The sequence below is a fragment of the Fusibacter sp. JL298sf-3 genome (assembly GCF_053842995.1).
On record NZ_CM132608.1, the window covers coordinates 2012612 to 2070282 of the forward strand.

51 protein-coding genes and 1 riboswitch (2 of these 52 running past the window's edge) are annotated in these 57671 nt (G+C 46.1%); of the genes, 1 reads left to right on the forward strand and 50 read right to left on the reverse strand.

Features of this window, described 5'->3' with window-relative positions; translation table 11 throughout:
- The 25 genes from prfB to ACR6HW_RS09730 form a co-directional block, all read right to left on the reverse strand.
- Positions 1-514 (reverse strand): peptide chain release factor 2 gene (gene prfB / locus ACR6HW_RS09610; protein WP_455727514.1). Its coding sequence is split into 2 segments (ribosomal slippage): positions 1-438 and positions 440-514, totalling 1101 coding nucleotides; it reaches 588 nt to the left of the window's first position; the frame shifts between segments, so codons are not numbered across the junction.
- A 179-nt stretch (positions 515-693) separates the two neighbouring features.
- Positions 694-3435, reverse strand: coding sequence for a preprotein translocase subunit SecA (gene secA / locus ACR6HW_RS09615; protein WP_455727515.1), 2742 nt, complete (start codon positions 3433-3435; stop codon positions 694-696).
- A 230-nt stretch (positions 3436-3665) separates the two neighbouring features.
- Positions 3666-4259, reverse strand: coding sequence for a DUF5317 domain-containing protein (locus tag ACR6HW_RS09620; RefSeq protein WP_455727516.1), 594 nt, complete (start codon positions 4257-4259; stop codon positions 3666-3668).
- A gap of 142 nt (positions 4260-4401) precedes the next feature.
- Positions 4402-6345 carry a methyl-accepting chemotaxis protein gene (locus ACR6HW_RS09625; RefSeq protein ID WP_455727517.1) on the reverse strand — a complete coding sequence of 648 codons (1944 nt, stop codon included), beginning with the start codon at positions 6343-6345 and terminating at the stop codon, positions 4402-4404.
- A 502-nt stretch (positions 6346-6847) separates the two neighbouring features.
- A complete protein-coding gene (locus ACR6HW_RS09630; protein WP_455727518.1) occupies positions 6848-8692 on the reverse strand; it encodes an S-layer homology domain-containing protein in 1845 nt (614 codons plus the stop codon).
- Positions 8693-8756: 64 nt separating this feature from the next.
- Complete coding sequence (locus ACR6HW_RS09635) at positions 8757-13661, reverse strand: S8 family serine peptidase (protein WP_455727519.1); 4905 nt, start codon at positions 13659-13661, stop codon at positions 8757-8759.
- 511 nt (positions 13662-14172) lie between these two features.
- Positions 14173-14703, reverse strand: a complete 531-nt coding sequence (hpf, locus tag ACR6HW_RS09640) for a ribosome hibernation-promoting factor, HPF/YfiA family (protein WP_455727520.1) — start codon at positions 14701-14703, stop codon at positions 14173-14175.
- 73 nt (positions 14704-14776) lie between these two features.
- Complete coding sequence (locus ACR6HW_RS09645; RefSeq protein ID WP_455727521.1) at positions 14777-15208, reverse strand: hypothetical protein; 432 nt, start codon at positions 15206-15208, stop codon at positions 14777-14779.
- 57 nt (positions 15209-15265) lie between these two features.
- Positions 15266-15445, reverse strand: a complete 180-nt coding sequence (locus tag ACR6HW_RS09650; protein ID WP_455727522.1) for a YjfB family protein — start codon at positions 15443-15445, stop codon at positions 15266-15268.
- A gap of 49 nt (positions 15446-15494) precedes the next feature.
- A complete protein-coding gene (fliS, locus tag ACR6HW_RS09655; RefSeq protein ID WP_455727523.1) occupies positions 15495-15953 on the reverse strand; it encodes a flagellar export chaperone FliS in 459 nt (152 codons plus the stop codon).
- A 13-nt stretch (positions 15954-15966) separates the two neighbouring features.
- Entirely contained in the window at positions 15967-16335 is a 369-nt protein-coding gene (locus ACR6HW_RS09660) for a hypothetical protein (RefSeq protein WP_455727524.1), read from the reverse strand.
- A gap of 1 nt (position 16336) precedes the next feature.
- Positions 16337-18253, reverse strand: coding sequence for a flagellar filament capping protein FliD (fliD, locus tag ACR6HW_RS09665; protein WP_455727525.1), 1917 nt, complete (start codon positions 18251-18253; stop codon positions 16337-16339).
- A 19-nt stretch (positions 18254-18272) separates the two neighbouring features.
- Positions 18273-18653 carry a flagellar protein FlaG gene (locus ACR6HW_RS09670; protein ID WP_455727526.1) on the reverse strand — a complete coding sequence of 127 codons (381 nt, stop codon included), beginning with the start codon at positions 18651-18653 and terminating at the stop codon, positions 18273-18275.
- A 74-nt stretch (positions 18654-18727) separates the two neighbouring features.
- A complete protein-coding gene (gene pseI, locus ACR6HW_RS09675; RefSeq protein ID WP_455727527.1) occupies positions 18728-19768 on the reverse strand; it encodes a pseudaminic acid synthase in 1041 nt (346 codons plus the stop codon).
- Between the two features lie 37 nt (positions 19769-19805).
- Complete coding sequence (locus ACR6HW_RS09680; RefSeq protein WP_455727528.1) at positions 19806-20690, reverse strand: methionyl-tRNA formyltransferase; 885 nt, start codon at positions 20688-20690, stop codon at positions 19806-19808.
- The gene (locus ACR6HW_RS09685; protein WP_455727529.1) at positions 20642-21595 is read right to left on the reverse strand and encodes a hypothetical protein; all 954 of its coding nucleotides are present in this window, start codon (positions 21593-21595) and stop codon (positions 20642-20644) included. Before ACR6HW_RS09685 ends, ACR6HW_RS09680 begins: the two co-directional genes overlap by 49 nt.
- 4 nt (positions 21596-21599) lie before the next feature.
- Positions 21600-22799, reverse strand: a complete 1200-nt coding sequence (gene pseC, locus ACR6HW_RS09690) for a UDP-4-amino-4,6-dideoxy-N-acetyl-beta-L-altrosamine transaminase (protein WP_455727530.1) — start codon at positions 22797-22799, stop codon at positions 21600-21602.
- Between the two features lie 9 nt (positions 22800-22808).
- Entirely contained in the window at positions 22809-23816 is a 1008-nt protein-coding gene (pseB, locus tag ACR6HW_RS09695) for a UDP-N-acetylglucosamine 4,6-dehydratase (inverting) (protein WP_455727531.1), read from the reverse strand.
- Positions 23817-23819: 3 nt separating this feature from the next.
- Positions 23820-25007 carry a flagellin lysine-N-methylase gene (fliB, locus tag ACR6HW_RS09700; protein WP_455727532.1) on the reverse strand — a complete coding sequence of 396 codons (1188 nt, stop codon included), beginning with the start codon at positions 25005-25007 and terminating at the stop codon, positions 23820-23822.
- A 23-nt stretch (positions 25008-25030) separates the two neighbouring features.
- Positions 25031-26389 (reverse strand): motility associated factor glycosyltransferase family protein, encoded by a 1359-nt coding sequence (locus ACR6HW_RS09705; protein ID WP_455727533.1) that lies wholly within the window; start codon positions 26387-26389, stop codon positions 25031-25033.
- The gene (locus ACR6HW_RS09710) at positions 26382-26735 is read right to left on the reverse strand and encodes a hypothetical protein (RefSeq protein WP_455727534.1); all 354 of its coding nucleotides are present in this window, start codon (positions 26733-26735) and stop codon (positions 26382-26384) included. Before ACR6HW_RS09710 ends, ACR6HW_RS09705 begins: the two co-directional genes overlap by 8 nt.
- A gap of 11 nt (positions 26736-26746) precedes the next feature.
- On the reverse strand, positions 26747-28552 hold the full coding sequence (locus ACR6HW_RS09715; RefSeq protein WP_455727535.1) for a motility associated factor glycosyltransferase family protein: 1806 nt from the start codon (positions 28550-28552) through the stop codon (positions 26747-26749).
- Positions 28553-28612: 60 nt separating this feature from the next.
- On the reverse strand, positions 28613-29425 hold the full coding sequence (locus tag ACR6HW_RS09720) for a flagellin N-terminal helical domain-containing protein (RefSeq protein ID WP_455727536.1): 813 nt from the start codon (positions 29423-29425) through the stop codon (positions 28613-28615).
- Positions 29426-29705: 280 nt separating this feature from the next.
- Positions 29706-30518: a flagellin N-terminal helical domain-containing protein gene (locus ACR6HW_RS09725; RefSeq protein WP_455727537.1), complete on the reverse strand. Its 813-nt coding sequence runs from the start codon at positions 30516-30518 to the stop codon at positions 29706-29708.
- Between the two features lie 277 nt (positions 30519-30795).
- Positions 30796-31608 (reverse strand): flagellin N-terminal helical domain-containing protein, encoded by an 813-nt coding sequence (locus tag ACR6HW_RS09730; protein WP_455727538.1) that lies wholly within the window; start codon positions 31606-31608, stop codon positions 30796-30798.
- A gap of 306 nt (positions 31609-31914) precedes the next feature.
- Here ACR6HW_RS09730 and ACR6HW_RS09735 point away from each other — a divergent pair, with 306 nt between their 5' ends.
- Positions 31915-32721, forward strand: coding sequence for a GNAT family N-acetyltransferase (locus ACR6HW_RS09735; RefSeq protein WP_455727539.1), 807 nt, complete (start codon positions 31915-31917; stop codon positions 32719-32721).
- A gap of 168 nt (positions 32722-32889) precedes the next feature.
- Here ACR6HW_RS09735 and ACR6HW_RS09740 read toward each other — a convergent pair whose 3' ends face one another.
- The 25 genes from ACR6HW_RS09740 to mreB all read right to left on the reverse strand — a co-directional run.
- Entirely contained in the window at positions 32890-33702 is an 813-nt protein-coding gene (locus tag ACR6HW_RS09740) for a flagellin N-terminal helical domain-containing protein (RefSeq protein ID WP_455727540.1), read from the reverse strand.
- A gap of 90 nt (positions 33703-33792) precedes the next feature.
- A complete protein-coding gene (gene csrA / locus ACR6HW_RS09745) occupies positions 33793-34050 on the reverse strand; it encodes a carbon storage regulator CsrA (RefSeq protein ID WP_455727541.1) in 258 nt (85 codons plus the stop codon).
- A complete protein-coding gene (fliW, locus tag ACR6HW_RS09750) occupies positions 34050-34499 on the reverse strand; it encodes a flagellar assembly protein FliW (protein WP_455727542.1) in 450 nt (149 codons plus the stop codon). The genes csrA and fliW overlap by 1 nt, the downstream gene beginning before the upstream one ends.
- A gap of 8 nt (positions 34500-34507) precedes the next feature.
- Positions 34508-35074 (reverse strand): DUF6470 family protein, encoded by a 567-nt coding sequence (locus ACR6HW_RS09755; protein ID WP_455727543.1) that lies wholly within the window; start codon positions 35072-35074, stop codon positions 34508-34510.
- 19 nt (positions 35075-35093) lie between these two features.
- Positions 35094-36683, reverse strand: a complete 1590-nt coding sequence (gene flgL, locus ACR6HW_RS09760; protein WP_455727544.1) for a flagellar hook-associated protein FlgL — start codon at positions 36681-36683, stop codon at positions 35094-35096.
- A gap of 14 nt (positions 36684-36697) precedes the next feature.
- Positions 36698-38347 carry a flagellar hook-associated protein FlgK gene (flgK, locus tag ACR6HW_RS09765; protein ID WP_455727545.1) on the reverse strand — a complete coding sequence of 550 codons (1650 nt, stop codon included), beginning with the start codon at positions 38345-38347 and terminating at the stop codon, positions 36698-36700.
- Positions 38348-38368: 21 nt separating this feature from the next.
- Complete coding sequence (locus ACR6HW_RS09770) at positions 38369-38863, reverse strand: flagellar protein FlgN (protein ID WP_455727546.1); 495 nt, start codon at positions 38861-38863, stop codon at positions 38369-38371.
- Positions 38864-39125: 262 nt separating this feature from the next.
- Complete coding sequence (gene flgM, locus ACR6HW_RS09775) at positions 39126-39392, reverse strand: flagellar biosynthesis anti-sigma factor FlgM (protein WP_455727547.1); 267 nt, start codon at positions 39390-39392, stop codon at positions 39126-39128.
- 89 nt (positions 39393-39481) lie between these two features.
- Entirely contained in the window at positions 39482-39901 is a 420-nt protein-coding gene (locus ACR6HW_RS09780; RefSeq protein WP_455727548.1) for a hypothetical protein, read from the reverse strand.
- Between the two features lie 30 nt (positions 39902-39931).
- Positions 39932-40669 (reverse strand): ComF family protein, encoded by a 738-nt coding sequence (locus tag ACR6HW_RS09785; RefSeq protein ID WP_455727549.1) that lies wholly within the window; start codon positions 40667-40669, stop codon positions 39932-39934.
- Positions 40666-42858, reverse strand: coding sequence for an SF1B family DNA helicase RecD2 (gene recD2 / locus ACR6HW_RS09790; RefSeq protein ID WP_455727550.1), 2193 nt, complete (start codon positions 42856-42858; stop codon positions 40666-40668). The genes ACR6HW_RS09785 and recD2 overlap by 4 nt, the downstream gene beginning before the upstream one ends.
- Before the next feature lie 185 nt (positions 42859-43043).
- On the reverse strand, positions 43044-44234 hold the full coding sequence (metK, locus tag ACR6HW_RS09795) for a methionine adenosyltransferase (protein ID WP_455727551.1): 1191 nt from the start codon (positions 44232-44234) through the stop codon (positions 43044-43046).
- 105 nt (positions 44235-44339) lie between these two features.
- Positions 44340-44439, reverse strand: a riboswitch (SAM riboswitch).
- Between the two features lie 62 nt (positions 44440-44501).
- On the reverse strand, positions 44502-45644 hold the full coding sequence (locus ACR6HW_RS09800; RefSeq protein WP_455727552.1) for a hypothetical protein: 1143 nt from the start codon (positions 45642-45644) through the stop codon (positions 44502-44504).
- Complete coding sequence (locus ACR6HW_RS09805) at positions 45641-47299, reverse strand: phospho-sugar mutase (protein ID WP_455727553.1); 1659 nt, start codon at positions 47297-47299, stop codon at positions 45641-45643. Before ACR6HW_RS09805 ends, ACR6HW_RS09800 begins: the two co-directional genes overlap by 4 nt.
- Positions 47300-47322: 23 nt before the next feature.
- Positions 47323-48528, reverse strand: coding sequence for a patatin-like phospholipase family protein (locus ACR6HW_RS09810; protein ID WP_455727554.1), 1206 nt, complete (start codon positions 48526-48528; stop codon positions 47323-47325).
- Positions 48529-48634: 106 nt separating this feature from the next.
- Positions 48635-49117, reverse strand: a complete 483-nt coding sequence (locus tag ACR6HW_RS09815; protein ID WP_455727555.1) for a hypothetical protein — start codon at positions 49115-49117, stop codon at positions 48635-48637.
- Positions 49118-49126: 9 nt separating this feature from the next.
- Entirely contained in the window at positions 49127-50401 is a 1275-nt protein-coding gene (locus ACR6HW_RS09820) for an ArsB/NhaD family transporter (protein WP_455727556.1), read from the reverse strand.
- 17 nt (positions 50402-50418) lie between these two features.
- Entirely contained in the window at positions 50419-50640 is a 222-nt protein-coding gene (locus ACR6HW_RS09825; protein ID WP_455727557.1) for a hypothetical protein, read from the reverse strand.
- 223 nt (positions 50641-50863) lie between these two features.
- Positions 50864-51265 carry a rod-binding protein gene (locus tag ACR6HW_RS09830; protein ID WP_455727558.1) on the reverse strand — a complete coding sequence of 134 codons (402 nt, stop codon included), beginning with the start codon at positions 51263-51265 and terminating at the stop codon, positions 50864-50866.
- Positions 51266-51281: 16 nt separating this feature from the next.
- Complete coding sequence (gene flgG, locus ACR6HW_RS09835) at positions 51282-52076, reverse strand: flagellar basal-body rod protein FlgG (RefSeq protein ID WP_455727559.1); 795 nt, start codon at positions 52074-52076, stop codon at positions 51282-51284.
- Positions 52077-52088: 12 nt separating this feature from the next.
- Positions 52089-53159 carry a flagellar basal body rod C-terminal domain-containing protein gene (locus tag ACR6HW_RS09840; RefSeq protein WP_455727560.1) on the reverse strand — a complete coding sequence of 357 codons (1071 nt, stop codon included), beginning with the start codon at positions 53157-53159 and terminating at the stop codon, positions 52089-52091.
- Positions 53160-53698: 539 nt separating this feature from the next.
- Positions 53699-54520 carry a carboxylating nicotinate-nucleotide diphosphorylase gene (nadC, locus tag ACR6HW_RS09845; RefSeq protein ID WP_455727561.1) on the reverse strand — a complete coding sequence of 274 codons (822 nt, stop codon included), beginning with the start codon at positions 54518-54520 and terminating at the stop codon, positions 53699-53701.
- Entirely contained in the window at positions 54495-55985 is a 1491-nt protein-coding gene (locus ACR6HW_RS09850; protein WP_455727562.1) for an L-aspartate oxidase, read from the reverse strand. Before ACR6HW_RS09850 ends, nadC begins: the two co-directional genes overlap by 26 nt.
- A 6-nt stretch (positions 55986-55991) precedes the next feature.
- A complete protein-coding gene (gene nadA / locus ACR6HW_RS09855; RefSeq protein WP_455727563.1) occupies positions 55992-56894 on the reverse strand; it encodes a quinolinate synthase NadA in 903 nt (300 codons plus the stop codon).
- A gap of 155 nt (positions 56895-57049) precedes the next feature.
- Positions 57050-57671, reverse strand: the 3' portion of a protein-coding gene (mreB, locus tag ACR6HW_RS09860; protein WP_455727564.1) for a rod shape-determining protein. 404 nt of this gene lie beyond the right edge of the window; only the last 622 of its 1026 coding nucleotides appear in the window; its start codon lies off the right edge, out of view; the stop codon is at positions 57050-57052.

A 57671-nucleotide genomic window follows, 5' to 3' on the forward strand; every position in this document is an offset into this window, starting at 1 on the left:
ATCGTTTTGAAAATCGAGTACTTTAACGCCATACGCTTTGTCGTCGCACCAGCGCCTGTACATGCGCATGAGCATCTCCGCCCAATCCTGCGCATCGGTACCGCCGGATCCCGCGTGAATAGACAAAATGGCGTTGTTGGCATCGAACTCGCCTGTTAGAAGCGTTTCTAAACGCATTTTTTCGTAGCTGGCCAGCAACATCTCGTAACTCTCTTCCACGTCTTTTTCAAGTGAGGCATCGCCTTCTTCAAGTGCCATTTCACAGAGGCCTTCGAGATCTTCCGCTTGGTTGTAGAGCGCTGCGTAGCGTTCGAGTTTAACAGTGAGTTCTTTCTGTTTTTTCAGCATGCCCTGGGCCTTGTCGTTGTCGTCCCAGAAATCCGGTGCCGTCATTTTCATTTCGAGTTCTTCTAAAAGCTGCTTGACGCGAGCTAAGTCAAAGTGACACCTCGAGCTCAGCGATGTCCGCCTTTAGTTTTTTGATTTCTCTTTGGTGCTTCTCAAGAAGCAACATGTGCATCACCCTTTCTTTTTGGTTTTATCTAATGAAGAACAGAGCCTTCTGCTCTGATACTTGTTAAACATTTCTTGCATGCGAAAAGCCTTTCGGCGCAAAGCCCCGTATGTTTTGTGACCTCGTAGCGTTCACAAAACGACCTCACGGGTTGCCGTGAGGTCGATGTTTTAACGCCTTTATTGCTCTGTTCCTACGTCTCTACCGTGGCACTTTTTATACTTTTTACCGCTGCCACATGGACAAGGGTCGTTTCTGCCGACTTTTTTATCGGATTTAAACGTCTTGACAGCCGGTTTTTCACCGCCGCCTGACGTCCCCGTCACCACGGCCACGCTCTTGCGTTCCGCTTCCGTTTGAACCGTAACGTGGAAGAGCGCTTTTACCGTCTCCGTTTGAATGTTGGCAATCATCTCTTCAAACATGTCAAAGCCTTCAAACTTGTAAGCCGCCACTGGGTCTTGCTGCCCGACGGCGCGCAGGCCGATCCCCTGCTTCAAGTCGTCCATTGCATCAATGTGATCAATCCAGTGGGAATCGACGACTCTGAGGAGAATTGCCCGCTCCAGTTCGCGCATTCTGTCTGAACCGATTTCCGCTTCTTTTTGCTCGTAGAGTGCCTTGCCCGTTTCGAGAATCCTTTCCTTTAGCGACGCTTCTGTTAAAGTCGTCACGTCGTCGATGTGAATCGACCCATGCGGCAAGAATATTTCGTGAAGATGCGCCCAGAGCCCTTCGAGGTTCCACTCTTCAGGGTACTTGTAGCCCTCTGTAAACATCGGTATGCTGTTGTCAACGACTTTTTCCATCATGCCCTGTACAAAAGACTTGATATCTTCGCCGTGCAACACCTTGTTGCGCTGAGAGTAGATGATTTCACGTTGCTTGTTCATAACATCGTCGTACTGCAACACGTGTTTACGAATGGAGAAGTTTCTGCCCTCAACGCGTTTTTGAGCGTTTTCAATGGACTTCGTCAGCATCTTGTTCTCAAGCTCCATATCCTCTTCAAATCCGAGGGAGTTGACGATGGATTTTGCCCGTTCGCTGACGAACAGACGCATGAGGTCGTCTTCAAAGGAAATGTAGAATTGAGAAGACCCCACGTCCCCTTGACGACCGGAACGGCCGCGCAGCTGATTGTCAATACGTCTCGACTCGTGTCTCTCAGTACCGATGATGTGTAAACCGCCGGCCTCTTTAACGCGCGCCGCCTCTTCATCGGCAACGGCTTTGTATTCTCTTAAGAGGCCTTCGTAAACTGAATGCGCCTCTTGAACTTCCGGATCATCGGGAAGTGTCGGACTGGACATCATCTGAATGACGGCCTCTGAGTACCCTTTTTTCACCATATCGCGTTTGGCTAAGAACTCCGGATTCCCGCCTAGCACGATATCCGTACCACGACCTGCCATATTGGTGGCGATGGTCACGGCGCCAAATCGACCTGCCTGTGCGACGATTTCCGCTTCGCGCTCATGTTGCTTGGCGTTGAGGACTTCGTGTTTGATGCCCATTCTCGTCAGCATCTTGCTGAGGAACTCAGAAGTCTCGATGCTGATGGTCCCTACGAGAATCGGTTGGCCCTTTTCATGGCGCGTTTCTATATCGCGCATAACCGCCTTAAACTTGCCTTCGAGGCTCTTGTAAATGGCGTCTTCCAAATCCTGTCGTGCAATTGGACGGTTCGTCGGCACAATGACGACGTCCATGTTGTAGATATGTCTAAACTCGTCTTCTTCCGTCTTTGCCGTACCGGTCATCCCTGCGATTTTTTGGTACATTCTAAAGTAGTTTTGAAGGGTGATGGTGGCGAGAGTTTGAGACTCCTTGCGCACTTCGATGCCTTCTTTGGCTTCAATGGCCTGGTGCAAGCCGTTGGAATAGCGACGACCGTTCATCAAACGGCCTGTAAACTCGTCGACGATGACGACTTCGCCGTCTTTGACGATGTAATCGACGTCTTTTTTCATCAAAAAGTTGGCGCGTATCGCCTGATTGATGTGGTGGGAAATCTCAATGTTTTGAGGATCACTGAGGTTCTCCACACTAAAATAGGTCTCGGCTTTTTTAACGCCGTTTTTCTCTTCACTGCCCTCTTCCACTTCGCCGAACTTGTCCACGACAATACCGTCTGTAAGGGAGATGCTCTTGGCTTTTTCATCGATTTTTACGTCGGTGGCTTTATCGAGGGTCTTGGCAAACAGGTTGGCGATGCGGTACAAGTCCGTCGACTTGGCGCTTTCACCGGATATAATCAACGGGGTACGCGCTTCGTCAATGAGGATACTGTCGACCTCATCGACAATGGCAAAGTTTAAAGGGCGCTGAACCAAGCGCTCTTGGCGCATCGCCATGTTGTCGCGTAAGTAATCGAAGCCGAACTCGTTGTTGGTTCCGTACGTAATGTCTGCGCGGTAGGCATTCTTTCTGTTCTGCCCTTCGACGCCGTGAACGACACAGCCCACTGTCAAACCTAAGAACTCGAAAATTCTTCCCATCCACTCTTTGTCACGCTGAGCGAGGTAGTCGTTGACTGTGACGATGTGTACGCCTTTGCCCTCCAGGGCGTTGAGATACGCCGGTAGCGTCGCCGCAAGGGTCTTACCTTCACCAGTCTTCATCTCCGCTATACGACCTTGGTGCATAACGATGCCGCCCATGAGCTGAACGGGATACGCGCGCATGCCGAGGACGCGTCTTCCCGCTTCTCTAGCGACGGCAAAAGCATCGGTTAATATATCGTCCAGCGTCTCTCCGGCGGCGAGTCGCCCTTTGAGCACCTCTGTTTGCGCCTTTAAAGAGTCGTCGTCCATTTGTTCGTACTTTGGCTCAAGTGCTTCTATTTGTTCTACGGTTTTGGCGAGTTTTTTAACTTCTTTTGCGTTGATGTCGCCAAACAAAAATTTCAGTAGGCTCATAAACCGTCATCCTTTCTACACTGAAAAGTGTCTTTATCTTCTCTATTATAACATATCTGTGTCCCAATAAATTCAAACTTTTTATGAACCGTTTTTTAAGGTTTTCGTTTGATTGTAACGGTTTCCGCCTCATTGAGTACCGATTCGCCCGGTTCTCACGGCACCTTACGCGCCTATCCCCCAAAACAGACGCCGTCAAAAAAAATAAAAAAGGCGCCTGTCCAGACACCTTAAAACTTTGACTTGTAAGAAAATTGTACCATCGACCCGCGCATTCGCGTGCTCTGTAGACGCATTTCATTTTGTATCAGCAGACAAATCCCAATGGAGACGACGATGTCGCCGATGCTGATAACTTTCGCCAGTGGGTAAAAACTCGGCAGCGGCACCACTTTTCCGAGGTATTGAAAAACCCCTTGAACGGAAGCCACATCGATGTAGTTCACCACGGTGCCATCTAGCACAGACTCTGCAAAAGAACTGTACCCGAGCAGTCGCATGTGCTCGATATCAATTGGCATTCTGCCGCCGTAAACGGCCATGACGATGAGATTGAGGAGCGTCCCTATAAAAATCAGCTTCATGCCACGCCGCTGAATGTTGAGCAGTACAATAAATAAAATCAACACCATGGCGACAAAAGACAACCACTGCATATGTTTAAAGCCGATGTTCATAAAATACAAGGCATAGGGAATCACATAGACTAAAAAGGCCACAAAAGCCAGTGTCCATCCCTTAAACCTCGACGCATTGAAATACATCAAGCGCCCATTTCTGGCAATGCCGATGATGAATCCTAACAACAACGCTTCTAAATACATACAGGCTCCTATCACGTACTTGATTTCACACACCTTCATGGTCATTCTAACACAATTGGCCCTCAAAGAAAAGAGGGCGTGTATTAAAATACACCCCCTCTGTTGCAGTCGACTTTCATAGACGCCGTCGACTAAAGACGCTCTAAACTTTAAATTTCATAATCAGGCTCTGTAAGTTCTCAGAGAGTTCTGCCAGCCGTTCACTGGAACCTGCAATCTCTTCAATAGAGGCAGTTTGTTCCTCAATGGAAGCGGTCACTTCTTCAGTAGAGGCAGAGTATTCTTGCGAAATGCCGGTAATCTCTCTTAAAATGCGCGTGATACAGTTCTTGAGCGCCACCATGTCCTCGCTGGAATCGTTGAGTGCGCCCAGTGAAGCCATCGACTGTGTAATCGCCGCATTGATTTCGTTGTATTTGCACTTAGACGCCTCGATGCTCTCTTCCTGCTCCGCAATAACCGCAAGCAGGTCACCCATAATGCGAACCGAGTCGTCGGCATTTTTTCTAAGCTCTGCCACGACGTCGTCAATTGTACGGGTCGATGCCGTCGATTCCTCCGCCAACTTCCGTATTTCCTCAGCGACAACGGCAAACCCTCGACCGGCTTCCCCGGCTCTCGCCGCTTCAATAGCCGCATTGAGTGCCAACAGATTCGTTTGGTCGGCAATAGAGGCGATAACCTGACTCGCCTGTTCAATTTTCAGCGTGCTGAGATTGGTCTCTTCAATGCCCGACTGCACCTTCGTCGTAGCAACACCCGTCTTCGCAGACGCCTCCGAAAGGCGTTCAACAGTCTGAATGCCCTCTTCGATTAAAGTGCCGACGCGCTGGGAGACCCCGTTTAAGTTCCCGAGGTCGCTTTGATCCTGCTGAACCGCTTCCTCTAAATGCAAGCCCTTTGAACAGCCCTCTTCCGAAATCCGAGACTGCTCCTGTGCCCCATGTGCAATGTCTTCAATAGCTTTTGAAATCTCCTCTGCGGAAACAGAAGATTGGATGGCCGCACTGGACAGCTCTTCTGAAGCACTGGTCACTTGTTCAGAGGAATGCCTGATTTCTGCAATCATCTCTCTCAGCTTATCCACAATGGTTTGCATCGAACGTGCGAGAACGCCGATTTCATCTTTCTTTCCTAGGTATTTTTCCGGCACATCGTGTGTGATATCAAGTGTTGCAATAACCCCAGCGACTTTTGAAACCGCTAAAATAGGGGTCACAATGCTCCGAGCGACAACGTAGACGAGCAATGAGCCGACCACCAACTGTACCACGACGAGAACCAACACATTGTTTCGCATCCCCGGTATTCTGGCGTAAACTTCATCTTCGTCAGCCGTAATAATCAGCGACCAGTTGGTACCTTTTACCGGCTCAAACGTTGCAATTAAATCATTTTCATTATAATGGTACTGGTAATAGCCCGTGCCCTTCGCTTGTACTTCTGCTGCCAAATCGGCCACCGGTTGAAGTGCAGGGGTTTCCTTGGCGACTTCTATCGGATTAAAAGCGATTTCGACATTTTCGCGTTTTGGATGCGCCACAGTGTCCCCTTTATCGTTGAACATGTAAGCGTAACCATTCTCACCATACCCCAATTTGTCAGTAATTTCGGAGAGCATTAAACCGTCGCGTCGGGCAATCAAAACACCTTTCATGGAGGTTCCCTGTTTAATCGGTGCGACGATAAAAATCTCTGGCTTTCCCGTAATGCGGCTCATGAGCACATCAGAGGTTGTCGTTTCACCATCTAATGCTTTCTGAAAGTATGCTCTGTCGCCCACTTCAACTGTAGAGCCGTCTGTAAATGTCCCCTTTCCCTTTAAGTCAAGTACCCCAAAGTCAATAAAGGGCGTGTAGGCCAATTGTGTTCTCAGTACGGATTTTTGATTGGCCCATTTCATGGATTTGATTTCATTTTGACTGGCGATAAGTTCAAGTGCGAGTTTTTCTTTTTCGAGTTCAGCTTCTACAACCCTAACGGCTTCCTTGGTTTGCCCCGTCATCCCTTCAATTGCCTGTTCGCGCACTTCTGATACTGCCATATAAAAAGAAGCGAGCGTTACCCAAAGCAAACTGACTGTCATAAGAGAAACGAAGTAAACAATCATTTTCTTCTTTAAGCTTTTCAATGTTTCCTCCCGTTTTAGTGTTTTTCCCCAACCGAACTCATTATAACTTATCAGATTATTCATTACAACAGTATTATCAAATTACAACTAATAATCATAGAAAAACTACAATAATTTTCAATTTCAGCTCAAAAAAACAAGACAATAAGGGGGGGACGGTTCTTTTGTGTCGATTGACGCATGCCGTCATCTCTTCATCCGCAATATTCAACCGTTCCGACTTTGAACCCCGCCGCCCTCCGCTATAGGCTGTACATCATACAACCGCCTCCATCGCCACCACTCTAAGAAAGTCACTAAATTGGCCAATCCCCTGCAACAGCAGGATCGACAGTCTCGACACACTTTAATAATTGTAAAATTTTAGTGGAATAGGGCACAAAAGAACCGTCCCCAAAATATCAAAAAAATGTTGCCGCTCACTTTTCTACAGTGAGCAGCAACATTTCTGATACGTCTACATATACCCCAGTGCATCGAGCAGTCTAAAGATAACGATTGCCGCTTCTGCACGTGAAGCTTCTCCCGACGGAACAAACGAACCGTCAATACCTTTAATTAGACCGGCTTCAGTAGCTTTTGCCACATAGGCCTTGGAAGTCTCTGAAAGCGCACCTGCATCTGAAAATTGTTCCAGTGCCTTTTGTGCATCTTCTACAGACACATCTGATTTGAGACCGAGGGCTTTGACCAACATAACGGCCATGTCCTCTCTCGAAATAACATCCACCGGCTTAAAAGCACCTTCATTTTCGATAATGCCATATTGAGCCGCTGTTTTGAGTTCATCGGTATACCATTTACCGTCGATGTCCGTAAGGTCGACAGCACCGTCCGCTTCTTCTAGCTGAAGCGCACGCACCAATGTTGCGACGAACTCACTGCGCGTAATCTTGCGCTTGTCGTCAAAGTGTGCTTCATCGACGCCTTTGAAAATTTCTCTCGAAACGAGAGCACCGATTTCATCATATGCCCAATGGGCTTCTTTGAGGTCGTTAAATGCATTTTCAAACTCATTGACACTGTAGACACCGAGGTCATCGACTTCGACCTCTACAACAGGTGCCAACCCATCGAGTTTCCCCCCGACGAACTCGTAAACACCGGTGTCTGGGTTCAGTTTTTTAACGACGAGCGATTTTTTGTTCTTAACACTGGAAGCATCAAATCTAAACTTGAGCACGAGTTTTTTTCCAAGGCCCACTTCCGCGTCTGTTCCGTCTTCAAACGCTTTGACTTCAAACACATCGCCTTTGTTGCCGATTCTGTTTACAGACAGTGTAACGCTTTTGCCGCTTTCTAGGTCAAACGCCTCCGGCGAAATTAATACTTCGAGTTTGTCTGAAACGAGGTAGATGTCTTTGCCCGCTTCTGAAGCAGCTGCCAATATATCCGAAGGAATGGATAAATCGATTGCCTTGGGATTGGATTCCGGAATTTTAAGTTCAATGCGTTTCATAGACGCCATGGATTTTTTAAAGATTTCTGCATCGAGTTTTACTTTGACGCTGGCATCACCGGAACGGTTGCTTTTGATTTCGACCTCAGCACCGCTTAACGGCACGCCTTCATCGGTTAAGAGTTCGAAAACTTCTGTATTGCCACCACCTGGTGTCGGAATCGGTGCCGGTACTGGGGGTGGTGTTGAGCCGCCACCTGCCGGTGGTGGCGTCGTATTCTTCTGAGTTACTGTAAAGGCTTGTGTTAATTGTTCGCCCATAATGTCGACACGCACTTCATATTTTCCCTTAAACTGCGTCTTGTGTTTAATGAGCACACGCCCGTTTGTATCGGTGTATCTCTGCTCGACAGCAGATACTTTTTCACCATTTTCATAGAGCGAAAAGAGCACCTCAGCATGTGGCGCAGGTGCACCGTTTTCTGTGACGAACACTTCTATATCAAGCACTTCATCTACTTTTAAAGTCGATTGACTGAGTGAAAGTGTCGCCGAAAGTGTGTTGATTGACACGCCGCTGTGATACGTACCATTGACATAAAAACTGTACTCGCCACTGCTCATGGTCGACGGCAACTTGGTGTTGGTCGCAGATTGAAAAGAGCCGTCGGCGTCTGCCGTCTCTTGGCCGACAAAAACTTTCTCGCCTTTTGGAGACTCTAAATAGTAGGATACCGTCCCATAGGGAGACGCCAATTTACCGTTGACAAAGATGCTGTCGCCGGGCTTATAAGTTGTTTGATTGAGCGCTATTCTCTCTACAGCGGCGTTGTTGGCGGCTAATGGCATGATGGAACCGATGATCAAAACTGCGAGCATCAGTATGGATACTGTCTTTTTCATTAATTGAGCCCTCCTCCATTTCTGTAGTCAAATGCGGGGGAGTACCTCCCCCGCTATTTAATGTTTAGTCAACTGTGTGCATCTTAGTGAGTGGTGTGGAAAGTGCGTTTTGGCCATTCCATCCCGTCCAGACAAACACATCAACTTGGTAAGTGCCCTTTTTCAGTTCAGCAAATCCAGAAGACAAGTTAATGGTCTTCACAAACTCGTTGCCTGCTACTCTTGCAGTTGTGATGTTGACCACTTTACCCGCGCCATCTTTAACTTGTACAATCAGCATCACTTGACTCTCTACATCACTGAGTTTTTCAATACCGGCTGCAATCACAGTGCCGCCCATTTCGTTGGAAATGGTCACATCTGTAATTTTCACAGGGTAGTTGTAAACAGTAAATGTCTTGCGCACCTCGACTTCTACAATCGTCGGCGTCTTCTCTGCTGGAGTTTCCTCTACTGGAGTTTCCTCTGCCGGAGTCTCCTCTGCTGGAGTCTCTTCTGCCGGAGTTTCCTCTGCTGGAGTCTCCTCTGCCGGAGTCTCCTCTGCTGGAGTTTCCTCTACCGGAGTTTCCTCTGCTGGAGTTTCCTCTGCTGGAGTTTCCTCTGCTGGAGTTTCCTCTGCTGGAGTTTCCTCTGCTGGAGTTTCCTCTGCCGGAGTTTCCTCTGCTAAGGTCTCTTCAATCACAGGTACTTGTGGCACTGCTTCTTCAGCTGCATTTAATGCATCTTCCAAAGAAGGGCTTTCCTCAGAGTCACCTGTTGATTCTTCCAACTCTGTTGCAGAATCAACTGCGTCTTCAATCACCGATTGATCGGTATTTTCTTCTTCTACTTTTGTTTCTGTAAAATCAACCACTGGTACTTCGATACCTTCATAGCTCGCTTTAACGACGACTTCAAAATCACCTGAGAGCTTGTTTGAAAGTTCTGGTGACCACGATGCGTTGAACTCAATACCTTGAGAAGTGAATTCTTCTACACGGTTGCCCAATGCGTCGTTGATTACTACATGCCAGTCTACTGGGCGATCTGATGACGCTGCAATTTGAACCGGTCTGTCACTGCTGACGTTTTTATCAGGTGCCATAGTCAACAACACTTTAGGTTTTGAATTGTCTGTCCCCTCTAAGTTTCTGTGAACTTTGTATTCTTTGATCGTTGTGTTGCCTGCTTCATCTGATGCTTCAATTAAGATGATGTTGTTGCCGTACTCTAGAGGCACATGGTAGTTGTCCATTGTATAGACAATTGGTGCACCTGGTGTTTTAACTTCTGTGTAGTCAATGCTTTCGTTAAAGAGCAAGCTGCCGTTGACTTTTACCGTCAATCCGGTGTAATTGTCTTCAAAGACACCTGAGAGCGGTATGGAATCAACTGTGCTGGCTACGACAGAGACACTTGGCTCTTGTGTCATTTCAATAGTCGGTGGTGTCGCATCCACAGCGAACTTACGCTCAAACTCAGTTGTCAAGTTGGCAAAATCAGTGGCTTGGACTTTCACGCTGTGGAAACCGTCTTCAAAAGTATCCGCACTGTTAAATACAAACTCGCCTTCAATAGCAGGTTCTTCTTCAATAGGCTTATAAGGATTAAACGTTGCTTGTTTCCCATTGACAAAGACTTCTTTTATATCGAGGTTGTCTGTAACACGTCCCACAAACTCAATGTAGTTAGAATTGTGTAAAGACATTGGCGCAGGTTTCATAACACCTTTTACAAATACCGGTGCCTCCGTGTCGCCGATAACTAACGTGCTTTCGGTAACATGACCTGCATAATCTTCTGCACCGTACACCACTTTTGCCCCGTTGTCTAACTTGCCGTTCAGGTCAAACTCACCCGTTCTAGAACGCATGAGCTCCCCATCAATTAAAACAAGATATTGGTCGATGCCGTCGGCATCTGTGGCTTCAAACGTTAAAAGACCTGTTGCTTCATCATAAGTTGCTGCACTGATTTCCGGTGCTGTCATATCCACATATACCGGAATACGGCTCACTTGCCATTCGGCATCTGGGTAGTCAATGCGAGATTTCACCTCGTATAAATATTCCCCTTCTTTTATGGTGTTGTTAATTTTGCCGTCCCATAGCCAAGTCATTTCTGAAGTGAAAATTGGGTTATCAGGGTTTGAGTCATAGTAATTCTTTCTTAAATACGAATCGGCTGCTAGGCGTCTCACCACGTTGCCTTCCATATCTAAAATATTCACTTCCACCTCTTTGGCGTTTCTGAGGAATGTCATCAACGCTCTCGCGTGGTTTTGATTGTCTGCTGTCGGATCGATGGCGAGGGTCTCTCTATCCGGTACATTGACGACTTTCCCATTTTCATCAACGTGGTCAAAACGATAGCCTAAGAAATTGAGGAAGCCTCCATCATCATACACCAATGCATTGACCATACCGTAGTGTTGCGGTGCACTCTCAGGATTCGCCACATCGTAGTTCCAAGTATCGGTAATAGGCGCGTCATCCCACTCGCCGTAGAAGCCCATGTAAGGCAAACCGATAGACGGTTCGTTTTCAGCGACGTCGTCTAGCCTGATAAAGCCTTCTACAAAGCCGCCGTTCGGGAACAATTCGCCCAGCGGCAAGTTGTTGGCCCAATCTACTGCATTGGAAAGATCGATGGTCACATCGATAACTTTTGACTCCCCGTCTTTAAGGGTGATTTCATCGACAATTTCACCATTGTGTCTAAATGTAATTGGATAGTTGCCAAGACCGAGATCGCCTTCCAACGTGTCCTTGTCGAAAATCGCTTGCGGTTCGTTTAATATCATGCCCTGAACAGAAAGATCCGTTTCCACTGTACCGGACAATTTGAAGGTCACTTCATTGTAGTAGTCGGCAAAATTGACAACTTCGACTTGGAAATTGGTCACATCGCCGATTTCTTTAAGATTGACTTTGCTGACACCGGTGAGTGGGTTCACGACGATGGATCTCGACCGCGTTGCACCTACGAGGTTCATCATACCGGCACCTTGTCTTCTTGGAGACGTGTAGTTGCCAAGCCCCAATTGTGCATTGTATTTCTCTTTACTGACATCTGGAATAGCTGTTGACATCAGTAGGTTCTTCATCAGTCTATAACGGTCTTGTCCCGTATAGGCTTCACCGTACTCAGTTGTAATTTTTTGAGCAACCAGCGCCGCACCACCTGCTACATGAGGTGCCGCCATAGACGTACCGCTCATTGTATCGTAAGAACCGTCCATCATCGTCGAGTAGATTTTACCACCTGGCGCTGTAATCTCCGGTTTAAAATCTAAGTTCGGTGTAACGCCCCAAGATGTAAAGCTTGAGAATTTTCCGGCATCGGTGTTGACGATGGTCGTGTCCCCACCGGTAAATTCTAAGATTTTTTCACCTTCAAAGTCTTTCATAGCCAGACCCGGATTAATGCCCGTGAAAACAGCCGGAATTTTGATTTTGTCTGCGTCGTCACCGTAAGACATGCCCATAATTTCGTCGCCGCCGGCCGCACTGTTAAAGACGATTATGCCAATGGCGCCTTTGGTTTGGGCATTTAAAATTTTCTTAGAAAAGTTCATACTACCGCGTTGAATTAAAGCGACTTTGCCTTCGAGTTCAACGCCTTCAAAATCGTTTTGAAGCGATTCGTCCACCTCTGTGGTCGGGTCGTCTTTCAGATCCCCTGGAAGAGCGCCGATGCCACAATAGGCATAAGCCGGTTTCTGTCCTGCAAATACTACTGCAGGGTCTATATCTCCACTTTTCATATAAGGGACGATGTTTTCAGCATCGTCGCCAAAAATCAGTTCTTTAACTTTTCGGTGTGTATTTTCAAATGAAGCAACAGAGAGTGTCTCCGGGTTGAGCGAAGGCGAGCCCACCACACCGATATCCGGGTTGGCAGCCAGCGGGTTGGCTTTTGCCGGGTGACCAGAGCCAAATCTATCGGAGTTCCCCGCAGAAACGACGACGAGAACGCCGCTGTTTGACGCATTTTTAATGGCCATACGTGCGGGGTCGTATGCTTCTTCAATCAAGAAGCTCGCAGTAGAACCCAAACTCATATTGATGGCATCTGCTCCGAGGACGAGTGCGTCTTCTATAGCTCTAACATAAATGTCTGAGTAAGTGTAAGGATAGTCCGGATCGTCTCCAAAAACTTTCATTCCAAGGATTTGCGCTTCCGGTGCAACCCCTTTTAAAGTCCCATTAGCACCTACTGTGCCAGATACGTGCATACCGTGATCGTTGTCCCCAGTTACGTGGTCGGTATTGTCGTAGTAATTGTATGCATAAGGTACCTTGTGGTTGTACCATTTACCCGGTAACCCCTCCGGCAGCTGCGTCGGTCTCTTATAGCGTGCGCGCTCAGGGTTGGTAATCTTCTGCATATCTTGATGACCTGGGTAAATCCCCGAGTCGATAACCGCTATAACGGTGTTTTCACCTTTGTAACCGTAAGACCAGACACTCGGCGACTCTACCATATCGTTGCTGGTTTCCATAAGCGGTTCCGGCAAGTAGTACTTTTGAGAAATGGTCACGCGCTTGACATTTGAAAGGCCCTCGATTACTTTGGCATTTCGTACAGATGTCGTTGCACTAAACCCGTTGAAGACATTGATGAACTCATAGTGATAATCGATATCCATGCCGAGTGTTTCGATTTCACTTCGCGTTGATTTCTGCTCCGCTACCAAAGCTTCTGCGGCATTTGCTTGAACTTCATAATCCAGCTCTTCAAGCAAAACCCCTTCTTTGATGGCATGAGAAACAACAGGTTCTTCTTCAAATTCAACGACGATTCTCACTTTGTCGTCATACTGAAGCCCGTAAAGCGCTGCTTCAGCTTCAATACCTTCGTACTGCTGTGTTTCATCCAAGACTGACTGAATAGAAACACCTTCGATATCCTGTGCCATTGCAAATCCAAATTGGCTCAAAATCATCGTCAGTACCAAGGCAACCGATAATAATTTTCTGTAATTCAATGCTTCCCCTCCTTGTTTGAAAACTGTAGGCCATTAAATATGTAAGATGATATTCTTACACTTCAAATGTTAACACATTTTCATACAAAGCGGTAGGGTTTAATTTTATGCAATTTATATTAATAAAGGTTCATATTTAAAATAATATTATTTATTTTATGTAATTTTTAATGTTTTGCCTGATAAATTACGGATAATGCAGTATATTATTGTATATAATTAATTAATTTTCACTATAGATTTTATTAAATGCATACAAACATCCTATTGCTATTTTTTTACTCATTAATTGTTTTGTTGTTATATTTTTTAGCGCATAGAATATTTAAAGAAGAACATTCGCGAGAGCGCTTTGGGCTCAAGGCTTGTTGTCAAACAACATTTGTTACGCTTTTAGCGCATCAAAACGCCTTTCGCTGACGCGTTCTCGCGTTGAACATTCGCGAGAGCGCTTTGGGCTCAAGGCTTGTTGTCAAAATAAAAAAAACCGGCTTTTCAGCCGGTTTATCGCTTATAGATACGGTTCAATTAAACCGAAGTCACCATCTTTTCTCTTGTAGACCACATTGACTTCCTCTGTCTCCCCATTGAGGAAAACAAAGAAATCGTGTCCGAGCAAGTCCATTTGTAAAACAGCCTCTTCGGGATGCATCGGTTTAATACCGAAGCGTTTGGTTTTAACAATTGTCGCTTCGTCTGATTTTATTTCTTCTACAGGAATATTCTCAAAACGAATGGAGTCAGATGAATGGAATTTCTTTTCAATTTTACTCTTGTGCTTTTTCATCTGTCTCGCGATTTTGTCGATTGCTTCATCAATAGAACTGTACATGTCGTCTGTTCTCGCCTCGGCTCTGAAAATGGTGTCGTTTTTAAGTGGGATCATCACCTCCACGATGTGATTGCCTTTTTGTACACTAAAGGTTGCGTGTGCTTCCACGTCGCTCTTAAAGAATTTATCAAACTTTTCAAGCTTGCGTTCAACTTGTTCTCTAATAGCATCCGTAATTACTAGGTTTCTTCCAGTCACTGTTACTTTCATATGCTCAACCCCTTTTCTTTTGATATCTTTAGTATACCCATCCTATTGGGTTTCTAACCCCATAAAACAAAAATTACTTTTTCTTATCATAAGTTTTTTCAACGCGCGCCTTAAAGCGATTTTGACGCTTCTCATCTTCCAGCTGCTGTCTGGCTTCGCCGTAAGATTTGCGGTATCGAGCCCACTTTTCAGTGTGAATCGCAATTTGATCGATGTGCTTCTGAGCGGTTTTCAGCCCTTTGAGTTCATGGGGAATCCGCTCGTCGAGTTCGTCAAAACTCTCGATTTTGAGCACTTTGTAAAGCCGGTTCAAAGCCACTAAAAATTGTCGATCTATGGTTTCTGACCTCTGGAGACGTTTTTCAATTGTATCGACAATGGAAGCTCTCAACGCCTGATCGGTCTCCTGCGTCAGCGCTTCTGCCAAGTAGGCAATGGCTTCGTAATGCCTTCGCTTTTCTTCAAGCAACGCATTGACTGCTTCTACTAGTGCTTCGGTCTCCATCTGGCCTCTCTCCTCTCTACGAGAAAAACGCCAGCAGACACTGGCGTTTTCGTGCTTTTAAAGTTTAATATCGACGTTGCCACCTAAATGCGGCGTTACAGATTGCTCCATCGCCTTGACAATAGCGCCTACAGATTGTGCGTCTTGATGCATTGTCTTTTGAAGCAACGACAAGTTCAGCGCCTGTTTAATACTCGTCAGATTTTGCATCTGATATGAGGATAAACTGATGTTCATAATGACCTCGCTTTCTTATAAAATGTTATATACCCTATTACAAAGGCATCTAACCTTTAATATTAAAAGCATTCTTCCAAGTGTCTCTGAAACCCTCTGCCATTTCTAAAGCTTCCTCGTAAATCGCCTTATTTTTTTCGACATTGGCAATGAGCAACCGGTGACCGACGTACTCGTACAGGTTGTCGAGGTTTTGGCTCATCTCGATGTCCATGTTCAAAGTGCTTCTGAGCTCATCGAGTATCGCCTGTGCACGCTGTGTGTTTTCATTGACTTTTTGAATGTCTTTTTGTTCTAAAAAGAGCATGGCTTTTTTGATGAATTTTACAAGTCCTTCGTACAGCATATAAGTTAACTCTTCAGGCTTAGCCGCCATAACGCGGCCTTCTAAATACTGATCCATCTTCTGTCCAGAAGCTTGCATCCTATGCGATACACCGCTCCCCACAGTTCTAACAGCCGCATGACTCTTAGGTTTCGAATAGTTGTATGGGTTAATGATTGCCATGATGTCCTCCTACCTATTTCTTGTCGTCAAATCTATAGCCCTGGTTTTGAAGTACCGCTTGACCGCTGTACTGGTTAAAGGCTTTTTTGTTTTGACTCAATTCACGTTTCTTGATTTTGAATTTGTGCCACTCGCGCTCTTCGTCTTCACGCCATTGCTTGAGCAATGCCTCGCAACTGCGTTCGAGCTCTTGAAAGCGCTCTAAAAGTGCTTTTTCTTCTTTGCTGAGTGCACTGTTGTCTAATAGGGCTAGGCCATCTATCGTTTGTTGCCTTTGTTCAATAACCGTTTCCACAACATCTAGAGCATTGGCTTCAAGTGCGTTTTTGAGAAGTTCTGTTTCATTTAAAAGGCGGTCCAGCAATGCCTTGCGCTCATTCAATTTATTGACCTCCTACGCCCATCATGCCCAGTACTGAAGCCGACTGGTTTTGCATTTCCGATAGAGCACTTTCCATACGCGCAAACTTTTGATAGTAGTAACTTTCTCGGTTGGTCAAGTACCGTTCGAGATCTGTTATGCGCTTTTCGTAATTGTCCAAACTTTTTGAGATGATATTTTGAGTAAACGACACATCTTTTTCAATTCCGGCCTTCTCAATCAAAATCCCCTTCTTGTCGTCGTTCCCCCTTGTGGTGCGGACATAATCTTTTAGAATATCGTCTAAGCGGTTGCCGATGCCGTTTTCAGTGTACCGTTGCTTGGCATCTGCCGGTTCTCCATATTTAAGGTCCGACGATTTGGTAAAGAGTTTAACCACTTCGTCAAAATTGTTTTCAAGTTGTGCGTTCAGTTTTGTTTCATCGATGCTTAAAATGCCTTTGTCTTCATAGCTGGTTGTGGAGATGCCGATATCGTTCATCGTAAGACCGACGCCTTCGATTGGAGCAATTATCGCCGAGCGGAGTTGAGTCACAAAGGACTCCAGCTCACTGGAACCTCTCAAAGTACCAGATTTGGCCTTTTCTTCCCAAAGTTCAATCTCTTTATCACTCATCGCCTCCCGCTGTTCAGAAGTCAACGGTTTATAGTCTCTGTAACGTTTTTCAGATACTTTGGTGTTGAGTTCAGCTACGATTTCATTGTAGTCTTTGATAAACGCCTTTATGTGGCTCACCAATTCTTCTTTATTGGTCTTGGCTTCAATTTTAATAGGGTCTTCTGTCCCGCTGGTGTTGTAGGTTTCCTTCAACGTGTAATTAATGCCGTCTAGTGAAAACGCGTTTTTACTTTGGATGACTTCGACGCCGTTAATGGTGAGTTTGGCATTTTGACCGAGATGTCTGTTGGCATGTGCCGTATCGGTGACGTCGAATCCAAGTAACTCTTGAAATGCCCCTGCAGTGGTTGCGTCTGACAAGTCTAAGTTATTTGCCGACCCCTCCTCAGTGGCTTCCAGTTTAAACGTCTGAGACAATTTATTGAAAGAGAGTTTCATCCCCAAATCGCTCTTGTTGACCTTATCCATCATATCTTCAAGGGTGTCGGTATCGTTAATGGTCACTGTTTGCCCCCTTGCGGTTAACGTCTTGCCGCCACTCCAACCAAAGAGTTCCGAGACGCTCTTGGTTAAATAATCCTCATTGGAGTCGCCGGATTCTAATCCGAGGGCGGTGAAACTTACGGCGTCGCCGCCCGAGATAAGGGTGGTAACGCGTTGACCCGGCATGTCGAAGTTTAAGCTGTTACCCTCTAAAGAGACGACATTGCTGTAGTCTGCGCCGAAATCGGATTCAATTTTGGTGTTGAGGGCGTCTTTTAAATCGCTCACACTGCCCATGGCTTGTATTTCGGCATCGGTAACGGTAATGGCCTTAATATTGCTCCCGATGGCCAACACAAACTTTAAATCTTGCCCGCCGAGTTCGGCTTTGAAGGCGTTAAAATCCGATAAGTCCTTTGTCTTAACACCGCTGAGTTTATTCACCATGCCGTCGAGTGTGTCTTTTGTCGCAAGCTGAGAAACCTTGTCCACAGTGACATTCAAATCCGACGCATTGGCGGAGGCGGTGATACTAAGCGCGTTGTTTTCAACGCCACCTGATGTGACGCTGTAGGTAAACTTTGAAAAACTCGTCGCCGAAGTCATGTTTTGGCTTGAGTTTAAGATATCAAAATATTTGTTGTGAAAGCCTTGAACCTTTTTGATAATGTTTCTAAAAGATTCCTGTTTCCAGTTGGTCCAGTCGCGCTCTTGCTTGACTTTATCGACTTTCATACGTTCAACTCTCATAAGGTCTTTGACCATTTGGTCGGTGTCCATCCCTGACATCAGTCCAGTAATTCTTAAATTAGACATTTAATCACTTCCTTTGCTCTTATGCCTTTTCATCGACAAATAAACCGGCCAATTCCCACATCTTCGCAATCATGTCTTGAATTTTTCTCGGCGGGAATTCTTGAATCACTTCGTCGGTAACGGTATCGCGTACGGTGTACATGACGGTTTTGGTCACTTCGTGCACCGAACGGTCGATGCGCCTATGGTACAACTCGAGAGATTTATTGGCCTGTGCCACTGATTTTCTCAGCATCTCTTCATTCATCACTTCGTGAATTTCTTTATCCGGTTCGTCCATTCTCTTAGTGTCTAGCGTTTCTTTTTCAAGGGGTCTTTGGTTCTTAATCGGTTCGAATTCTTTTACTTTCTCAAATTTATTCACTTGGGCCGGCACATTGCCCACTTGGTTGATTTTCATACTGAACGCTCCCTTCCTTGACTTTATATTATACTTATCGGCAAGTCCTTTGCCGAACTTAAGAAATTAATAGACTATTCTACATGTTCCCATTGCAAAGGCGTCCCTCTTTTGAGATCGGTTCTACTCTTGCGCTTGAGTACGTTGTGATACTGCGCGGGATCCATGCCGTTGCCCGGTCTGATTGATCGGATATTTTCAGCTGTAAACGCCTCGCCTGCCTTGATATCTTGAACGACGTAGAGCGACCGGCCGAGCACTTTGCTTTGAAGCTTCTTCGGCGTCATGGCGTAATCGACTTTTCCCAAAGCGCTTTCGGCCTCGCGTATTGCCGTAACCATATGAGAAAAAGCCTCCGGGTCCAACGAAAAGGAGGCGTCCGGCCCGCCAATTGATCGGTCCAATATAAAATGCTTTTCCACCACACTGGCGCCGAGTGCAACAGACGCCACCGGCACGGTTATGCCGAGGGTATGGTCGGACAACCCCACTTCCACACCAAAAGTCTCTCTCATGTTGGGAATGGTGCGCAAGTTGGCGTCTTCTATTTTGGAAGGGTAGGAAGAGGTACATTTGAGTAAGACGATGTCGTCGTTCCCACAATTTCTGCACGCGGCTACAGCCCGTTCAATAGCCGCCAAATCCGCAATGCCCGTGGATAAAATCATCGGCTTGCCTTTGGAAGCCATGTATTCAATCAAAGGAATATCATAGATTTCAAAGGAAGCGACTTTGTAGGCGGGGACCTCTAAAGTTTCGAGGAAGTCCACTGCCGTTCGGTCAAAGGGCGATGAAAAACAAATGAGTCCGAGGGATTCAGCATACGCTTTTAGCGACCCTTGCCACGCCCACGGGGTATACGCTTCGCTGTACAGCTCATAAAGTGTTTTACCGTCCCATATCGTCCCACTGCTCAAAACGAAATTTGGGTTGTCACAATCGATGGTCAAGGTATCGGCTGTGTAAGTTTGAAGCTTAATGGCGTCTGCACCACAAGCTTTTGCCGCCTCTATGGTTTTCCTTGCAATTTCTATATCGTGTCCGTGATTGGCAGAGAGTTCCGCTATTATAAACGTTTTTTCTCCCGCGCCAATTTTTCTATTGCCTATCTGCATAAACGCTCCTCATATCCTTTAATCACATAGACGGTTCTCAGCATTCAAAAGCATTCACTTTCAGCAAAGCGTCCGTACAACGAACAAAATACTCATCGCCAATCTGTGTTACGACGCCGATTGGCAATACGTGTGACGCCTGCGTAACTTCGAGTCTGTGTATCGTCATTTTCCTGCCGTCGGACAAATAGCAATACGCCCCCGGATAAGGCGGTGCTTGAGCTCTGACGAAGTTCACGACCTCAGCTGCTGGCTTTCTAAAGTCTATATACCCCATGTCCGGTGTGCGCTTACCGTAATAGCTCGCCTGCGCCTCGTCTTGCACTTGTAGCGATGCGCCGATTTCCAACCGCTCAATTGCTTCTAATACAAGTGCCGGATAAATCTTTTCAAACTTCTTAAGCATTGTATAGCCCGTGTCTTCAGGAGCTATCGGGACAGCTCTTTGACAAATAATCGCCCCTGCATCCACCACCTCGTCGAGAAGGTGGCAAGTGACCCCACTCTCCGGTTCTCCGTTGATAATACTCCACACATGCGGCGTACGCCCCCTGTATGCAGGTAGGAGCGCACCGTGAATGTTAAAAGCGTACGCCGCGTAGGCGTAAAGCGCTTTTGGGATAATGTACCGATAATTGACACTGATGATGTACTGCGGCTCAATATCTTGTATCCACGCTCTATAAAAGTCCAGTTGCTTTCTCGCATCGTCAAAGGTGTAGGGGATGCTTAATTTTTGGGCGATACTTTCGACCCCGCCATCTTCTCCACCTCGATGCGTAAAGACGTAGACGACTTCGCAACCTTTTTTTAACAAGCGCTCCAAACAGAGTGCTCCCAATTTTCCATATCCAAAAAAAACAACTTTCGACATTATAGTCCTTTCTGCCATAAAGCCTCTACAATGCGCTGTGCACCGCATCCGTCGATGACGCCGCGGTAGAGTTCAGAGAGGCGTTGTCTAAGTGCAGGTGTGCAGTACGCTCTAAAAGCAGCCTCCAATGCACTCTCGAAGTCAGGGGCATTGCAGTTTAAAACCCAGTGGTTGGGGTCTGTCATTAAAATGCCTCGAATATTGGCCTGTTGATTGTCTGCCACTTGAATCGGAATAAACGGCGTCTGCGTGGCCATCAGTTCAAAAACAGTTTGTCCGGCTGCCGACAGCGCAAAGTCACAGCTGAGCATCTGCGCCTTCATTTCTTCCGCAGACAAATTGCAATGGCCATAGGCATTGGCTACTTCCACCGGCAACGTGCCGCCTCCTATAACAAAGTGAAATTCTATTTCAGGAAAGCGTTTGACGACGCCGTCCAGTAGGCGCGGTATGAGATTTTGACTGTCTGTCCCCCCCATCATCACTAAGACGCGATGGGCGACACGCTTTGTCTTTACTCGATTCACCCCTACAAACGGCCGCCTGAGAATAATATACGCCTGTCCCGTCAGAACCGTTTTGGGTGGTGGGGCCTTTGAGAGAAACGGCTGTACAACCGTGCCTTTCGGATAGGGCAACCGGTTGTAATCGTCTATAAAGAAAACGGCTTTGGCCCTATCGGAAAAGGCTTTCAAAACCGAGGCATCTGCCAGATACGAGTCCACAATGCAAAGAGAGTGCTCGTCGACTTCACGCTCGATATACGCCTGAGAGCGCCACTGGGCATGGGTTATCTGGGGGCCCTTTAAAAAGGCCACGTCTGTTGCATCACCTTGATAAGTCAGATGTACTTCCCGCTTTTGCCTCAGCGCTTCCTCATACAGTGAATAACACCGCGAAAGATGTCCGAGACCAATGGCTCGACCGCCTTCAGTAAAAATTTGTATCCGCATGACGCTATCGCCTATAATGATGCAAAACTTTTTTAACTGCCGCCACCACGTCGTCGACATCGGCGTCTTGCATCTGAGGGTACAGCGGCAGTGTAATTAACGTCTCGTAAAAAGCTTCTGCGTTTGGACAAAGGCCTTTTTGGTACCCCAACGCTTCGTAGTAGGGGTGGTAATAAATAGGGATATAGTGAACGTTAACGCCGATGTTTTCCGCTCTTAGCGCTTCAAAAATGGCTCTTCTGTCCACTGACAACGCATCGAGGTGCAACCGGATCACATACAAGTGCCAGCCGGAGTTCGAATACGTTTCTTCAAAAGGCGTCGTCAGCGTCTCCTCGCCCTTAAAGGCCGCATTGTAGCGTTTAACAAGCTCTCTTCTACGCTCAATAAAGGCGTCTACTTTACGCATCTGACTGATGCCCAGGGCACATTGGATATCGGTAATTCTGTAATTGTACCCCAGTGCCTGTTGCTCATAATACCACGGCCCTTCACGGCGTACCAATTTTTCAGGTGCTCTCGTGATGCCGTGTGCTCTTAGCAGGAGAAGCTTTTCATAAAGCGCGGGATCGTCAGTGGTAATCATGCCGCCCTCACCGGTGGTTATGGTCTTTACCGGATGAAAACTCAGTGTGGTCATTGTGGCCAACGCACCGACTTTACGGTCTTTATAAACGCTGCCGAGGGCATGGGCACCGTCCTCAATAACAGCGAGGCCGTGCTTTGCCGCTATGGCATTAATCCGATCCATATCTGCTGCTTGACCTGTGAAAGCAACTGGGATGATGGCTTTTGTTTTAGAAGTGATCTTTCGAGCGACGTCTTCGGGATCGATGTTTCCCGTTTGAGGATCGATGTCGGCAAATACCGGGGTTCCCCCCACGTATAAGACGCAGTTCGCAGTGGCTGCAAAAGACATCGGGCTCACAATCACCTCGTCGCCCGCTCCAATCTCCGCCGCCAAACACGCCAAGTGAAGGGCAGCGGTTCCGTTGGATACAGCTACGGCATATCGCGCGCCTACATAGGCCGACACGCAAGTCTCGAAGGCTTCAACCTTCGGTCCCGTCGTTAAAAAATCAGAGGTCAGTGCAGCGACAACCGATTCTATATCTTCGGCGTCTATGGCCTGCTTCCCATAAGGTAGCATCGCCGTGCGCACGGGTTCTCCGCCCAAGTAGGCGAGCTTATTCTTGTTCTCCATAAATCACCTCTACAACTCTAGCGCAGCTATGCGCTCACGCAGTTCTTCAACAGACAGCCACACCGTGTTGGTACCGGAGTTGTATTCCCAGCCCTCTTCTATAGCCACGCCACCGGGCTTAAAACTGTTCTCCTTTTGCCACCAGGAAAAGTTCGGATAGATGACGTAATGGTCGCCGTAATCGTAAGTCAATCTCGAATCGTCGCTTGTAATCATACATTCGTGAATTTTCTCGCCTTCTCGAATGCCCACAATTTTTATGTCGCCAGTTGGGTTAATGGCTTCTGCCACGTCCTGAACTTTGTACGATGGGTTTTTAAACACATAGGTCTCCCCGCCCTTTGACTCCTCTAGCGCCTTTAAAACCAATCTAACAGCATCGTCCAACGTCATCCAAAAACGCGTCATCCGAGCGTCTGTAATCGGTAGAACCGTTTCGCCCTTTTCTACCAGCGATTTGAAAAAGGGAATCACAGAGCCGCGACTGCCGGAGACATTGCCATACCGCACAACTGAAAACAAGGTGCCTTCAGCGCCGGCATATGCGTTGGCCGAAACGAACAGTTTGTCAGAGACGAGCTTGGTGCCACCGTAGAGGTTGATTGGGTTGACGGCCTTATCTGTCGAAAGCGCGACGACTTTATCAACCCCCCTGTCCAGTGCGGCATCGATGACATTGTGCGCCCCGTGTATGTTCGTCTTTACCGCTTCAAAAGGGTTGTACTCACAAGCGGGCACTTGCTTCATCGCAGCGGCGTGAACGACATAATTCACCTCTTTTAAAGCGCGGTACAAGCGGTCCTTGTCCCTCACATCGCCGATAAAAAAGCGCAGTCGTGACATTTGATCGGCACTGAGGTCTTTAGAGAGCTCATTTTTCATCATGTATTGTTTAAACTCGTCTCTCGAATAGACGATTACCCGTCTCGGCGTATAGGCACTAAAAACTGCCTTGACAAAACGCTTTCCAAAAGAACCGGTGCCGCCTGTTATTAATATCGATTTATCGTTTAACATACCTTACTCCTCATTTGGAATTTCCATAAAAAGATCCATGTAGTTTTTGTGGTGAATTACAACTCGACTAAAAGTCTGTATCGTCTTGAGCACCAACGCATCGTCCAGTTTCTTATGATGCGAGGAGACGCCGACCAAATGCATTTTTAAAACGGTGTAGAGCATTGACAGCATCCTGTAAGACACTGACGGAGAATTGAGCTTTGCAAACGGGTAAAGTTCTTTAAACACTTCATTGACTAAATAGTTTTCCAAAATGTATTCTCGCGTCTCAAAGTACGTTTTATAGTAGCTGTCATAAGCGTTAAAGTACAGCCCTTTCGACCTTTCATCGTCGGCGTTTTCAATTTCCAGTCCCTTGTATAGGTCGATAACACATTCGAAATACCGCTCACTTGGGAAATTCTTGAGGACATCCACTTGAACAATTTGGCCAATGAGTGTTCCCGGGTAGTGTACTTGTGTTTGCTCGCCAATAGCGGCCTTCATTCCCGTGACATCGTCAAAAAGCGATTGGCAGTTTTCAATGACTTGAGGCACCAGACGGCATTCTGTCGTCTGCGTGAGCTTGTTAATGAAATAGCCTAGCAGAATCATGCGCTCATCTAGCGTATACCTTCTGTCTTGAAGCAAGCTGATGGTGAAAATCCTCAGTTCCCACAAATAGTATTTCAAATCCGTCTCGGGATCAAAATCATCCACACCGCCTACAATATACGTAAAGGGAACGTCGCGCTCAAAGGTCACTTGTTCGGACACAAACGCCATCGGTTCAGAATCAAAGAGCATTTTGCGCCCCACTTCCGGACAAGAAGGGGACAAAACGGCTTCTACCCGATTGTCTACCTGCTTGAAAAGTTTCGGATAAAAATAACATGTGCTGGAAAGCTGTTTCTCTCCCATCTCTTTATGAATGCGACACAGCATATCCTCGCCTAACATCGGACAGGTACCGTCTTTTAATTTAATCGACGCGTAGTTGTGATCGTTTGTCGAATGCTTGTTGCGTTTAATGTGTAGATTAATGTCTTTACAAAGTGTTCCCACCTTGCAATTTCTATAAGATTTAAATGTTTTCTTGTCCACCTCGATGTTCCAACCCTTACAACAGGTCTCTTCACACGCAGGTCCAATACAGGAAAACTGCTTTAAATACGTCGGCATCAAAACCTCGTATACGCGCTGACTCATACGCAAGCCCCCCTCATAATCGTTTATTTAATATACCGCTTGAACACGTCCTCTAAAGGCATATGTAGGCACCCTTTTATCCGTGCCCCTTTGTAGGTGCTGTTAATAAACACAACATCTTCCGTGCGTTCTATCTTCTCCTCAATCATCTGTTTGAAATAAAGCAGCGATGAACTCGTCGCAAGGCGCTCGCCATTAAATCCTTCGACCTGTTTTAAAGTCGGCAAATCTTTGACCGTCGGGTCTTCACCGTACATATCCCCTACGGCGTGGTGCTGATACTCTACAAAAGCGAGGTCTTGACCGACAAAAACAATGGGATTGCCCCCAAACTTAATGGCGATGTCGAGTACTGCCGTGGCCACAGAACCGTTGGAGTCAATTCTCTCAGATTCTTTCGGCGCCCTTTGGACGTCACTTGTAAACACAATTTTGCGTCCCCGATAGCTCGATACCGTGTAATGGCTCGCCGTGTCCATAAACAAAAGGGGGATGCCGAGATCTTCATACCCTTTTATCTGTTGGTAAGTCAAGTCCTGTGGGTCAATAATGCAAAAATAGTCCGGTGTAACCCCTGCAGTCATCAGCGGTTTTAACGCAGAGCCCACTGAAATGATGGTGGACCGACCCATAAATTGCCGTAACAACTGTCTGTTCGAGTTTAAAGAGGGCCCGGCTGAAACAATGACAATCGGGTTCTGATGTTTTAAAAAATAGCGGGTAATCAGTTCCGCTTCCACCGCTGCGTTTGCTTTTAAATTGGCCTCAAGTAGGGGCTTGAACTTTGAGATATTGTGACGCATCATTCGATTGTTCTCAAAGAGCGCTTTTATATCTGACATAACCTGTGGGATATTTTTCAAAGATGTGCTGTGGATAAAAAATGCGCCGGATGCCGCCGTAAGCACATCTATCAGTTTTCTAGACGTCTCTTTTACAAGGACCATCACTGTCAGGGCACTATGGCTTAAAAGTGTCGTCAAATCCCGCTGCTCAAAAGCATAGCGAAGCACGTCCAGGTTGGCTTCTATGACGACGACGCGCTGCCCTGACTTAATGCGTTCCATGAGCAGCTCCAAGTGATAGCCAAAGCCAAAACCGTACACGTAAAAAACGTCGATTGCTTCACTGTAAATGCTGTCCACAAAGCGTTTTTCACCTTTGTACGGATCATAATGACTGTGCAAGTAGTGCCGCTCCGACAGCTGTCCCGTGGCATCCACTTTGGAAATTCTCATATTCGGCTGACCTGAAGCGGACACAGACAGCTCATAACGGTAGTCGCTATGAGCTGTTTTATCCGATTGAATGGCGCGGAGAACGCTTTTATCAGTCCCAGTTTTACATAGTGCGCTTAAGTTGGCCTCCAGGCAACTAGGCATAATCGCGCTCCGAAATTTCTTGGTGCCATTTGATCATCACCGGCTTGAGCTCGTACTCGAGCAAGTCGGCAATCATAATCGTATCGCCGTCCACCAGTGCTTCTGTAATCCCTCTCAAGTGCGTATTGAGGGCATTCATCTCTTCTTCTGAATGCGATACGTCCACAAGAGATTTTGCTTCTATTAACCAGCTGAGCCCTTCGACAGCGTCTTTTAACGCTTCAATGGCCTCCAGTTCATTGCCTTCGTGTATCCAAAGTACAATTTGGTCTACCCCTTTTATAAAGTTGGGGAGATACTCCAGCATTGTCATTTTCAATTCTTGTCTTTGTTCTGTTACAGACATACTACAACTCCTTAAAATAAATTGGCGGGTTCAATGCCTTCAAATGCCGCTTGTGCAATTCGAAGATTTTCAAGTGCAAAGAGGTATTGGCTGTAGAGGCCTCTAATCACCGCTTCTCTTCTCTCTGCATCGCTTTTAAGCTCTTTGATCTTTTGATTGACCTCACGAGTTAACGCCTCATGAAACAAGCGTCCTGTATTGACAATAAAGGTTTTATAGAAAGGCATTTCTTCCAGTTCTTCTGTTAAATGCATCACTTCTGATTGAATTTCTTTTGCGCTGTCGCCATCGAGTTCGGAGCACTCCAGCCATTCTACAATGCGCTCGAATCGCTTTTTCGCCAGTTCAAGACAAGCTTCAAGAGCGTCCCTTAAACTCTCAATTTCCCCTTCCGGGAGCTTAAATCGAGCGCTTGGATCGTCATGACATCTCATCAGTTGTCGCTCATAATCAAAAGTCTCTGTACAAAACGCCTCTATCGCCGACTCAAAGGAGCTGTTCTCAATGCCTTTAATCGGCAATCCACCTTCTGTACAATTGACGATGTTGTGTTCTTTATATACCAAAGAAACAAAATCTTCAAACCAATTGCGGTACGTTAAGAAAATTTTGTTGGTCCTAATCGGATTGCCATAGATATCAATCGTATCTACAAAACTCATGTTGGTGTCTACATTAGTGTTGTCTCCGCCATCGGCATACATTTTTTCATTGCTGAAAGCGAGGTCTTGGCCTAACAGCATAACGGGGCCTGCCTCTAACCATCTGGCAAAAGCCAGCGCATTGTGTGCAATAGAGCCGCCGCAAGTAATGACGGGGACTTCGATGCCATGCGCTTTTAAAAACTGTGTTTCCAGCTCATCAGAGTTGAGGTGCACCCACATCTTCCGACCTTTATAGTATTCCAAGGACTTGTATTGAATCATCTGACTGTAGATGAAAAGCGGCTTGTGGCAAGTGATTTCCTTGAAAATTAATGATTCGTGGTAATTTCCGTCTGCGCCCATGACTATATGGGGCTGAATCCCCTGTTTGTCTAAAATTAAAGCCGCCGTTCCCACGGCGATAATCAGCGCCTTATCGTAAAGATCTCTTAGCAAGTGTACGTTCTTATTGAGTGAGGGGCCCGCGGCCACAATAACAACGGGTTTGCCTTTAAAAATAGCCTTCATGGCGATGATGTTTGGCGTCTCTTCAAAATATTTGATATTGGAAAAAAAGTTGAAAAGCCAGCGTCTCGACGAGTAGATTTCTGTATAGATGTTGGCCTTAAACAACTGCAGGGTCCTTGATATTTGTTCATAAGCACCTTCAATATATTCTGAAAAATGCTTTTTATAAAAAGGAAGTTCCGCAAAGAAAACTCTCTTAATTTTACTTTCCTCAATATAGTATTCTAGCAAACTGCGCACTTCCACGGCATCAAAAGCCACCATGAAGACCACGTAGTCGTCTTCAAGATATGGGGTCATATCCTGAGACATCAAACAGTACTTAAAAACCTCTAGATGCGGTTCCACAACGATAATTTTCTTATCGGTATACTTGGCTTTTATGTCTTCTAAATAGTAACCCAAGCCCAGTCCATAGACAAAAACACAGTCGTAAGTCGCGTCTATTTGAAGAGAGTCTACCCACCGCTTAGCTTCGAGTACAGGGTTGTATTTGCTGTGCACATACTTGCCCTTGTATTTTATTTGAGAGAGCGTTGCCTCATCGTTTACGTAGTCAAATACCCCTGACGGTTCTACTTCCTGTAGTTGCGTATAGATGCTGGGATACTGTTTCTGTAACGCTTCTAAGTTTTTTTGCCACATACTAAACTCCTTATCATAATAAAAAGCCGACACAGCGCCGGCTTTTTATTATTTTTGGTATTATCTTAATAATTGAAGCACACCTTGAGGCGCTTGGTTCGCTTGTGCGAGCATCGCTTGAGCAGCTTGTTGAAGGATGTTGTTCTTTGTGAACTCCATCATTTCCTTCGCCATGTCCACGTCTCTGATTCTTGATTCTGACGCTTGGATGTTCTCAGAAGCGTTGTCTAAGTTCTTGATGGTGTGTTCAAGTCTGTTCTGAGCAGCACCGAGCTTAGATCTTTGGGCAGAAACCGTTTTAATAGCCGCATCAACTTTAGAAATTGCTGCTGCTGCATTTGTATGTGTATCCACAGTTAAAGCATCAACAGATAATTTTGCAGCTGTCATTGTACCGATAGTCAATGTCATCGATACGCCTTTGTCTGCGCCGATTTGGAAGTTTGCGCCTTTTAAACTACCGTTTAAAAGTTTCTTCTCATTGAATGTTGTAGAAGTTGCAATTCTGCCGAGTTCTGATACAAGTGTATCAATCTCGTCTTTTACAGCCGTTCTGTCAACAGCAACGTTTGTATCGTTGGCTGCCTGAACAGTCAGTTCTCTCATACGCTGTAAAATTGCATGTGACTCTTGAAGCGCACCTTCAGCTGTTTGAATCAAAGAAATACCGTCTTGAGCATTTCTAGAAGCTTGTGTTAAACCTCTAACCTGTGCACGCATCTTTTCGGAGATTGAAAGGCCTGCAGCGTCGTCGCCGGCTCTGTTGATTCTGTAACCTGAAGAAAGTTTTTCCATAGATTTTGCACCGCTTGTGTTACTGATAGCAAGTTGTCTATGGGTGTTCATAGCCATTAAGTTGTTATTAATTCTCATAATACTCCTCCTTGAATTTTTTAAAATCAGAATCCATTCTGAAATAGTATACAGCACCGTGCCACGGCCGTTGAGACTCGGTGTTGCTATACATTATTTATCGTCCTATTTCGAGAACTCTTTAGGTTTTTTTACTTTTTTAATTAAAGTTTTCTCCTTTTTCGGGACGACGCTCGCTAACCTTATACCCGCCTCACTTATATTCAATCGCATCGACATCATCCGTTCGATTTGACAATCAAAAAAAGCCGGCTAAAAGCCGGCCTATCAGTGTCTGCTATTACCTCAACAACTGAAGTACACCTTGAGGTGCTTGGTTTGCCTGAGCAAGCATCGCTTGAGCCGCTTGTTGAAGGATGTTGTTCTTAGTGAACTCCATCATTTCCTTCGCCATATCCACGTCTCTGATTCTCGATTCTGAGGCTTGAATGTTTTCTGCCGCATTGTCTAAGTTTTTGATGGTATGCTCAAGTCTATTTTGAGCCGCACCAAGCTTGGATCTTTGGGCAGACACTGTCTTAATTGCTGAGTCAACTTTAGAAATCGCTGCAGCAGCTTTTGTATGAGTGCTTACAGAAAGCGCATTTACAGCCAGTTTAGTCGCTGTCATCGTACCGATAGTCAGTGTCATCGATACGCCTTTGTCCGCACCAATCTGGAAGTTTGCACTTTTCAAACTGCCGTTTAACAATTTCTTTTCATTGAATGTTGTCGATGTGGCAATTCTGCCGAGCTCTGCAACAAGTGTGTCGATTTCATCTTTAATCGCTGTTCTATCCACAGTTACATTGGTATCGTTGGCTGCTTGAACGGTGAGCTCTCTCATACGCTGTAAAATAGCATGTGATTCTTGAAGCGCACCTTCTGCCGTTTGAATTAAAGAAATGCCATCTTGCGAGTTTCTAGAAGCTTGTGTCAAACCTCTGACTTGCGCACGCATTTTTTCGGAAATTGACAATCCGGCAGCATCGTCGCCAGCTCTATTGATTCTGTAACCTGAAGAAAGTTTCTCCATAGACTTTGCACCGCTTGTGTTGGTGATTGCAAGTTGTCTATGTGTGTTCATCGCCATTAAGTTGTTATTAATTCTCATAATACTCCTCCTTGAATTTTGTTTACATCAGAATCCTTTCTGAAATATCTCGCCGCACAGCCCCACGGCCGTTGGAAACCATGCTATGTACTTCATGTATATAACCTATCGTCTTTTTGACGAAAGACTTTAGCAAAATATGAATTTTTTTTGATAAAAAGCACCGTTTTTTTAAGGGTTTGAGCAATTTGTTGTCAACTCAAAACCTTTAATCCGAATTTTGAATGAATTGTTGCACAAAAAGGCGCCCGATGGATTCGGACGCCTTGGTGAAAAATTATCTCAGTAACTGAAGCACACCTTGAGGCGCTTGGTTCGCTTGTGCAAGCATCGCCTGAGCAGCTTGCTGAAGGATGTTGTTCTTGGTGAACTCCATCATTTCCTTGGCCATGTCCACGTCTCTGATTCTCGATTCTGACGCTTGAATGTTCTCAGAAGCGTTGTCCAAGTTCTTAATGGTGTGTTCAAGTCTGTTCTGAGCAGCACCGAGCTTAGATCTTTGAGCAGAAACCGTTTTAATCGCCGCGTCTACTTTGGTGATGGCTGTTGCGGCATTGGCATGTGAATCTACTGCCAAAGCATTTACAGACAGTTTGGCCGCCGTCATCGTGCCGATGGTCAGTGTCATAGAGACCCCTTTATCTGCACCGATTTGGAAATTGGCACCTTTCAAACTACCGTTTAACAGTTTTTTCTCATTGAACGTCGTAGACGTCGCAATTCTTCCAAGCTCTGACACTAAAGTGTCGATTTCGTCTTTAATCGCGGTTCTATCTACCGTTACATTGGTGTCGTTGGCCGCTTGAACAGTGAGTTCTCTCATACGCTGTAAAATAGCATGTGATTCTTGAAGCGCACCTTCTGCCGTTTGAATAAGCGAGATGCCGTCCTGAGCGTTTCTAGATGCCTGAGTCAAACCTCTTACCTGCGCGCGCATTTTTTCAGAGATTGAAAGACCTGCAGCGTCGTCGCCGGCTCTGTTGATTCTGTAACCTGAAGAGAGTTTTTCCATAGACTTTGCGCCGCTGTTGTTGCTGATGGCAAGTTGTCTATGGGTGTTCATTGCCATTAAATTGTTGTTAATTCTCATATTAATCCTCCTTGAATTTTTTAAAATCAGAATCCATTCCATACACTTCAACAATAGGCTACGGCCGTTTAAAAGCCTACTGTTTTTGTATACCCCTTATTATACCCCTATTGAGAGGACTTAAACAGTTGGTGTTCTAAGAAATAGGTTTCGGTAATCCAATCTGCTATGGGATGGGGATACCTTTCAATTTTGATTTGTAGTGGCATAAATATACCAAGTGACGATTTTAAAACGTTTTTACTCGATAAACAATTCAATAAGTGGTATGATATTGAAAAAGTATTTGAGGAGGTCAATTAGACGATGATTCATGTGTACACTAAACCGTGTGATTTCTTGCAAAAGTACGAGATGTTTTTCAAGAGTGATGAAGTAAAATATAGTCTTATTTGGGGGATTTCAAAAAAAGATTCCATTATAACACTTATGATTTCATCTGAAATAGACGGCAGATTTGTTGTAGGGGTTTTAGCGGGTAAAAACTTCATCCTCGCTGCCAATACTTTAGAGATGGATGTTTATCGAGAGTTAGTCGTTTATATGACTGAGGTTGACTATCCTGGTATTATCGGTCTAAAAGAACATTGTGCTATCTACAACATGGTCTATAGTGAAATTTACGGCAAACATCTGATAACTGAGATGAACCAAAGAATATACCAATGCACAGAAGTGAATGATTTTTCAGGTAATACCGGTTCAGTTAGGTTGGCTAAAGAAACCGACCTCGATCGCCTAACAAAATGGGGCATATCTTTCGCGGAAGAAGCAGAGGGGTATACCCCCTCTAAAATAGATACAAGAAATAATCTAAAAGAAAAGGTGTTGAGTAAATCCATCTATCTCTTAGAAGTTAATAAGCAAGTCGTATCTATGGCAGGGCGATTAAGAGCCTTAAGCAATACAGAATCCATTGGGTACGTCTATACCCCTCGAGAATTTAGAGAAAATGGGTACGGCAGCCAAATTGTCGAAACCGTTACACGGCAAGTTCTTAAAGATGGTAAAATCGCAACTTTGTATACCGATATGTCAAATCCAACCTCAAACAGTATCTATACGAAAATCGGTTATAAGCCTTACTGTGACTCTGTAATCTTGAGCAGATAACAACGCTGAAATCTAACAGAACAACATTTGATACGCTTTTAGCGTATCAAAACGTCTTTCGCTGATGTGTTCTCGCGTTGAACATTCGCAAGAGCACTTTGGGCTCAAGGCTTGTTGTCAAACCAAAATAAAAAGTCGGCATATGCCGACTTTTTATTTTAAATGTGCTTATCTTAATAATTGAAGGACACCTTGAGGTGCTTGATTCGCTTGTGCAAGCATCGCTTGAGCAGCTTGTTGAAGGATGTTGTTCTTTGTGAACTCCATCATTTCCTTCGCCATGTCCACGTCTCTGATTCTTGATTCTGACGCTTGGATGTTCTCAGAAGCGTTGTCTAAGTTCTTGATGGTGTGCTCAAGTCTGTTCTGAGCGGCACCGAGCTTAGATCTTTGTGCAGAAACTGTTTTAATCGCTGTATCGACATTTTGAATCGCCGCTGCTGCTTTTGTATGTGTTGTTACAGATAAAGCGTTAACTGCAAGTTTGGTTGCAGTCATTGTACCGATAGTCAATGTCATCGATACGCCTTTGTCTGCGCCGATTTGGAAGTTTGCACCTTTTAAACTACCGTTTAAAAGTTTCTTCTCATTGAATGTTGTAGAAGTTGCAATTCTGCCGAGTTCTGATACAAGTGTATCGATCTCGTCCTTAATCGCTGTTCTATCAACTGTAACGTTTGTATCGTTGGCTGCCTGAACAGTCAATTCTCTCATACGTTGTAAAATTGCATGTGACTCTTGAAGCGCACCTTCAGCTGTTTGTATCAAAGAAATACCGTCTTGAGCATTTCTAGAAGCTTGTGTCAAACCTCTAACTTGCGCACGCATCTTTTCAGAGATTGAAAGGCCTGCAGCGTCGTCGCCGGCTCTGTTGATTCTGTAACCTGAAGAAAGTTTTTCCATAGATTTTGCACCACTGTTGTTCGTGATTGCAAGTTGTCTATGTGTGTTCATTGCCATTAAGTTGTTATTAATTCTCATAATAATCCTCCTTGAAATGTGTTCAATCAGAATCCTTTCTGAATGGAATGTTAATCAAGTTATCACGGCCGTTTGACAACTTGTTATATATTAATTATCGTCTTTTTTAGAAAACACTTTAGTATTTTCTTTTATTTTTTGAGCAAATGTCTCAAAGCTCTTAATCGACTCTTTAGCCTCTCTGTTTTCACTTTGAATGCGTTCGTACACCTCGCTTCGATGGATACTGACGCTTTTAGGTGCTTTGATACCGATTTTAACTTTGCCGTCTTCAATCTCCATCACTTGGATTTCAATGTTCTCGCCAATGATAATGCTTTCATCCTTTTTCCTCGATAAAATTAGCATTACTCCACCTCCTCACTCTTTTTGAAAAGGGGGTAGCGGGTATCGTCGTACTCCGAAAGAACGATTTGCTTGCCTTTCTTTGTCTTCTGGCTGATAATGATTGGCGCCATGATGTTCATCGTAGCGTCTTCAACGCGACTTGGAATGTTGACAACAGACAAAATCATCACTTCATTTAAGTCGTCCAAAGACTCGATGCCAAGCTTTTCCGCCTCTGTATCACTGAGGTCAAAATCGTAGTTTGGCGCAAAGACAAAGGGATCTGTCACGACAAATGCGAGGTCCGGATCCTCTACACACTGTAAGTAGTGAAAAGGAAGTGCTTCGTCACCAGATGGAATGAAGATGTACTGCACGTACTCAGAAAATCCCGGTATACCATCGGAGAACTTAATGATGTCCTCGTTGCTGTAATGTACTTCTCCTAAATGCCCTGTTTTTAATACCATAAGGCCTCCTAAACGGTTTTGCTAAAAGTTGACGGTTCATAGCGAAATTGTATGCTGGCGTACTGCTTCATGTAGTAGTCAATACGCCAAGGCGAATACTGCATTTGTATTTTCGTCGGTACTGTATTATTTACCACTTTTCCCTTCTGATAATCAATTTTTACGTCGCCTCTTTGCAAATCCATTTTAGGACGCGATGTCGGAATAACGCCGTAATTAAACTGTTTGTCAAACATCTCAAAGGCATTGTAAATTGCTTGATCGGGAATGGGGTCCCGCCCGGTGTGGATATCGAGCCACTCGTTGCCGTCAGAGACAATCCGGTCGATGCCACGCTGAAGCATTTGCTGTGTGAACCCCTCTGTATCCTTCATAAAATCCCAAAAGCCCTTTATGCCGGCTTCGGCAAAGGACTGGGACTGATCGATTTTTATCTCGGGTTTCGTCGTTCTGATCTGAATTTGAGGTTTGACAGTTTGAATGTCCAGTGTGTCTTTTCCGTTGCCGCTCTGTTCCAGTGCCGCTTGCTTCGTGTTCCAAGCGAGAATCGCGGGCTGTTGTGTCACTCTAATCATCCTGCACCCCTCCTTTTAGCTATTTAATAAAGTCGACCAGCGATGGCTGTATCACCTTAGAGCCGACAGACAGCGACGCTCTATAAATGTTTTCTAAATTTTTAAACAGCATAATCGCCTCTGCCATATCAACGTCTTGAACCCGGCTTAAAAGCCCCGTAAACGTCACTTTGTTCTCCTCAATTCGCGAACTGATGTACTCGATGCGGTTCGTTTTACCACCGATTTCACCTAATGCGTTCAGCACTGTGTCGAGATGGTCGTCTAGCTTGTCGATGCTGTCCGTGATTACCACATCGTCTTTTATCGCAAATGCCGCTGAAAGCGCTTGTAAGTCTTTAATCATTTGGCTCTCTGTGGCCACGACATAGTCGACGCTCACTGCGTGGTCGAGGCCGTCGCTGGCACCTGTAAACTGAAAATCGAGCGTACTCCCCGCTGAAGCATTCACGGTTACGACGCCTGCACCGAGTTCCGTGTCAAAGGCACTCTGAAGCGCCGTCTGTAAATCTGCTACTGTATTTAATGTGGAAAAGTCGATGGTCGCCGTGTACTTTTCCCCATCGTGTTCAAAGACGAGTGTTTCCGTTCCCGTTGCCGCAGCGACATCTGCGTCGTTTAAAGTCCCGGTTCCGGTCTTTGTCCCCGTCGTGGCATCGGTTCCCGTTACAGTCGCCGCACCTGAAAGGCCTGGGTTCGGACTCATGGTCACCGCGACATTTCCGAAATCACTCGCCTGTACGACAAGCTTGTCGTTGGCATCGAAGAAGACACCGGCTTTTTCAGAGAGTTTAACCCCTGAGCCATCCTCTGCATTTTTCAAAGCATCGAGCAAGCGCTCCTTGGTCATGCGGTTCCCCGGGATATTCTCCAGGCTGGCGGCCGGGACAGTGAAAGTGTCCCCACCCACGGTGACTGTAATGGCTGTCGCCGGATTGGGAAATGCCGTAATGTCCACATCTTGAGACAAAGTGGTCTGCGTTGCCGGTTCAGAAGTTATATCGCCGTATGTCATAAGGCTTTCAAAGAACGAATTGCCTTCTGCAAGCCCAAAGATATCGATGGGGTGGGTCCCCATAGGCATGGTTTCACCGATGGCCACTTCATAGGTGGGCACGTATTTGTTCTTAACGCGCTCTGAAGTCATCAACACGTTAAAAGTCCCATCGGGATTAAACAGTTTTTCATCGGTTTCAAGACCCGAAAAAATGTAGCGTCCCGCATTGGTGCTGTTCCCGAGCACCATGAGTTCATCGACGAGCTCATCGACTTCACTTTGAATTTTCGCTGTGTCCTCCGGCGTGTTGGTACCGTTCGCCCCTCGAACGGCAAGCTCCCTGATTCTGTGTAAAATATCCTTGATATTGTGCATGGAACTCTCTGTGACTTCCATCCAACCGAGACCGTCATCGATATTTTTCTTATATTGCGCCGCTTCGCGAATATCTGTTTTGTACTTTAGAACTAGCGTCGTCCCAACGGGATCGTCTGAAGGTCTGTGAATGCGCTTTCCTGTGGACAACTCTCTCTGTCTCTGAGACATGCTCACCAAGTTTTTATTGGCGTTCCACAGCATATCGCGAATCAACATGTTGTTTGTAATTCTCATCGTCGGCTCCTTATCTATCTACCTACTGTTCCCAATCGATTCACCAATAAATCCAGCATTTCGTCAAAGACATTGACCATTCGGGCATTTGCATTGTACGCCGTTTGGAACTGAATCATATGCGCCATCTCCTCGTCCAGTGAGACCCCCATAATAGAGTCCCGCGCCATGGAGTATTCGTTGACGAGCATCGCTTGGTTCTTAGCCACACGAGCCGCTTCATTTTTATCGACACCTAAGTTGGACACCAGTGATTTTACGAAATCTTCCGGTGCACCCCATGCAAAGAGCGTGTTGTCATGTCGCGTGGCGATAATCTCAAGGAAATTCGTCCCATCGCCCGGCAACTCTTCTAGCTTTGAAGCCACGGCCAATTTATTGAGGTCTTCGAGATCTTTTGATATGGTCATTCTCGAAGCCTTAATCTGGTCGACCACATAATACTGGCCATCTATTTTCTTCACGCTTTTGCCGGCATACCCCGGGTTGTTGGCGAGAATTTTACTCATATTGTCCTTTATTTTAAGTTTCAGCTCATCATCGGTGAGGCCTGCAGTGCCTTCGAGAACACCTGCAGTCACCTGTACAGCCGGTCCGCCGTTTAGACCTTCGTTCAGCATATAACTTTTAAACTCCGCAGTGGTCATATTGTCCATGGTAAACATGTAGATGCCCGTGCTGCTGTCGAGGCCATACCCTTTTTCGTGAATGGCGTTCATTGTATCCGCAAGTGTGTCAGTAAACTCATTGAGTTTAGAGACGTAGTACGGAATCCCTTTTAAGTCGCCGGAAATGTTGTCGCGAACGTCCATCAGCCCTTTGACTTTTCCGGACTTCAGATAAATCTCGTTTCCGTTGGACCATTGAATGTCCATAATCCGATCGTCGTCGTCTTCGTGGACTTTGGTATCTCTCGGCACCATTTCAAAGTTGTCATTTCTGAAATGCGCTACCAACTGCTGACCGCCAACCAAAACAAAAAAGCGGCCTTTGTCGTCTTCATAGTAGTCGACGCTGACGAGTTCAGATAACTTGTCGACAAGGAGTTCTCTCTGGTCTCTTAAATCGTTGGCCTTCCCACCTTCGAGCTCTGCTTTATAGATGGTTTCATTTAACGTCGCAATTTGATCGGCGATGTCGTTGACCTCTCTAACCGCCGTCTCGAACTGGAAGTTCATCTCACGTTGTAAGCTGACGAGCATATTGCTCATGCGCTGCATCCCCTCGGAAAGGGCGATGGTCGTCTGACGAACCAATGTCCGCGCCGTGAGGTTCTCAGAATTCTTTTGAAGGGTTTGAAGGGATTCATAGTACTTGTCTAGCAGTTCGGACATACTGGCATCTGTCGGTTCGTTGAAAATACCTTCAATCTCCGTAAGCACGGCTGCTCGAGCATCCCACTCACTTTTGTAACCCGTCTCTATTCTAAATTTCTTATCGAGGTAGCCGTCTCTTATTTGTTTAACTGCCGTCACATCGACGCCGAGCCCCAAAGTCCCCATGCCGCCCGGAAGTACTTGCGGTTTGTACGCTTTGGTGTGCATCACTTGTCTGGAGTAGCCCAGCGTATTGGCGTTGGCAATATTGTGCGATACGATGCCAAGTGAGCGCTGGTTGGCAAACAAACCGGAAAGCGATGTGTTGAGTCCTAAAAACGTGCCCATAGTAATCTCCTTTGCTGATTCCTAAACGCGCGCATCGAAAATATTCTTGCGCTCGTACGTATCGTTAACGGCATCCTTGTCGTATTTGCCGCTGTCGTCGGATACGCTGGTCAACAAGTCGAGGTTCAATTGAATCCACTCGAGTTTGTCTTCCATCATCTTATTGTTAAACTTGTTTTCATCGGTTACATTTTTCAGTACGACAAAGAGTTCTGTCTTAGCTGCCTGTACGCGCTCTCTGTCGTCGGGGAGCATAAACTTGCCGAGCTGGTCCAGTGTGTCCACGGCGTCGATGCCCATTTCCTGCATCAAGCCGTCTGTCACTTTTTCACGAATTTCCTCGAGTTTGAACAACGTCACGACGAGAGCTTGCTCCTCACCGGTGACTTTTTCGAGCATCTTGATATCCTGCGTCCGTATGGCTTCTCTCTTCTTAATAGACAGTTTCAGTACGTCGTGGTAAATCTCCGTTTCTTTATTCAGCGTTTGAACCAATTGATCAATCCATCTTGACATCATCATCTCTCCTTAATGTACGTTCAAAAGATTCATCGGCAAAATACAAAAAAACTTTATACGCCTGATGTCATCTTCCTCAAAAGTACGCCTTTTACCCTATATTACGCTGCAGGTCATTAAAACACTTATTCGCATGCCCCTGCGCGTTGTCAGCAGCACTTGTCGTTTAAATACTTGTCGTTTAAATAATAGAAAACCAGAGCTCTGCTCTGGTCACATGCCGATTTGCCTCACATTTTGGGGGAATAGAAATCGGTATCTATTTCAGGGCGGCGACGCCCTCTAAAAGTTTGTTTACAACGTCTTCAGCACTTGCCTTATACTTTCCGTTGCGCATTTGTGAACGGATTTCTTCTACTTTATCATTTCTGACATCCGGCAATTGTGAAAGCGCCTTCATGGCCACCTGCATCTCCCTAGCTTTAGAAGAAATTTCGACCTTGTCTGTTTCTAGGCCTTTCTTACCAGTTGCCTTTTCCACTTTCGTATTCTTTTGATATGTCTTAAGAATACTTTGAACATTCATTTGACTGCTTATTTTCATTATTATACCCCCGTTCTACCGATTCCTATATACTCTATATCGGCAAATACGGGGGTAAGTTTAGTCTTTTTTTATTTTCTTTTTTCTCGTATGTGCATACCGCCTCTCACCGATGCGCTTCTATCAGTAGTACTTTTTTCCTGTATACCCGATTTAAGTCCTACTGACAGCTCGTGAACACATTTTTTACAGTAACGCGCGCCGTCACTCGGCTCACCGCAACGCTCGCAAAACGTAATCGGCGTGCGCTCACTTAGAAGAATTCGGCCTTCTTTGATCCACTTGAGGATAACGTCCACGTGGACGCCGGTGCTTGCGCTTACATCCTTTACGCCAGACGTCGGGTTGTCGTAAATGTATTCGCGTACTTTTGTGAACTCGTCATCGACCTCGTCGTTGCATCTCGAGCACAAAAATTCGCCTTCTTTTGCTGAAAATAAACGGTTGCATTTTTTGCAATTTCTTAAACCGCCCGATCTATCGCTTACCATAATAAACCTCCTCTTGTCTCTCCTTTTTGTCTAGTAGCCCGTCGCCACTGTTATAGCATATATTCTATCAGCACCACTTTCGTAGAGCGCTTTTGCACATGCGTTAAGTGTTGCCCCCGTGGTATAGATATCGTCAATGATTACTATATTTTTACCCATTATTTTTGATTTACACGATTTTTTTACCTCAAAAGCACCTTTCAGTACCTGTTTGCGCTGGGCTCGATTCAGCAACTTGAGTTTACGCGTCGGTTTTACGCGCTTCAGAGCGCTGATGTACCGGAGCCCCTCTGTCTTAGAAAACGCCTTCGCCATCAGCGCCGCTTGGTTGTAGCCGCGCTTCAAAGTTCGGGTAAAATGACTGGGAACCGCCACAACGCAGTCGATGGCCTCATACAAATCATCGCCTTTATAAACTTCGGAAAGGCCCTCGACGATATAGGGCAGATGATACGTACGCCCGTGGTACTTCATTGCCATGAGCATCTTTTTAATCCCGCCGTCGTACTGGGCAAATGAACGGTGCCCGTTTAAATAAAAATACTGTTCTTGGCATTCTTTACACTTGTATTGATAAGCTCTATGCTGTTCATAGGCCTTTTCTATGGGCCTGCCACACAGGGAACACACCTCTGCGCCGTGTCCAATGCGCACGACGCTGTCTTCACATTGAGCACAAAGGTGCTGTTTTTGCTCACTATCGAGTTCATCATCGCAAATGAGGCAGGTGGCATAACGCGGGTACAACAGATCGACTATTTTTTTCACAGCATCATCTCCTTGTAAAGCAACAGTTTGTCTTTTAATCCCGTTCGTCGATTTTGTTCCTGATTGCGTGCAATCATCTCAGAGAGAGCGCCGCGATCCCCGACGAGTACCACCAGCGCTTTTGCCCTTGTAATCGCCGTGTAGAGAATGTTTCGGCTCATCAACATCGGGGGCCCGTAAAAAATGGGCATAATCACGGCTTTAAACTCGCTGCCCTGACTTTTATGCACTGTGACGGCATAAGCCAATACCAGTTCGTCCGCAGACGGAAAATCGTAGATGACCGACCGTTCCCCATCGAATAGGACGTGAACGCAGCGCTCGTTTTCATCAATGGCGGTGATAAAGCCGATGTCGCCGTTAAAAACACCCGTGCCCTCTTCGCCTAACGCCGTTTGCCACTCGAGATTGTAATTGTTTTTAATCTGCATGACTTTGTCCCCTTCGCGGAACAATTTTTTGCCGAAATGCCGTTCTTTTTTCTCTTTGTTAGCGGGGTTCAATACATTTTGAAGCATGTCGTTAAGGGCGTTAATCCCCGCCTCCGAATTTTTCATCGGCGAAAGAATTTGTATGTCTTCAATGGGGTTAAACCCATAGTATTCCGGAAGGCGTTTGCCGACGAGATTCTGAATCTCGGTTTTAATTGAAGCCGTTTTCGGTCGATTAATGAAGAAGAAATCTTTGTCCTGCTGGTTCAACAGCGGCGCTTCTCCTTGGTTGATGGCATGGGCGTTAACCGCTATCAAAGATGATTCCGATTGCCTAAAAATTTCGTCGAGAGCCACATTCGGTACCGTGTCGCTTCCGAGAATATCCTTTAGGACGGCGCCCGGTCCCACAGAGGGCAACTGATCTGAGTCGCCGACGAGAATCAAATGCGTCCCCGGCTTAACGGCGTCGAGCAGGCGGTACATCAAAACGATGTCCACCATAGAGATTTCGTCCACCACCACCACATCGCACATCAGGGGTTCGCTTTCGTTCTTAGCAAATTGATTTTCCCCTTGAAACTCCAAAAGCCGATGAATCGTCTTGGCCTCTCTAAGCGTTGCCTCAGACATGCGCTTTGCCGCTCTGCCCGTCGGTGCACATAAAACGACTTTTTGTCCTAACTGCTCGTAAGCGTGAATCATGGCATTGATTAACGTCGTCTTACCCGTCCCCGGTCCACCGGTGAGCACGAAAACCCCGGCGGATAAAGCCATTTCGAGAGCCGATTTTTGAAGTTCTGCCAAGAGGATGCCCTTGTCTTCCTCATAAGCTTTAATAAACTTAGTCGTATCGAATTTCGTCAGTGTTTTTACATCTCGCATCAAGTTGAACAGCTTCCCCGCCACCTGTTGCTCTGCGTAATACAAACTGGGCAAGTAGACGCGTTGAACCCCCTCTGCGTTTTCAAGGTACACGCCGCCTCTCACGGCCATGTCCCTAAGCTGCATCAACACCTCGTCCTGAGTGACTTGAAGCGTCAGAGCTGTTTGCTTTACAAGGGTTTCAGCAGTCATATACGTGTCCCCTGAAAGCGATGTTTTAGACAAAAGGTGCACCACCCCGGACTCTATCCGAAAAGGGGCGTGCATCTCAATCCCCATTCGCATGGCGATTTCGTCTGCTTGTTTAAAACCGAATCCCGGAATTTCCGCAGCCAACAAGTACGGGTTGTTCTGAACTTTCTCCACGCCTTCGAGACCAAATATCTTGTGAACCCGCATAGCGGCGTTTACTGTAAGGCCTAGGGACTGAAAATACATAATAAAATCCCTAAGTGCGTATGCTTCGTGATAGCTCATCACGATTTGTTCGAGCTTTTTATCGCCAATACCCGATATTTCAAGCAGTTTCTCAGGGGTCTTCTCAATGATTTCAAGTGAAGCTTCACCAAAGTGGTCGACGATGCTCTGCGCTGTCGACTCCCCAATTCCCGTTATGACACCGGAAGCTAAATACTTAAGAATTTCTTCGCGATCACTGGGCTTAACGTGCTCTACTCGATTGATTTTAATCTGCTCGCCGTAAAAGGGGTGCTCGTCCGTATCACCTTCTATGCGAAGTCGGTCGCCTTCCTTTACAAACGGCACGACCCCCTTTACACAGTGCACGTCGTCCAGCGTCTCTAGGTTCCCGATGACGTATCCGTTTTCTTCATTGTAATAGATAATATCTATCAGTATGCCTTCTACTACCATGTCGTCACCATCTTTTCTTCTGAATTACTTTCTATTATATAGGATTTTAAACGCTTTTCATATAGGCATCTCTCCATTTTGAAGCGGCATTCTTCTCTCTACACCAGTCGTAAAATTAAAAATAGGCGCAACGTATGAGATCATACGTGCGCCTATCGGCTCTTAAAATCGTATTAAACGTCGGCTTAAAGACCGGCTGCTTCTCTAAGTGCTGCCGCTTTATCCGTTCTTTCCCAAGGCAACTCGACATCGGTTCTACCGAAGTGACCGTATGCCGCCGTCTGCTTGTAGATAGGTCTTCTGAGATCGAGCTCTTTAATAATCGCGCCCGGTCTGAGGTCAAAGTGCTTTTCAACAAGTGATTCAATGAGCGCTTCATCCACTTTTGACGTACCAAAAGTCTCCACCATAATCGAAACGGGATGCGCTACGCCAATAGCGTAGGCCAGTTCGATTTCACAGCGATCCGCCAATCCGGCTGCGACGACGTTTTTCGCTACATAGCGTGCCGCATAAGCCGCTGAACGGTCGACCTTTGTAGGATCTTTTCCTGAAAATGCACCGCCGCCATGTCTCGCGTAACCGCCGTACGTATCGACAATAATCTTACGGCCTGTAAGACCGGCATCGCCCTGTGGCCCACCGATGACAAAACGACCTGTCGGGTTGACGAGGTAGCGCGTATTGTCTAACAACGCCGCCGGAATAATCGGCTCGATGACGTGCTTAATCAAATCCGCTTTGATTTGCTCTACTGATACGCGCTCAGAGTGCTGTGTCGATACCAGTACCGTATCGACGCGCACCGGTCTATCGTTTTCATCGTATTCCACCGTCACCTGAGTCTTCCCATCAGGTCGAAGGTAATCCAAAGTACCGTCTTTTCTCACTTCTGAGAGTCTTCTGGCCAGTTTGTGTGCAAGGGCAATTGGAAGCGGCATCAACTCAGGTGTTTCGTTACAAGCGTAGCCGAACATAATCCCTTGGTCGCCGGCGCCAACTGCTTCAACTGCGTCGTTCATTTCACCTGTTTTGCTCTCTAAAGCTTTGTCAACACCTAAAGCGATGTCGTCTGATTGCTTGTCTATAGCGACGATGACGCCACAAGTTTCCCCATCAAAACCGTATTTCGCTCTATCGTAACCAATTTCTTTAATGGTGTTTCTCACCGTCGACTGGATATCGACATAGCAGTTAGTTGTAATTTCACCTGCTATCAAAACGAGACCAGTGGTCACAGACGTTTCACAAGCCACCCTCGCATTTGGGTCCTGTGCAAAAATAGCATCTAAAATTGAATCGGAGATTTGGTCACAAATCTTATCAGGATGCCCTTCAGTTACCGATTCAGAAGTAAACAGTCTTCTTCTTCCCATCATACACCTCCATAAAATATGATTGACTTTAATAACAGTACACCTGTTGCGGCGTCTTTTACATAAAAAAAATACCTTTTCACTACAAGAAGAGGTATTTGCTCAACCTCATCTTTCAGATTCTTAAAATCTGTAGGATTTAGCACCGTGTGTCACCGGTTGCCGGACTTCATAGGGCCTATCCCTCCGTCGCTCTTGATAAGGAAATGTTTAGTTAAAATTACTAGGTAATCATAGCATAGTGCCCATGAGAAAGCAAGCACTTTTTTAGTGCATTGCGAGAAAATCAAACAAATTGTCGTAACTGCTGTTGATGAACGACAGCAGCAACGGATCGTCCATCTTCATTTCACAAATCCTAAAGAGACTCTTATCGTATACCCCATTTTCTGTGAAATAACCGTCGATTGCCTTGACATTTTCAGGGTCCAGACTGCAGATAATCAATTGTCCCGATTGGGAAAAGAAGTACATGCAGTAGACGTCGCCATTGAGAAAGTAAGGGTTTTCGCCCACGTGGTGATTGTCCCTATTGAACTCGATGTAAAGGCTGCCAAAGGCATAAGTTTGCTTCATCATCTCCGGATTGTCAAAGGCAAAACGCCTTTCAAAAAATGCGTCGTCCACATGACAAACCACCATGTGCTCCGGCTTGTTTAAATTAAACGCCGCCTCGATGCTGCTCATGCTGAGCGCCTCCGTCTTCCGCGCCTTAACGACCCGCATATGCGCCCTGTCCACCTCGATTTCACTCACCATCAGGGCGTATCGCTCGCCGATATCTACAATAGATTCTGCCGAGAACACTTCGATTTCCCCGCGCTTGCCCTTGAAACTGACGCTATTTTTTATCAAGGTTTGAGGCTGGGAGACGAGTTCAAAGGATTCATCCATATCAAACGCTTGGTAGAGTGGAAGCGTTGCGTTGTAATCGCATCCGACGACGCGCATCACCAAATAATTGATCAAAGCTTCAGGGCTGTTGATTTCAGGCGATAAATACCCGTACAGCGCCGCTTCTTCTTCAATTGTAAGCGATGCGTACAACGTGTGAAACTGCTCCTCAAACCATTCAAAGTCGACGAGCGCATCGAGGCACTCTTCGTCCACCACATAGGCAGATTTAATTAAAAAGACAAACGCTTCGTAGTCGATGGGGCGCATTTCGCCACCTAACCCGCCTGTAACGCCGAGTATCAGGACTTCCAGTTCGTCGGCTTTCGGTTCAATCAAATGATGAAAACCATCGATGCCATAACTTTCATAATCGAGGTGATAAATTTGAACGACTTCTCGCTTTGAAGTGTCTTCAAAATACGCCACGACCCCAACGACGCCCATTAGTCTCGTGTTGGTTGCCAACGCTCTCTTAAATGTCAAATGCGGTTTTTTTATAGATTCAAAATTCACGAATGGTTCACCTTTTCCAGTATCATTTGTTTCAGCGTTTCAAGACGCTTTTGTGTCTGTGCTCGATCGTCTCCGGCAATTGAAAAATAGACTTTTAACTTGGGTTCCGTGCCGGACGGTCTGAGGACTACCCACGAATGCGCATCTAAATAGTATTTGAGGACATTGGACTTCGGCAGGCCGGTTTCGTCTTCCATGTAGTCGATTTTACTTTCGTAATCGAACAATTTCTTTGTTCTGAATGTCGAGAGGACTTCTGCCATTTGCGCTTGTCCGGATTTCCCTTCAAATTTTATAGACACGGTTTCTTCTATATAGTAGCCGTGACGTCTGTACACTGCTTCGAGGACGTCGACAAGTGTCAGCCCTTTCTCCCTGTAATACGAGGCCATTTCAACGGCGATTAAAGTCCCCATAACGGCGTCTTTGTCTCTGACATGCGGCGCAAAAAGATAGCCAAAGCTCTCTTCGTAGCCCATGATAAAGCCTTCGGTATCCAGCTCAATCTGCTCGCCGATAAACTTAAAGCCCGTGAGCGTTTGCTTCAACGCAACGTTGTAATGTGCGGCCTGCGCCTTTGCTAGGTCAGAAGAGACAATGGTGTTGACCACATACTGCCTCGGGGTCAACCCCTCTCGACTCGAGAGCAGGTACTCCATAAACAGGCTGCCGATTTGATTGCCTGAAATCATTTGATAACCTGAGTTCGTCTTAACCATAAAGCCGATGCGGTCGCAATCGGGGTCTGTTGCCACAATAAGGTCGGCCGCTGACGTTGCGGCGACTTTTAGCGCCTCATCAAATGCGGCTTCAGACTCTGGATTGGGTTCTTGACAAGTTGGAAATTCACCATCTGGTGCCATCTGGGACGGCACGGGAATAAGCCCTTTGTAGCCTACGGCATCTAATACCTCTGTTACCGTTTGCCCACCGGTGCCGTGGAGCGGGGTGTACACTGTTTTCAACGTACTGTTCTTCAAAACCGCCGGTCTCTCTGAAACTTCCACCACCATTTCCCGATAGGGCACATCCACTTGTTCATCAATCATTTCCAATAAGTCAAACGCTTTCGCCTCTTCCTCTGAAAACAATTTGACACTTTCAAAATCTTCTATCCGCTGCACATGTTCCACCAGTTGGGTCGCCAAATGCGGCACCAACTGACAGCCGGTTTCGTCGTATACTTTGTAACCGTTGTATGCAGGTGGGTTGTGGCTCGCCGTAATCATTACACCGCCGAGACACTTCAAATGCCGAACGGCAAAAGACAGTTCCGGTGTGGTCCTCACGGCGGTAAACAAGTACGCTTTTATGCCGTTTGCAGCCATTACACGTGCAGTTTCCATTGCAAATTCAGGAGAATAGCGTCGACTGTCATAGGCGATGACGACAGCTTGCTCACTTTGAACCTGCTCTCTTCTTTCCAGAAGAAAATTGGCAAACCCCTGCGTTGCCTTCCGGACGACATACCGATTGATACGATTGCATCCGGCGCCGATAATCCCACGCATTCCAGCGGTTCCGAATTCGAGGTCTTTATAAAAGCGTTCGTCTATTTCCTCTGGTCTATCTGCTATCGCTTTCAACTCACTTCTAAAAGCGTCGTCAAAATAGGGATTGTTGAGCCATGCGTTGTAAATTGCCTTTGTGTCCATGCTTTTCTCCTTTCCTGCTTCTATTATAGCATATGCGTGCGGTCGTAATGCAACACGTTAAACAGTTGAAACAACTGCTGATTTTTGTACTTCTTTGTCAACAGAGAAGCGACCCCGCTCCCCCATCCGTCAACTTTTTTCTCCGGGTATGCTTCGTATGCAACGTGTACTGCGTCGACAAAAGCGTTGTAGTCGTAAAATTGCAGACGCTTTACTGAAAGCGCCTCCGCCATATATTCGTAAAACGACAAGACGATTTCCACATAAGAAGCGTACTTTTTTAGCCCAAGAAGATCCGCTAAAATCGGCAACACATCCTCAAACAAAAGGCGTTTGGGCATCTTCCCTTTTTTGAGAAACTGTTCTGCAACGCCGATGGCTTCAACCGAGAGCGTATTGAGCTGCGCAACCATTTCTGTTTCAGAAGGCACCGCTTCCACATAATAACGCTTGCTCTTTAAACGCTTTAAGACGCGCATGGCATCGTAATACCCCAGTTCGATGTTGTGTGCCGCCCGCTCTGAATCGACGCCTAGGGTATGCCCCAAATCTTCTGAAGGGATGATAAACTCTATCGGGACCAGATTAGGATTGTCGAGCTTTCTCAAACGGCCTCTTCCAAAAATACGAACGGCCAAAATCCGATCACACCCTTTTTTCAAGAGCAAATTAATCGGCAAATTGTCAAAAAAACAGCCGTCAATCATCGTCTTATCGTTGATTTTATCCAGTCTAAATGCCGGAAAACTCGCAGAAGCCATGACGTAGTCGTGCAGTTGTCCTTCGGGAATATCCTCAAGGTACACCTCAAGCGGCGTCAAATCCGTCAGTGCCAGTGTAACAAGTCCAAAGTCCATAGCAGAAGCTCTCAGTTTGGACTCGTCGAGATAAAGGCGCAACTTTTCTTTAAGGGGCGCCACATCCAGTCCACCTTTTCTTAAGGTTTCAATTAAAAATTCGCCGACACCACTGGTGTCATTTTTAAGATTAAACGAGAGGAGTTTTCGGATTTGTTCCGCATCGTCGTTCATCATATCTTCTATTTCTGTACTGCGCCAGAGCGACTCAAGCAATTTTAGTTCGCCTGCGGCTATAAACGCCCCGTTGATGGCGCCGATGGACGTGCCGACGACGACATCGGGTAAAATACCCATTTCATACATGGCCTTCATGGCACCGACTTGAAAAGACCCCTTGGCGCCGCCGCCTTCTAATGCTACTCCAATCATAATGCGCCTCCTTTGCATGGTTACAGAATATATTATTTATACCGTATTTTAAACACTTGTAAACACAAAAAGAACAGCCCGCAGCGCAGACCGTTCTCAGGGAACCTTATTCTAAATTATCCGGATCTTTTCTAAAGTAAAGACGTTCTGTTTTTTGTTTAACTTCTTCAATTTCGTCTTCGAAACTTCTGATTTTATTCAGCATTTTCTCCAGTTCATCTGCCGGTATATTGTAATAGAGAAACAAATCTTCGAATTTCTTCATCGCACTGTTGAGTTCTCTACTGAGGTTGATAAAATTCTCGATATTGTGACTGCGTAGCGCATTTTTAAACTGCTCCACGTCGATATCGATGATATCGATGATGTCCTGCTCCGTCTCAAACTCCTTGAGCGGCAGTGGGTAAGGTTTAATACGCTCTAAAAAGTAATTGCCCTTGCTGTTGACATTGTAAACGTACTGAATTTGAAAGCCGGCGATGTCAAAATCCACATAACACAGCTTACTGTTGACCACGTGTACTTTCGCACCCATTTGCTGAAGTTTCAGCGTGTGCGTCATAACTTCCGCATTGATTAATTTTCTCATAATTGCCCCCTACAGATAAAATACGGCCAAATAAACGCTGGAAATAATAATGCTCACAATCATAACAGGGAATCCCGTTTTCATATAGCGCATAAAAGTGAGTTCGTGTCCGTGCTTCTTTAGCATACCACTTACAATGACATTGGCTGAAGCACCGATGAGCGTGCCGTTGCCACCGAGACATGCGCCCAAGGCAAGTGCCCACCAAAGCGGTGTCACGTTCATCGCCGACATCTCTGAGATGCTCTTAATTAGAGGAATCATCGTCGCCACAAATGGAATATTATCTAAAAATGCCGATGCAATAGCCGATCCCCAGAGAATGAGCATGGTCGTTGCGAACAGGTTGCCGTTTGTCACGTCGAGGAGTTTGCCCGCCAAGAAATCGATGACACCGACTTCTTGAAGACCGCCGACGAGCACAAACAGTGCGGTAAAGAAGAAAATCGTCGGCCACTCCACTTCGAGAAGAATCTCTTCAGGGTCTTTTTTGCTAATGAGAAGTAGAAGTGACGCACCGAGCAATGCCACTGTCGCCGATTCATAGCCAAAGGTCTGGTGGAGTGCAAATCCCACAATGGTAATGGCTAGGACGACGATGCTCTTTTTCATGAGCACGCTGTCTTTAATAGCCAGTTTTTCATCGAGCGCCATAACGCGCGCTTTTTTATCTGCGCCAACTGCAAACATCTTACCGCTAAACAGCCGCATTAAGATGATCGTTACAAACATAATAACGACGACTACAGGGCCCAAATTTTTAATAAAGTCTACAAAACCAAGTCCTGTGGCACTGCCAATCATAATATTCGGCGGGTCACCAATTAGAGTCGCCGTTCCGCCGATATTCGCTGCGAATATCATGGGAATTAAAAAGGGAATAGGGTTCATTTCAAGTGTATCTGTAATGACAAGTGTAATCGGTACAATTAACAAAATCGTGGTTACATTGTCCAGTAACGCAGAGGAGATTGCTGTAATAATTGAAAAGAGCACGATGATTTTCCATGGGTCACCTTTGGCGAGCTTAGCCGCCTTAATGGCCACATAACCGAAAATACCACTCTTTTTCATAATGTTGACAATAATCATCATGCCAATTAAAAGTCCAATGGTGTTGAAATCGATATGATGCACCGCTGTTTCTTGGTCGATGACATTAAAAATCAACAGCAAAACAGCACCAAATAGCGCAATAGACGTGCGATTAATTTTTTCGGACATGATAATGACATAGGTCACTGTAAAAATCAGAATCGCCAATACAATGTGGTCAAAAAACATAGACTTACTCTCCTTAATTAAAACGCGTTAAACTGAGGAACGCCCCAGAACTTCGAAATACCAACTGATTGTCCATCGCTTGCCGGTGGAGAAGTATCGTCGTAGCTTTTCAGCCAAATACCGTAAAAGTGTGCTTCACTGCTCACGGGTTGCGCTGTGTTTCTGTCGTGCTCCAGTCCCCATGCAAAGGCACTTAAAAGCACAATCAAACATATCCCTTTTAGTAGACCTGATTTCAAAATAACCCCTTCTTCCTAAAAAATCTGTTTCACGTCTCGCTGACGTTATTATTATACGCCGATGTTTTTAGTTGTCAAGGGAAACTAATGTGTTTTTGTGCGCACAAAATTGCACAGAGAAAATCAAACTGTCCCTCTCTGCGCCCACCGAATTTATCGGGGAGAATCCTCGCGTAAATCGAGACAAAAAGAAAGCCACATCAAATGATGCGGCTGGTTTTTGTTAATCGTTTAAGCGTTCGACTAGCGAAGTGGCATCTGCTTTTTGTGCAGGCTCAGGCGCCTCATCTAAAGTATACGCTTTTTTCATATTTTTAAAAAGCATATCGGCGAGCCCTATCCCTCCGGCTGAACTGATTTCTTTGGACAGTTCTTCATCGAGCATTTTTTCAAAGGTCTCCCGTGCCATGCTCTTTTCGACAAACCCACTGCTCTTTGACGTCTGACGCATTTGGTTGAACAGTTTTTGTACAAAAAAGGACTCAAATGCTTCACAGGCACTCTTGAGTTCCTCTAAACTCTTTGCGTTTTCTATTGCCGTCTGAAAAGCGGCGCCATCTGTCGCTGTTTGAGGATTTGATTCAAAAACCTTCGATATGTTGGCACTTATTGCGCGTGTTTCCATAGCGACCTCCTAACCGTTAGCGTTTGAGATTGTTGGCAATTTCAAGCATTTTGTCTGCTGTCTGAATAGATTTTGAATTGATTTCATAAGCGCGCTCTGCAACAATTAAGTTGATCATTTCATCGACGATTTGAACGTTGCTCTGCTCGACAAATCCCTGCCAAACTTCTGTCTGGTCACCCTCTTCCAAACCTTCAACAGCCACACCTGAAGCCGGTGATTCCTTATACAGGTTTTTCCCCACGGCTTCGAGGCCGGCAGGGTTGACAAACTTACTGAGCGAAAGGGTTCCGATGTTCTCATAGGTCTCCTCCCCCTCGCGTTTTACCATCATCACGCCAGCGGCATCCACTGAGAAGTCCACCACGTTTTCACCAAGCAAGATGTTGCCGTCTTCCCCTTGGACAAAATAACCATCTGATGTTACCAATTGAGGGCCTTCGGGAGAAGCCGAAATTTTAAATGTCCCGTCTTTGGTGTACCGCGTGTTGCCGTTACCGTCAACAATCTTAAAGAAATGGTCGCCGTTAATGGCGAGGTCAAATGGTTGCTCCGTCTGCTGAAGGGTCCCCGTAATAAAACTTCTCAATGTCGCAGAAGTCATCACGCCGTGTCCAATTTCAATCGGCACCGGTCTACCTTCATCGGCAAGTTTTTCAGAAGATGTTAAGCGCTCGTACATGATGTCTTTAAATTCCACCCGTTGATTTTTAAAGCCCACGGTGTTGACGTTTGCCAAGTTGTTGGCGATTGTATCAATTTTAAGTTGGAGATTTTTCATCCCCGACGCTGCAGACCACATACCTTTCATTTCTTACCCCTCCTATACGCGGCCAACTTCGTTGACTGCTTTTCCTATGAGTTCGTCAATGGTCGTAATGACTTTCTGACTGGCCTCGTAATTTCGATTCATTTGAATAAGATTGATCATTTCCGTTATGGCGTCACTATTAGAGCGTTCGCTAAAGCCCTGCAATACTTCGCCTTCAAAAGGCGCCGCTTCTCCTGTCATATCGGCTTTAAGGGCAAAGAAATTGCCGCCGACTTTGTAGAGGTCGCCTGGGTTTGTAAAGTTCTCTATTTGTAGTTTGTCGGTGATTTCTCCATTTTGAATCACTTCGCCAAACGCATTCACTGCAAAATCACTGTCTTCAATAACAATTGGGCCACTTAAGCCCAAAACGGTATCCCCGTCTAAGGTAACCAGCTCGCCTGTGGGACTGGTTGTAAAAGTGCCGTTGCGCGTGTAGAGCGGTCCGCTTGCCGTATCAATTTTAAAGAATCCCTCGCCTTTAATAGCGATATCGTACGTGCTGTCGGTGCGCTCAAGCTGTCCCTGTTCATAGTTGACGAGAACATTTTGACGCTTGATGCCGGCACTCATCGTACCGATTGCCGACGGATGTATCGTGGACACGAGGTTGTCCACCTGAGTGCCGTCGACACTTACCGCACCGGTTTCATCGACATCAAAGGTTCCCTCACCCACGTAAATAGGCCCTTTGAGACCTAAGAGGAGATGACCTTTCAAGGGGTCGATGGTGCCGCCGATGTTCTTATACGCCGTTCTCAAATACCCGTCTTTGTCTTTGATGAACCTCAGGCTTTTATCGTAATGAATTCCGTTGTCTGTTTGTACTCTAAAAAAGCCCCTATCTGTCGAGACCTTTTTCTCCGTTCCGATGTCGCTGACTTCCACTTTGGAATTGCCGGCTTGAAAAGGCAGATTAGAACCGTTCATTCGGTAAAACAGTCGATTGTTGAAACTCTCGACCACCACTTCGTCCTTTTTAAAACCCGTGGTGTTTACATTGGCTAAGTTGTTGCTAATGACATCGAGTTTATGTGTATTTGTAACCATATTGGTGCCTGCTACGTACAGTCCTTTAATCATGCCGTCACTCCTTCTAAAATGGCTGAAACGTTATTATCACGTGTTATTTATCGTCCATTCACCACAAAATCTTTACCCTTTTTTTTAATTCTATCGGTTTTTGACGCAATACTTAACATAACATCTATTAACTTTTCCTATTGATTATATTACTACTGCTAATTGACCCTGTATATACACCTATGGTATATTTAAATGGGTAATCAATACCATACCCTTTATTAATTTCAATTTCCTCATTTTGGGAATGTCTATCGTCTAAGGCATTCTTCTTTTTTTGCAAAAATGCACTAAAGGGGACGGTTCTTTTGTGCCGCCCCCTTTGTCTATAGTTGACCAAAACCTCTATTTTCAATAATGCCAGCAACAGTTGTGCCTAGAACTCCTGTTAGACTGCCATAGCGCTGTCCACTCACCCTATCGCGCCATCATATGCAAGTTAAAAACCACTTACTCAGTCATTTCAACGGATTAAGAGGTTTTTAAACTTCCTAAAATGTCATATTTTAGTGTTTTCCGGCACAAAAGAACCGTCCCTGTTAAAACAATAGGCTCATATCGAGCGCTTTGACCGAATGCGTAAGCGCGCCAATTGAAATCACGTCGACCCCTGTTTGCGCCACCGTCTCTAAACGCTCTAAGGTCATATTGCCCGAAGCCTCCAAAATCACCTGCCCCTTTGTACGCTCTACAGCTGCACACATCTCATCATTGGTCATATTGTCCAGCATGACAATATCCGCACCGCTCTCAAGCGCCTCCTCCAGCTCGGCCAGCGTCGTCACCTCCACTTCGATTTTCACAGTGTGCCCCACTGTTCCCTTGACCTTCGCCACAGCGGACCGAATGCCCCCGGCTGCCCGAATATGGTTTTCCTTGAGCATCGCAGCATCGTAAAGCCCCATTCTATGGTTGTAACCACCGCCGGCTCTAACAGCAATTTTATCAAAGGCTCTCAAAAGCGGCGCCGTCTTGCGCGTGTCCACAATCGCCGTACCATAAGACTGGACGCAATCGACACAGGCGCGCGTCATCGTCGCAATGCCACTCATCCGCTGAATAAAATTCAGTGCCGTGCGCTCCCCCTTCAAAATAGCGCGTACATCGCCTTTAAGCGCCGCCACCTCTTCACCGGCTTCTACAGCGCAGCCCTCTCCCTTGTAAAAAACAATCTCAACCGCAGGGTCCAAAACCTTAAAAGTCTCCTCAAAAACAGCGCATCCCGCTAAAATCCCCTTACCCTTGGCCTTTAAAGTCGCTTGCACCTCCTGAGGCCCGTCAAAAAGAGCCTCTGTCGTGAGATCTCCGGTGTGCAAATCCTCTGCAAGTGCTGCTTCAATCCTCTTTTTGATCGTCATCATCCGCTCCCTTCTGCAATGCATCGTCTACAATCGCCTTCATTACCAACAGTGCATTCTCCTCTTCATAGGCGCTCTCATCAAAAAGCTTCTGAGGCTTTCCCGCTGCCATTAAGTCTTCAATCGTCTTCTGAGTTTCTATCAAAATCTCATGGTCTCTTTCTATCCCCAACGCGTGGTCGGCCAGTGCTCTCAGTTCTTCACGAGAGATGGCATACGCTGTACTCACAACACAGCTGGAAACCGGTGACGGCAGCCGGCTGATTGTGGCCTTTGCTTCTGTCACAACAGTTGACGCCAACCGCTTTGAAAACACGAAAATCTCAAGCAGCGAGTTGCTGGCGAGCCTATTGTCGCCGTGTACCCCTGTATGCGCACATTCGCCTACCGCGTAGAGCCCCGGCATCGACGTTCGACCGTCGACATCCACCTGAATGCCCCCCATTGCATAATGCATACACGGGACACAGGGAATAGGCGCCACTGCCGGATCAATCCCCTCACTTAAACAATGCGCGTAAATGGTTGGAAAGCGCTTTTCAAAAAAAGCCCTGTCGAGATGCGTGGCATCCAACCACACGTAAGGGCGCGTCTGTACTGCCAAACGCTCTAAAATCGCTTTAGAGACGACATCTCTAGGTGCCAGAGATGCCTTGGGATGTACGCCTTCCATAAAAGACCGACCGTTTTCGTCCACCAGACGGGCCCCCTCGCCTCGAACGGCTTCCGATATGAGAAAATGACGCTCGTCAATCGACTCAGAATAAAAACCCGTCGGATGGAATTGCGTCTTTGCCATTGCTTCAGTTTTGACACCTGCTCTAATAGCCATTGCCACGCCGTCGCCCATTAGTCCCACGGCATTGGTCGTATGTGTAAAAATATGGCCCAGCCCTCCTGTGGCCAAAACGACGGTGCGCCCCCTAAACACTTGCTGTACGCCGGTGTCGTCTCTGCCGACGACGCCGTGACAGCTTGCACCGTCTGCTAAAAGTGCCAGTGCGTGGACACCGACTCTATGCTCGATATTTGAGCGCTTTAAAACATGGGGGTATAGGGTATCCACAAGTGCTTTTCCCGTGTAATCCCCCACGCGCAAAATACGCGCCGTGGAATGAGCGCCCTCGAGGCCAAAGAGATACCCTTTTGTGCCTCTATCAAAGGTGACGCCATAGCGTATCACGAGTTCGTCAACCGCTTCTGAGGCCCCTTCTACCATAGTTGCCACTGCTGTGGCGCTGTTGGCATAATGGCCACAACGCATGGTGTCTGCAAAGTGATCGGCCGAGGTATCATGTGCCCCCACTGCAGCGGCAACACCGCCTTGAGCCAAATAACTGTTGGTGGCTTCATGCGTACCTTTGGAGAGCATCAGGACATCTAGGGATTCGGGAAGACCAAGTGCCGTCATAATCCCCGCTAAGCCACACCCCACAACGACGACATCCCAGACTTTATCCGCGTTCATAAGTCATCACTTCACTTCCAGCATACGCGAAATAGCCCCATAGGCGCGCGCGGACACTTCAGAATCTATTTCTATGGCATTTTCACCTGTTTTTAATACGTGGTAAACCGACGCCAAATCGGTTTTCTTCATATTGGGGCAAACCATGGCATCATCTAAAAGCACTATGGTTTTATCGGGATTCTGTGCGCGAATCGGTTCTATAACCCCCGCTTCCGTTCCGATGACAATCGTCGCCGCATCGATTTCTGAACACCGTTTGATTATTTGAGACGTACTTCCGATAAAGTCCGCCATCTCCAAGACTTCGCGTCGACATTCAGGATGCGCCATAACGTAAGCATCTGGGTAATCCAATTGGGTACGCGTCACCTCTTCACTCGTCATTCGGTGATGTGTCGGACAAAAACCGCGCCACGGCAAAATCCGTTTTTCCGGGACTTGTGTTTGAACATAGTGTGCCAAATTTTGATCGGGCACAAACACGATTTCATCAGCATCCAATGAGCGCACAATTTTTTCCGCATTGGAAGAGGTGCAACAAATCGTACTTTCCGCTTTCACTTCAGCAGGCGAGTTCACATAGCACACCACTTGGGCTTTCGGGTGCTTCGTCTTTTCTTCAATTAGCGCCTCTGCTGTTACCATGTCCGCCATTGGACAGCCCGCATCGAGCCTCGGCATCAAGACGACTTTGTCAGGGGATAAAATCTTAGCCGTCTCCCCCATAAAATAAACGCCACAAATGACCAAGACCTCGCTGTCACTACGCGCTGCTATACGCGCCATCTCCAGTGAGTCGCCGACAAAATCCGCCACGGCTTTAACCGATTCGCATTGATAATGGTGCGCCAAAATCAACGCGTTCTTTTCTTTTTTAAGTGTCTCAATTTCTCGAATCCAATCCATAACATACCTCACATCAATTTGTATATACATGTGTCTTGTCACATCATAGACACTATAACACTTAGGGTTTGGCCTGTCAATCAACTGCAAAAATTTTGCAAGACCAACATCACTGGACATATAAAAACCCCCTTACTGCGTAAGGGGGCGTGCTTTTACAAGTATTTTTTTCTTGAAATCGCCATGTTGTTCTTTTCGAGGACATCGATGGATTCCAGGCTCATCCCCGTACCTTTGGCTACGGAGCTCACCGCGTCTTCAGCGATATATGTCGGAATGCCCGTGCGCTTTTCAAGGACTTTGTTGAGACCATAGAGCAACGAACCGCCGCCGGTCATCACAATCCCTCTGGAACTGATGTCTGAAGCGAGTTCAGGCGGTGTCTTTTCGAGGACAAAGTGTACCGCATCACAAATTGAATTGACGCAATCTTCAAGTGCTTCGTGCATTTCTTCACTGGAGATGGAGATGTTTTTCGGAAGACCTGTGATTAAGTCTCGGCCACGGCAATCCATGCGCACCGATTTGGCTCTTGGGTACGCCGTTCCGATGTTGATTTTCAACTCTTCTGCAGTGCGCTCACCGATTAACAAGTTGTGTGTTTTTCTCAGGTATTTGATGATGGCATCATCGAATTTGTCACCTGCTACTTTAATTGACGTGCTGACGACAATCCCCGAAAGCGAAATTACCGCAATATCGGAAGTACCGCCACCGATGTCGATGATCATATTGCCATCGGGCTTGCTGATATCCAGTCCGGCACCGATAGCCGCT

What these genes read in the sequence shown, in the direction of transcription:
- secA (WP_455727515.1), bottom strand. Translation starts at nt 3,435, where the DNA reads ATGAGCCTACTGAAATTTTTGTTTGGCGACATCAACGCAAAAGAAGTT.
- ACR6HW_RS09620 (WP_455727516.1), bottom strand. Translation starts at nt 4,259, where the DNA reads ATGTATTTAGAAGCGTTGTTGTTAGGATTCATCATCGGCATTGCCAGA.
- ACR6HW_RS09625 (WP_455727517.1), bottom strand. Translation starts at nt 6,345, where the DNA reads ATGACAGTCAGTTTGCTTTGGGTAACGCTCGCTTCTTTTTATATGGCA.
- ACR6HW_RS09630 (WP_455727518.1), bottom strand. Translation starts at nt 8,692, where the DNA reads ATGAAAAAGACAGTATCCATACTGATGCTCGCAGTTTTGATCATCGGT.
- hpf (WP_455727520.1), bottom strand. Translation starts at nt 14,703, where the DNA reads ATGAAAGTAACAGTGACTGGAAGAAACCTAGTAATTACGGATGCTATT.
- ACR6HW_RS09645 (WP_455727521.1), bottom strand. Translation starts at nt 15,208, where the DNA reads ATGGAGACCGAAGCACTAGTAGAAGCAGTCAATGCGTTGCTTGAAGAA.
- ACR6HW_RS09650 (WP_455727522.1), bottom strand. Translation starts at nt 15,445, where the DNA reads ATGAACATCAGTTTATCCTCATATCAGATGCAAAATCTGACGAGTATT.
- fliS (WP_455727523.1), bottom strand. Translation starts at nt 15,953, where the DNA reads ATGGCAATCATTAACCCATACAACTATTCGAAACCTAAGAGTCATGCG.
- fliD (WP_455727525.1), bottom strand. Translation starts at nt 18,253, where the DNA reads ATGTCTAATTTAAGAATTACTGGACTGATGTCAGGGATGGACACCGAC.
- ACR6HW_RS09670 (WP_455727526.1), bottom strand. Translation starts at nt 18,653, where the DNA reads ATGAAAATCAACCAAGTGGGCAATGTGCCGGCCCAAGTGAATAAATTT.
- pseI (WP_455727527.1), bottom strand. Translation starts at nt 19,768, where the DNA reads ATGCAGATAGGCAATAGAAAAATTGGCGCGGGAGAAAAAACGTTTATA.
- ACR6HW_RS09680 (WP_455727528.1), bottom strand. Translation starts at nt 20,690, where the DNA reads ATGCGGTGCACAGCGCATTGTAGAGGCTTTATGGCAGAAAGGACTATA.
- ACR6HW_RS09685 (WP_455727529.1), bottom strand. Translation starts at nt 21,595, where the DNA reads ATGCGGATACAAATTTTTACTGAAGGCGGTCGAGCCATTGGTCTCGGA.
- pseC (WP_455727530.1), bottom strand. Translation starts at nt 22,799, where the DNA reads ATGGAGAACAAGAATAAGCTCGCCTACTTGGGCGGAGAACCCGTGCGC.
- pseB (WP_455727531.1), bottom strand. Translation starts at nt 23,816, where the DNA reads ATGTTAAACGATAAATCGATATTAATAACAGGCGGCACCGGTTCTTTT.
- fliB (WP_455727532.1), bottom strand. Translation starts at nt 25,007, where the DNA reads ATGAGTCAGCGCGTATACGAGGTTTTGATGCCGACGTATTTAAAGCAG.
- ACR6HW_RS09705 (WP_455727533.1), bottom strand. Translation starts at nt 26,389, where the DNA reads ATGCCTAGTTGCCTGGAGGCCAACTTAAGCGCACTATGTAAAACTGGG.
- ACR6HW_RS09710 (WP_455727534.1), bottom strand. Translation starts at nt 26,735, where the DNA reads ATGTCTGTAACAGAACAAAGACAAGAATTGAAAATGACAATGCTGGAG.
- ACR6HW_RS09715 (WP_455727535.1), bottom strand. Translation starts at nt 28,552, where the DNA reads ATGTGGCAAAAAAACTTAGAAGCGTTACAGAAACAGTATCCCAGCATC.
- ACR6HW_RS09720 (WP_455727536.1), bottom strand. Translation starts at nt 29,425, where the DNA reads ATGAGAATTAATAACAACTTAATGGCTATGAACACCCATAGACAACTT.
- ACR6HW_RS09725 (WP_455727537.1), bottom strand. Translation starts at nt 30,518, where the DNA reads ATGAGAATTAATAACAACTTAATGGCGATGAACACACATAGACAACTT.
- ACR6HW_RS09730 (WP_455727538.1), bottom strand. Translation starts at nt 31,608, where the DNA reads ATGAGAATTAACAACAATTTAATGGCAATGAACACCCATAGACAACTT.
- ACR6HW_RS09735 (WP_455727539.1), top strand. Translation starts at nt 31,915, where the DNA reads ATGATTCATGTGTACACTAAACCGTGTGATTTCTTGCAAAAGTACGAG.
- ACR6HW_RS09740 (WP_455727540.1), bottom strand. Translation starts at nt 33,702, where the DNA reads ATGAGAATTAATAACAACTTAATGGCAATGAACACACATAGACAACTT.
- csrA (WP_455727541.1), bottom strand. Translation starts at nt 34,050, where the DNA reads ATGCTAATTTTATCGAGGAAAAAGGATGAAAGCATTATCATTGGCGAG.
- fliW (WP_455727542.1), bottom strand. Translation starts at nt 34,499, where the DNA reads ATGGTATTAAAAACAGGGCATTTAGGAGAAGTACATTACAGCAACGAG.
- ACR6HW_RS09755 (WP_455727543.1), bottom strand. Translation starts at nt 35,074, where the DNA reads ATGATTAGAGTGACACAACAGCCCGCGATTCTCGCTTGGAACACGAAG.
- flgL (WP_455727544.1), bottom strand. Translation starts at nt 36,683, where the DNA reads ATGAGAATTACAAACAACATGTTGATTCGCGATATGCTGTGGAACGCC.
- flgK (WP_455727545.1), bottom strand. Translation starts at nt 38,347, where the DNA reads ATGGGCACGTTTTTAGGACTCAACACATCGCTTTCCGGTTTGTTTGCC.
- ACR6HW_RS09770 (WP_455727546.1), bottom strand. Translation starts at nt 38,863, where the DNA reads ATGTCAAGATGGATTGATCAATTGGTTCAAACGCTGAATAAAGAAACG.
- flgM (WP_455727547.1), bottom strand. Translation starts at nt 39,392, where the DNA reads ATGAATGTTCAAAGTATTCTTAAGACATATCAAAAGAATACGAAAGTG.
- ACR6HW_RS09780 (WP_455727548.1), bottom strand. Translation starts at nt 39,901, where the DNA reads ATGGTAAGCGATAGATCGGGCGGTTTAAGAAATTGCAAAAAATGCAAC.
- recD2 (WP_455727550.1), bottom strand. Translation starts at nt 42,858, where the DNA reads ATGGTAGTAGAAGGCATACTGATAGATATTATCTATTACAATGAAGAA.
- metK (WP_455727551.1), bottom strand. Translation starts at nt 44,234, where the DNA reads ATGGGAAGAAGAAGACTGTTTACTTCTGAATCGGTAACTGAAGGGCAT.
- ACR6HW_RS09805 (WP_455727553.1), bottom strand. Translation starts at nt 47,299, where the DNA reads ATGGACACAAAGGCAATTTACAACGCATGGCTCAACAATCCCTATTTT.
- ACR6HW_RS09810 (WP_455727554.1), bottom strand. Translation starts at nt 48,528, where the DNA reads ATGATTGGAGTAGCATTAGAAGGCGGCGGCGCCAAGGGGTCTTTTCAA.
- ACR6HW_RS09815 (WP_455727555.1), bottom strand. Translation starts at nt 49,117, where the DNA reads ATGAGAAAATTAATCAATGCGGAAGTTATGACGCACACGCTGAAACTT.
- ACR6HW_RS09820 (WP_455727556.1), bottom strand. Translation starts at nt 50,401, where the DNA reads ATGTTTTTTGACCACATTGTATTGGCGATTCTGATTTTTACAGTGACC.
- ACR6HW_RS09830 (WP_455727558.1), bottom strand. Translation starts at nt 51,265, where the DNA reads ATGGAAACACGCGCAATAAGTGCCAACATATCGAAGGTTTTTGAATCA.
- flgG (WP_455727559.1), bottom strand. Translation starts at nt 52,076, where the DNA reads ATGAAAGGTATGTGGTCTGCAGCGTCGGGGATGAAAAATCTCCAACTT.
- ACR6HW_RS09840 (WP_455727560.1), bottom strand. Translation starts at nt 53,159, where the DNA reads ATGATTAAAGGACTGTACGTAGCAGGCACCAATATGGTTACAAATACA.
- nadC (WP_455727561.1), bottom strand. Translation starts at nt 54,520, where the DNA reads ATGATGACGATCAAAAAGAGGATTGAAGCAGCACTTGCAGAGGATTTG.
- ACR6HW_RS09850 (WP_455727562.1), bottom strand. Translation starts at nt 55,985, where the DNA reads ATGAACGCGGATAAAGTCTGGGATGTCGTCGTTGTGGGGTGTGGCTTA.
- nadA (WP_455727563.1), bottom strand. Translation starts at nt 56,894, where the DNA reads ATGGATTGGATTCGAGAAATTGAGACACTTAAAAAAGAAAAGAACGCG.